At 69.7% G+C, this 56,748-nt stretch carries 44 protein-coding genes and 6 tRNA genes (2 of these 50 only partly in view); 12 read left to right on the top strand and 38 right to left on the bottom strand.

Features of this window, described 5'->3' with window-relative positions; all coding sequences use genetic code 11:
• Both ACX9TP_RS11335 and ACX9TP_RS11330 read left to right on the top strand, forming a co-directional pair.
• Nucleotides 1-337, top strand: the 3' portion of a protein-coding gene (locus tag ACX9TP_RS11335; RefSeq protein ID WP_482979719.1) for a DUF192 domain-containing protein. Its footprint begins 32 nt before the window's first position; the window shows 337 of its 369 coding nt (coding positions 33-369); the start codon falls outside the window, past its left edge; its stop codon occupies nucleotides 335-337.
• A gap of 111 nt (nucleotides 338-448) precedes the next feature.
• Complete coding sequence (locus ACX9TP_RS11330; RefSeq protein WP_482979718.1) at nucleotides 449-1,213, top strand: Stp1/IreP family PP2C-type Ser/Thr phosphatase; 765 nt, start codon at nucleotides 449-451, stop codon at nucleotides 1,211-1,213.
• A gap of 60 nt (nucleotides 1,214-1,273) precedes the next feature.
• Here ACX9TP_RS11330 and ACX9TP_RS11325 read toward each other — a convergent pair whose 3' ends face one another.
• Together ACX9TP_RS11325 and ACX9TP_RS11320 are read right to left on the bottom strand one after the other, a co-directional pair.
• A complete protein-coding gene (locus ACX9TP_RS11325) occupies nucleotides 1,274-2,305 on the bottom strand; it encodes a nucleotidyltransferase family protein (protein WP_482979717.1) in 1,032 nt (343 codons plus the stop codon).
• 31 nt (nucleotides 2,306-2,336) lie between these two features.
• Nucleotides 2,337-3,377 (bottom strand): aminoglycoside phosphotransferase family protein, encoded by a 1,041-nt coding sequence (locus ACX9TP_RS11320; RefSeq protein ID WP_482979716.1) that lies wholly within the window; start codon nucleotides 3,375-3,377, stop codon nucleotides 2,337-2,339.
• Between the two features lie 362 nt (nucleotides 3,378-3,739).
• On the opposite strand from ACX9TP_RS11320, the gene ACX9TP_RS11315 reads away from it, so the two are divergent.
• The 4 genes from ACX9TP_RS11315 to ACX9TP_RS11300 all read left to right on the top strand — a co-directional run bounded on the left by ACX9TP_RS11315 (nucleotide 3,740) and on the right by ACX9TP_RS11300 (nucleotide 6,943).
• Nucleotides 3,740-5,107, top strand: coding sequence for a pyridoxal-phosphate dependent enzyme (locus tag ACX9TP_RS11315; protein ID WP_482979715.1), 1,368 nt, complete (start codon nucleotides 3,740-3,742; stop codon nucleotides 5,105-5,107).
• 131 nt (nucleotides 5,108-5,238) lie between these two features.
• Nucleotides 5,239-5,661 carry a hypothetical protein gene (locus ACX9TP_RS11310; RefSeq protein ID WP_482979714.1) on the top strand — a complete coding sequence of 141 codons (423 nt, stop codon included), beginning with the start codon at nucleotides 5,239-5,241 and terminating at the stop codon, nucleotides 5,659-5,661.
• Nucleotides 5,662-5,663: 2 nt separating this feature from the next.
• Nucleotides 5,664-6,515 carry a hypothetical protein gene (locus tag ACX9TP_RS11305; protein ID WP_482979713.1) on the top strand — a complete coding sequence of 284 codons (852 nt, stop codon included), beginning with the start codon at nucleotides 5,664-5,666 and terminating at the stop codon, nucleotides 6,513-6,515.
• A complete protein-coding gene (locus tag ACX9TP_RS11300; protein ID WP_482979712.1) occupies nucleotides 6,515-6,943 on the top strand; it encodes a hypothetical protein in 429 nt (142 codons plus the stop codon). Before ACX9TP_RS11305 ends, ACX9TP_RS11300 begins: the two co-directional genes overlap by 1 nt.
• 24 nt (nucleotides 6,944-6,967) lie before the next feature.
• Here the strand turns inward: ACX9TP_RS11300 and ACX9TP_RS11295 are convergent, their stop codons facing one another.
• The 7 genes from ACX9TP_RS11295 to ACX9TP_RS11265 all read right to left on the bottom strand — a co-directional run bounded on the left by ACX9TP_RS11295 (nucleotide 6,968) and on the right by ACX9TP_RS11265 (nucleotide 15,726).
• A complete protein-coding gene (locus tag ACX9TP_RS11295) occupies nucleotides 6,968-7,414 on the bottom strand; it encodes a MaoC family dehydratase (protein ID WP_482979711.1) in 447 nt (148 codons plus the stop codon).
• A gap of 58 nt (nucleotides 7,415-7,472) precedes the next feature.
• A complete protein-coding gene (locus ACX9TP_RS11290) occupies nucleotides 7,473-10,085 on the bottom strand; it encodes an FG-GAP repeat domain-containing protein (protein ID WP_482979710.1) in 2,613 nt (870 codons plus the stop codon).
• A gap of 227 nt (nucleotides 10,086-10,312) precedes the next feature.
• On the bottom strand, nucleotides 10,313-12,148 hold the full coding sequence (locus tag ACX9TP_RS11285; protein WP_482979709.1) for a metallophosphoesterase: 1,836 nt from the start codon (nucleotides 12,146-12,148) through the stop codon (nucleotides 10,313-10,315).
• Between the two features lie 207 nt (nucleotides 12,149-12,355).
• Nucleotides 12,356-13,501 carry a cystathionine gamma-synthase gene (locus ACX9TP_RS11280; RefSeq protein WP_482979708.1) on the bottom strand — a complete coding sequence of 382 codons (1,146 nt, stop codon included), beginning with the start codon at nucleotides 13,499-13,501 and terminating at the stop codon, nucleotides 12,356-12,358.
• Nucleotides 13,502-13,575: 74 nt separating this feature from the next.
• On the bottom strand, nucleotides 13,576-14,337 hold the full coding sequence (locus ACX9TP_RS11275) for a crotonase/enoyl-CoA hydratase family protein (protein ID WP_482979707.1): 762 nt from the start codon (nucleotides 14,335-14,337) through the stop codon (nucleotides 13,576-13,578).
• Nucleotides 14,338-14,486: 149 nt separating this feature from the next.
• A complete protein-coding gene (locus ACX9TP_RS11270) occupies nucleotides 14,487-14,951 on the bottom strand; it encodes a DUF2147 domain-containing protein (protein WP_482979706.1) in 465 nt (154 codons plus the stop codon).
• An 85-nt stretch (nucleotides 14,952-15,036) separates the two neighbouring features.
• Nucleotides 15,037-15,726, bottom strand: a complete 690-nt coding sequence (locus ACX9TP_RS11265; RefSeq protein WP_482979705.1) for a UdgX family uracil-DNA binding protein — start codon at nucleotides 15,724-15,726, stop codon at nucleotides 15,037-15,039.
• On the opposite strand from ACX9TP_RS11265, the gene ACX9TP_RS11260 reads away from it, so the two are divergent.
• A complete protein-coding gene (locus ACX9TP_RS11260) occupies nucleotides 15,725-16,711 on the top strand; it encodes a class I SAM-dependent methyltransferase (RefSeq protein ID WP_482979704.1) in 987 nt (328 codons plus the stop codon). The two genes, ACX9TP_RS11265 and ACX9TP_RS11260, sit on opposite strands and share 2 nt — an antisense overlap.
• 34 nt (nucleotides 16,712-16,745) lie before the next feature.
• Here the strand turns inward: ACX9TP_RS11260 and ACX9TP_RS11255 are convergent, their stop codons facing one another.
• Nucleotides 16,746-17,912: a hypothetical protein gene (locus ACX9TP_RS11255; protein ID WP_482979703.1), complete on the bottom strand. Its 1,167-nt coding sequence runs from the start codon at nucleotides 17,910-17,912 to the stop codon at nucleotides 16,746-16,748.
• A gap of 240 nt (nucleotides 17,913-18,152) precedes the next feature.
• On the opposite strand from ACX9TP_RS11255, the gene ACX9TP_RS11250 reads away from it, so the two are divergent.
• Together ACX9TP_RS11250 and ACX9TP_RS11245 are read left to right on the top strand one after the other, a co-directional pair.
• The gene (locus ACX9TP_RS11250) at nucleotides 18,153-18,815 is read left to right on the top strand and encodes an RNA polymerase sigma factor (RefSeq protein WP_482979702.1); all 663 of its coding nucleotides are present in this window, start codon (nucleotides 18,153-18,155) and stop codon (nucleotides 18,813-18,815) included.
• The gene (locus ACX9TP_RS11245) at nucleotides 18,802-20,517 is read left to right on the top strand and encodes a FecR domain-containing protein (protein WP_482979701.1); all 1,716 of its coding nucleotides are present in this window, start codon (nucleotides 18,802-18,804) and stop codon (nucleotides 20,515-20,517) included. The genes ACX9TP_RS11250 and ACX9TP_RS11245 overlap by 14 nt, the downstream gene beginning before the upstream one ends.
• A 46-nt stretch (nucleotides 20,518-20,563) precedes the next feature.
• Here ACX9TP_RS11245 and ACX9TP_RS11240 read toward each other — a convergent pair whose 3' ends face one another.
• Complete coding sequence (locus ACX9TP_RS11240) at nucleotides 20,564-21,757, bottom strand: tRNA-uridine aminocarboxypropyltransferase (RefSeq protein WP_482982153.1); 1,194 nt, start codon at nucleotides 21,755-21,757, stop codon at nucleotides 20,564-20,566.
• A 184-nt stretch (nucleotides 21,758-21,941) separates the two neighbouring features.
• Here ACX9TP_RS11240 and ACX9TP_RS11235 point away from each other — a divergent pair, with 184 nt between their 5' ends.
• Both ACX9TP_RS11235 and ACX9TP_RS11230 read left to right on the top strand, forming a co-directional pair.
• Nucleotides 21,942-22,706: a 16S rRNA (uracil(1498)-N(3))-methyltransferase gene (locus tag ACX9TP_RS11235; protein ID WP_482979700.1), complete on the top strand. Its 765-nt coding sequence runs from the start codon at nucleotides 21,942-21,944 to the stop codon at nucleotides 22,704-22,706.
• Between the two features lie 34 nt (nucleotides 22,707-22,740).
• Nucleotides 22,741-24,285 (top strand): aminopeptidase P family protein, encoded by a 1,545-nt coding sequence (locus ACX9TP_RS11230; RefSeq protein ID WP_482979699.1) that lies wholly within the window; start codon nucleotides 22,741-22,743, stop codon nucleotides 24,283-24,285.
• A gap of 74 nt (nucleotides 24,286-24,359) precedes the next feature.
• Here ACX9TP_RS11230 and ACX9TP_RS11225 read toward each other — a convergent pair whose 3' ends face one another.
• The 19 genes from ACX9TP_RS11225 to ACX9TP_RS11135 all read right to left on the bottom strand — a co-directional run bounded on the left by ACX9TP_RS11225 (nucleotide 24,360) and on the right by ACX9TP_RS11135 (nucleotide 51,615).
• Nucleotides 24,360-25,808 (bottom strand): DUF2914 domain-containing protein, encoded by a 1,449-nt coding sequence (locus ACX9TP_RS11225; protein WP_482979698.1) that lies wholly within the window; start codon nucleotides 25,806-25,808, stop codon nucleotides 24,360-24,362.
• A gap of 88 nt (nucleotides 25,809-25,896) precedes the next feature.
• Nucleotides 25,897-26,217 carry a Grx4 family monothiol glutaredoxin gene (gene grxD / locus ACX9TP_RS11220; protein ID WP_482979697.1) on the bottom strand — a complete coding sequence of 107 codons (321 nt, stop codon included), beginning with the start codon at nucleotides 26,215-26,217 and terminating at the stop codon, nucleotides 25,897-25,899.
• 15 nt (nucleotides 26,218-26,232) lie between these two features.
• Nucleotides 26,233-26,490, bottom strand: coding sequence for a BolA family protein (locus ACX9TP_RS11215; protein ID WP_267855751.1), 258 nt, complete (start codon nucleotides 26,488-26,490; stop codon nucleotides 26,233-26,235).
• Nucleotides 26,490-27,035, bottom strand: a complete 546-nt coding sequence (locus tag ACX9TP_RS11210; RefSeq protein WP_482979696.1) for a YqgE/AlgH family protein — start codon at nucleotides 27,033-27,035, stop codon at nucleotides 26,490-26,492. The genes ACX9TP_RS11215 and ACX9TP_RS11210 overlap by 1 nt, the downstream gene beginning before the upstream one ends.
• Before the next feature lie 90 nt (nucleotides 27,036-27,125).
• Complete coding sequence (locus ACX9TP_RS11205; protein WP_482979695.1) at nucleotides 27,126-27,587, bottom strand: response regulator; 462 nt, start codon at nucleotides 27,585-27,587, stop codon at nucleotides 27,126-27,128.
• A gap of 101 nt (nucleotides 27,588-27,688) precedes the next feature.
• The gene (locus ACX9TP_RS11200) at nucleotides 27,689-28,501 is read right to left on the bottom strand and encodes an ABC transporter permease subunit (RefSeq protein WP_482979694.1); all 813 of its coding nucleotides are present in this window, start codon (nucleotides 28,499-28,501) and stop codon (nucleotides 27,689-27,691) included.
• Nucleotides 28,498-29,382, bottom strand: coding sequence for an ABC transporter permease subunit (locus ACX9TP_RS11195; RefSeq protein ID WP_482979693.1), 885 nt, complete (start codon nucleotides 29,380-29,382; stop codon nucleotides 28,498-28,500). The genes ACX9TP_RS11200 and ACX9TP_RS11195 overlap by 4 nt, the downstream gene beginning before the upstream one ends.
• On the bottom strand, nucleotides 29,379-30,965 hold the full coding sequence (locus tag ACX9TP_RS11190) for a peptide ABC transporter substrate-binding protein (protein WP_482982152.1): 1,587 nt from the start codon (nucleotides 30,963-30,965) through the stop codon (nucleotides 29,379-29,381). The genes ACX9TP_RS11195 and ACX9TP_RS11190 overlap by 4 nt, the downstream gene beginning before the upstream one ends.
• 274 nt (nucleotides 30,966-31,239) lie before the next feature.
• Nucleotides 31,240-34,620: an RCC1 domain-containing protein gene (locus tag ACX9TP_RS11185; RefSeq protein WP_482979692.1), complete on the bottom strand. Its 3,381-nt coding sequence runs from the start codon at nucleotides 34,618-34,620 to the stop codon at nucleotides 31,240-31,242.
• 274 nt (nucleotides 34,621-34,894) lie between these two features.
• On the bottom strand, nucleotides 34,895-38,308 hold the full coding sequence (locus ACX9TP_RS11180; RefSeq protein WP_482979691.1) for an RCC1 domain-containing protein: 3,414 nt from the start codon (nucleotides 38,306-38,308) through the stop codon (nucleotides 34,895-34,897).
• Between the two features lie 464 nt (nucleotides 38,309-38,772).
• On the bottom strand, nucleotides 38,773-42,201 hold the full coding sequence (locus ACX9TP_RS11175; protein WP_482979690.1) for an RCC1 domain-containing protein: 3,429 nt from the start codon (nucleotides 42,199-42,201) through the stop codon (nucleotides 38,773-38,775).
• 323 nt (nucleotides 42,202-42,524) lie between these two features.
• A complete protein-coding gene (gene lon / locus ACX9TP_RS11170; RefSeq protein WP_482979689.1) occupies nucleotides 42,525-44,984 on the bottom strand; it encodes an endopeptidase La in 2,460 nt (819 codons plus the stop codon).
• Nucleotides 44,985-45,182: 198 nt separating this feature from the next.
• Nucleotides 45,183-47,252 (bottom strand): prolyl oligopeptidase family serine peptidase, encoded by a 2,070-nt coding sequence (locus ACX9TP_RS11165; protein WP_482979688.1) that lies wholly within the window; start codon nucleotides 47,250-47,252, stop codon nucleotides 45,183-45,185.
• Nucleotides 47,253-47,585: 333 nt separating this feature from the next.
• Entirely contained in the window at nucleotides 47,586-48,866 is a 1,281-nt protein-coding gene (gene clpX, locus ACX9TP_RS11160) for an ATP-dependent Clp protease ATP-binding subunit ClpX (protein WP_482979687.1), read from the bottom strand.
• A gap of 218 nt (nucleotides 48,867-49,084) precedes the next feature.
• Nucleotides 49,085-49,705, bottom strand: a complete 621-nt coding sequence (gene clpP, locus ACX9TP_RS11155; protein ID WP_164006741.1) for an ATP-dependent Clp endopeptidase proteolytic subunit ClpP — start codon at nucleotides 49,703-49,705, stop codon at nucleotides 49,085-49,087.
• 41 nt (nucleotides 49,706-49,746) lie between these two features.
• Nucleotides 49,747-51,024, bottom strand: a complete 1,278-nt coding sequence (tig, locus tag ACX9TP_RS11150; protein WP_482979686.1) for a trigger factor — start codon at nucleotides 51,022-51,024, stop codon at nucleotides 49,747-49,749.
• Between the two features lie 101 nt (nucleotides 51,025-51,125).
• Nucleotides 51,126-51,207: transfer RNA gene (locus ACX9TP_RS11145), tRNA-Leu, on the bottom strand.
• A 109-nt stretch (nucleotides 51,208-51,316) separates the two neighbouring features.
• Nucleotides 51,317-51,389: transfer RNA gene (locus tag ACX9TP_RS11140), tRNA-Lys, on the bottom strand.
• A gap of 49 nt (nucleotides 51,390-51,438) precedes the next feature.
• Complete coding sequence (locus ACX9TP_RS11135) at nucleotides 51,439-51,615, bottom strand: hypothetical protein (protein ID WP_482979685.1); 177 nt, start codon at nucleotides 51,613-51,615, stop codon at nucleotides 51,439-51,441.
• A 167-nt stretch (nucleotides 51,616-51,782) separates the two neighbouring features.
• Here ACX9TP_RS11135 and bet point away from each other — a divergent pair, with 167 nt between their 5' ends.
• The gene (gene bet, locus ACX9TP_RS11130; protein WP_482979684.1) at nucleotides 51,783-52,991 is read left to right on the top strand and encodes a phage recombination protein Bet; all 1,209 of its coding nucleotides are present in this window, start codon (nucleotides 51,783-51,785) and stop codon (nucleotides 52,989-52,991) included.
• A gap of 117 nt (nucleotides 52,992-53,108) precedes the next feature.
• Here bet and ACX9TP_RS11125 read toward each other — a convergent pair.
• The 8 genes from ACX9TP_RS11125 to selD all read right to left on the bottom strand — a co-directional run.
• Nucleotides 53,109-53,182, bottom strand: a tRNA-Arg gene (locus ACX9TP_RS11125).
• Between the two features lie 24 nt (nucleotides 53,183-53,206).
• Nucleotides 53,207-53,280 (bottom strand) — tRNA-His (locus ACX9TP_RS11120).
• Between the two features lie 88 nt (nucleotides 53,281-53,368).
• A tRNA-Arg gene (locus ACX9TP_RS11115) sits at nucleotides 53,369-53,445 on the bottom strand.
• Between the two features lie 37 nt (nucleotides 53,446-53,482).
• A tRNA-Pro gene (locus ACX9TP_RS11110) sits at nucleotides 53,483-53,556 on the bottom strand.
• Nucleotides 53,557-53,637: 81 nt separating this feature from the next.
• Nucleotides 53,638-54,228 carry an RdgB/HAM1 family non-canonical purine NTP pyrophosphatase gene (gene rdgB, locus ACX9TP_RS11105; RefSeq protein ID WP_482979683.1) on the bottom strand — a complete coding sequence of 197 codons (591 nt, stop codon included), beginning with the start codon at nucleotides 54,226-54,228 and terminating at the stop codon, nucleotides 53,638-53,640.
• Nucleotides 54,225-54,938 carry a ribonuclease PH gene (gene rph / locus ACX9TP_RS11100; protein WP_267855763.1) on the bottom strand — a complete coding sequence of 238 codons (714 nt, stop codon included), beginning with the start codon at nucleotides 54,936-54,938 and terminating at the stop codon, nucleotides 54,225-54,227. The genes rdgB and rph overlap by 4 nt, the downstream gene beginning before the upstream one ends.
• An 83-nt stretch (nucleotides 54,939-55,021) precedes the next feature.
• Nucleotides 55,022-55,831: an N-acetylmuramoyl-L-alanine amidase family protein gene (locus tag ACX9TP_RS11095; RefSeq protein ID WP_482979682.1), complete on the bottom strand. Its 810-nt coding sequence runs from the start codon at nucleotides 55,829-55,831 to the stop codon at nucleotides 55,022-55,024.
• 59 nt (nucleotides 55,832-55,890) lie between these two features.
• A protein-coding gene (gene selD, locus ACX9TP_RS11090; RefSeq protein WP_482979681.1) for a selenide, water dikinase SelD crosses the window boundary here: on the bottom strand, nucleotides 55,891-56,748 show its 3' portion. It continues 201 nt past the right edge of the window; the window shows 858 of its 1,059 coding nt (coding positions 202-1,059); its start codon lies beyond the right edge, outside the window; its stop codon occupies nucleotides 55,891-55,893.

The following is a 56,748-nucleotide window of genomic DNA, read 5'->3' as shown; positions in this document are numbered from 1 at the left end:
GCGGCTGCTGGCGGACCGGGCCGAGCAGGCCACCGGGTTCCTCCACCGCTTCAAGGGGCTCATGGGGCGGCGCTCGCTCGCCGTGGGCGAGGGGATGCACATCCTCCCCTGCAACTCCATCCACACCTTCTTCATGCGCATCCCCATCGACGTGGTGTTCCTGGACCGCCAGGGCGTCATCGTCAAGCAGTTGTCCGCATTCCCTCCCTGGAGGGCGACGTCCGTCTACTTCCAGTCACGCTCCGTGCTGGAGCTCCCGGCGGGCGTCCTCGAAGCGAGCGGCACCCGGGAGGGTGACCGATTGACCTTCGAGCCGGTCTCCGGAGTCCAGCCTTGAGCCTGGATTCCCCTGCCCGAACAGCGGGCAGGCACGAGTTTTGACCGTTTTCCGAGGGCTTTGTTAACCTCCGGCGCCAGTTTCCCGCCCCCTCCAGAAGAGTTCCCGAGCATGCGTATCGAGGTAGCCGGCAGCACCCACGTCGGGATGAAGCGGAATCACAACGAGGACAACTTCCTGGTGCTCCAGGAGGAGAACCTCTTCTGCGTGGCGGATGGCATGGGGGGCCACTCCTCCGGCGAGATTGCCAGCCGCATCGCGGTGGACGAGCTCGGTGAGTTCTACCGGATGACGTCCAAGGACCAGGACTGCACCTGGCCCTTCAAGATGGACAAGCAGCGCAACTACGACGAGAACCGGCTCGCCACCGGCATCAAGCTCGCCAACGCGCGCATCTACGAGAAGGCCAGCATCGAGACGAAGTTCAAGGGCATGGGGACGACCATCGTCACCGTCCACTTCGCCAGCGACGTGGCCTATGTGGGCCACGTGGGCGACAGCCGCGTGTACTTCTTCCGCTCCGGCACGCTCAAGCAGGTGACGGAGGACCACTCGCTCCTCAACGACTACCTCAAGGCGAAGAAGCTCTCGCCGGAGGAAATCGAGAACTTCCCTCACAAGAACGTCATCGTCCGCGCGCTGGGCATGAAGGAGAACGTCCAGGTGGACGTGTCGCGCGTGGAGACGCAGGAGGGCGACGTCTTCCTGCTGTGCTCGGACGGACTGAGCGGCATGGTGACGGACGCGCAGATGCAGGACATCCTCCAGCGCACGCCCGAGCTGGAGAAGGCCTGCGGCCAGCTCATCGACCTGGCCAACGCCGCGGGTGGCAACGACAACGTCACCTGCGTGCTGGCGCGCTACCACGCCGCCTGAGCCAGTCCTGCTCGCGGTGGAGGGCCCCGAAGCACCGGGGCCCGTCCGCCGCGAAGCGCCTCACCGCCCGCCGAGCGGCGCGGCAATCCGGTGCGGGCCCCACGCGAGCACCTCGGACAGCGACTCGCCGGCGGCCACCTCGGTCTCCTCGAACACGGCGGCGCGCTGCACCTTCGCGCCCTCGCCCAGCTTCGCACCCGCTCCCACGGACACGCCCGGGCCCACCGAAGCCCCAGCCGCAATGGTGGCCCCGCGACCGATGTACACGGGCCCCTCCACCGCCGTCGTGTCCACCTGCGCCTCCGGAGACAGCCACGCGCCCCCGGGCCCGCGCATCGTGCCGGCCAGCGGCGAGTCCACGCCCAGCCACTCCAGCCGCACGCGCCCGGCGAGCACGTCCTGCACCGTGGCCAGGTAGCGCGACGGCGTGCCCAAATCGGACCAGTACCCGTCCACCCGCACGCCGCGCACCGTCTGCCCCGCCTGCATGGCGCGCACATAGACTTCGCGGTTGATGTCCTCGGGGCCCTCCGCCGTCATGAAGTCGAAGATGCGCGGGGACATCACGTGCACGCCGGTGAAGTGCCACGGGGACAGGCCCTCGCCTCCGGGCCCGTGGCCGGCGATGCTCCGCACCCGGCCCCCGCCGTCCAGCTCCACCGCCGCGTACTTCTCCCCCTCCGGCATGGGCTGCAGCACCATGGTGGCCACCGCGCCGGACGCCCGGTGCATGGCCACCACCGGCCGCAGGTCCACCGGGTAGAGGATGTCCCCGTTGAACACGAGGAAGTCATCCCCGGAGAGGAACTCGCGCAGGCCGCGGATGCCGCCGCCGGTGCCCTGGATGACGGGCTCGTGCACCACGTGCAGCGGCAGCTTCAGGCGCGCGCACTCGGCGCGGGCCACCTCCGCCATGGTGTCCGGCAGGTGGTGGGTGTTGATGCCCACCGCCGTCACGCCCGCGGCCTTCAGCACCGCGAGGTGGTAGCGCAACAGCGGCTGCCCGAGGAACGGCATCGCCGGCTTGGGCCAGCGTTCGGTGAGCGGACGCAGGCGGGTACCCAGCCCCGCGCAGAGGACCATCGCCTTCATTGTCGTCTCCCCTCCCCGGGCGTGGGGCCGCTCAGGCGGCCAGCTCGGGGACGTACTTCGCCACCAGCTCCTGCAGCTTGCGCAGCTCCGGCTTGCGCGCGAACGCGTCGCGCACGTAGCGCAGCGACGCGGGGATGGACACCAGGAAGCCCGGGTTGCCCTTCACGCGGTTGATGAACTCGAAGCGCCCCGCGTCCTTCAGCTTGCGCTGGATGGTGAGCAGGTCGAAGAAGGACTTGAACGCCGCCGCGTCGATGCGCTCGCCGCTCGCCGCCTGGAACGTCGCGATGTAGCGGTCCAGCATCTTGTCCACGAAGGCGCGGTCCAGCTCCACGTAGCTGTCGCGCAGCAAGGCCACCAGGTCGTACTGGCGCGGGCCCTGGAGGGCGTCCTGGAAGTCGATGACGACCAGCTCGCCCTCCTTCACCATGATGTTGCGGCTCTGGTAGTCGCGGTGCGTGAAGCCGCGCGGCGCGGCGGCCAGCTGCTTCGCGATGTCGCGGAAGGTGCGGTCCAGCTCGGCGCGCTCGGCGTCGGTGGGCTTCTTGCCGCTCCACGCCTCCAGGCCCCACTCGCGGAAGTGGTGCAGCTCCCAGTCGTACAGGTCCTCGTCGAACGCGCGCGTGAAGGCGAGGCAGTCCGCGTCCTGGTGCTTCTCCGCCTGCGCGCGCAGGCGCGCCAGCAGGTCCACCGCGCGGGTGTAGAGCGCCTCGTTGTGCTTGCCGCCCTCCAGCGCGGCCTCGAAGGTGATGTCGCTCAGGTCCTCCAGCACCATCATCCCCGCCGGCTCGTCGTAGCGGAGGATGCGCGGCACGCGCACGCCCAGCTTCTCCAGGTAGCGGTGCACGTTGACGAAGGGCAGCTCCTTCGGGGGCTCACCCTTGGTGGCCTCCTCGCTCTTCTTCGTCGCGTCCGGCGGCATCACCATCACCACCCAGCTCTCGGGCGCCGCGCCAACGCGGTAGTACGAGCGGTTGCTCGCGTCGCCCTTCAGCTTCTTGATGGCGGCGTGGGGAACGGGACGGCCAACGGCCTGTCCCACCTGGTCGCGCAGGGCGGCCTCGAGTTCCATATCGACGGGCTTCTCCGAAAGGGGGTTCAAGACGAGAGGCTCCCGAGTATGGGAGCCGCTCCCATCCCGGTCAAAGCCCACGAAACGCGAACGGCAGGAAGCCCCCCGGGCTGTCACGTACGCGACGCGGCACCCTACCCCACACACCACGTCGCACCGCGTTGAGGGCCGCCTGCCACCCGAGGAGCGAGGCCAGGGCCCGCCCCCGGCATGCAGCCGGCCGGGGTGTAGGAGAAACGGGTCCGGAAGGCCTCCGGCCCCGGCCCTGTTCCTCACCGAGGGGCCGAGATGTCGCGTGCTGTCGACCGGGCCCGGGCGGCGACATATAAGACGCGCCGCGAACCCTTTTTCCGGAAGCAGTGATGGACATCCACGACACCATTCTCTCCGCCATCGGTCATACGCCGCTGGTCAAGCTCCAGAAGCTCGTCGGCCCGAACGACGCCACCGTGCTCGTGAAGTGCGAGTTCATGAACCCGGGCGCGTCCATCAAGGACCGCATGGCGCTCTACATCCTCGAGAAGGCCGAGCGGGAGGGGAAGCTCAAGCCCGGCGGCACCATCGTGGAGAACACGTCCGGCAACACCGGCATGGGCGTGGCGCTCGCGGCGGCGGTGAAGGGCTACAAGTGCATCTTCACCATGCCGGACAAGATGTCCCTGGAGAAGATCAACCGCCTCAAGGCCCTGGGCGCGCAGGTGGTGGTGACGCCGACCAACGTGCCGGCCGAGGATCCGCGCAGCTACTACGAGACGGCCAAGCGGCTGCACCGTGAGACGCCCGGCGCCTTCATGCTGAACCAGTACCACAACCCGGACAACATCGAGGCCCACTACAAGCTCACCGGGCCGGAGATCTACGAGCAGACCGAGGGCAAGTTCGACTACTTCGTGTCGGGCCTGGGCACCGGCGGCACCATGAGCGGCGCCGGCAAGTTCCTGAAGGAGAAGATTCCCGGCCTGAAGAACGTGGGCGTGGACCCGGTGGGCTCCGTCTACGAGGGCTACTTCAAGACGGGCAAGCTGACCGAGCCGCACGTCTACAAGGTGGAAGGTATCGGCGAGGACATGCTGTGCGGCGCCATGGACTTCAAGGTCGTGGACGACGTGCGGCAGGTGGATGACCGCCAGTCCTTCCTCGCGGCGCGGCGCCTGGCGCGCGAGGAGGGCATCTTCGCGGGTGGCTCCTCCGGCGCGGCGGTGCACGTGGCCGTGCAGCTGGCGAAGGAAGTGGGCAAGGGCAAGACGATTGTCGTGGTGCTCCCCGACTCGGGCAGCAGCTACATCAGCAAGTTCCACTCGGACGAGTGGATGCGCGACAACGGCTTCCTGGAGGAGAAGGGCACCGGCACCGTGCGCGACATCATTGGCGACAAGCGCAAGGACGTGAAGACGGCGCGCAAGGGCGACAAGGTGGACCGGGTGGTGGAGACCATGCGCGGCCACGGCATCAGCCAGATGCCCGTCGTCACCGAGGACGGCCGCGCGGTGGGCATGGTGCACGAGTACGACCTGCTCAACGCCCTGGTCGCCGGCAAGGTGAAGTTCGGTGACGCCATCGACGCCATCGTCTCGCCGCTGCAGGGCGCGCTGTCGCCCGACACCAGCATCACCCGCCTGCGCGAGGTGTTCGCCCAGGACAACGTCGCGGTGGTGAAGGAGGGCGAGAAGGTCGTCGCCATCGTCACGAAGATCGACCTCATCGACTACCTGCACCGCACGGCGGCGTAGTCGTCACACGCGCCTGAAGCACGGAGGGCCTCCACGCACCCGGGCTGGGAGCGGGAGGCCCTCGGTGTTTGTGGCGCCTGAGCAGCACGGAAGGCCCCGGCCTTGCACTGAGAGGAAGAGAGGGAGGGCATGTGGGCGCGGACTACTTCCGGCAAGACCAGTCAGATGAGATTACGCCTCCGAACCTGGGGAACGAGGCGACCTATGCGGAGCACATCGTGCATGCGCGAGGCAAGCGCACCCGATACACGTCGCTCAGCACGGACCCGGCGTGCATCAAGGACTTCGGGCCGCAGCTCTGGCGCTTTCATGAGGCCCCCGCCGCGGCCGAGGGGCACAGGGTGCTGGCCCCTCAGGAGCTGATGACAGTGCTCCGCCAGGAGGTGACTTCGGAGGACCGCAAGGCTCGCGAGCTGGCGGCCCGCGCCCTGCCCAGGGCCATTCAGCGCAAGGAAGCGCTCGTGCTCTGGGCCTTCGACACCACTCGCATCAGCCGCAAGGAACTGTCCGAGTGGGCAAGACCTCACGTGCGGCGATACTTTACCCGGGCGTAGCCATGGACCTCTTCTCCTGTCGCAACTGCATCTACAACCCCTCCCAGGGGCTGACGCTGGGCGTGGGGAGCGGGTACTGCATGAAGTGGCGCTCGCTCATCGAGCGGCCCGAGCAGACGACCTGCAAGTACCTGCACCGCAAGGACCTGCCCCGCTTCCTGACCGAGGAGTCACTCCTGGAGCATGCGGAGGAGTTCGCCGCCTGTCCCTCCATGGCAGACCTGATGTCTCGAGAGCCGCGCGCCTCTCGGCCGCCCAGCGAGAAGCGTGGCGATTCCGTCACCCCGCTGACCTGGGAGGTCATCACCTTCCATGCGATGGATGACCGCAGGCTCGCGGCGAGCCTCCCGCTCTTCTTCGCGGCGTCTGTTGATGGCGGCCGGGCCCTGGTGCATGCCTGCCTGGTCCGTGGCGCCCTCCATCCCGGTCCCCCGTCAGCGCAGGGATGGGACTGGGCGTCCAGCCTCCTGGACGACATCGACCGGGAAATCTTCGTGGATGGCTCCGACCTGCTCGTCACCGGTACGGCAGAGGACAGCGGCCTCCAGGCCGCGCGCTGGGAAGTCTTCTTCGCCCGGCTATCTGGACTTCAAGAACTGGGCTGGCATGCAGCCCTGGACGCGCTGAAGTTCCCCATGGGCGAACTGGGAACAGCCGTTGCGGAGCAGAACTGGAGCGCGCTCCGGAGCGGGGTCGGCTCACTCAAGCGACACTGGCGCGCGCTTGTCGACCTGCGTTCGCCCCCAGCAATGCCACTGTCCCCCTACGCGCTCCCGGGCGTCGAGGGCGTCCTCAAGGACAAGGCCGTCAGTGAGGGCCAATCCAGCCCGCTCCGAGAAGAGGAGTTGCACTGATGTACGCGACGGCACACCGGGTCGAGTCCCCCTCTACGAGGCAGGGAATCAACGCCTTCCTCAGCCTTCATCAGGGCACGCCCCACGCCGAGTCGATTGATTGGGTCAATCCTCCGGTGCCGGTGATTTCAGAGCAGTACCCAGGCGTCCTGCGGCATAGCGACTGGGACATCAAGCCCGGCGGAAACACGGTCAGGAGCTATCTCGACGTGGTCGCCGAGGACGACACCTCCGTCGAGACGCTGCGCGCGGCGCTGGACGCATTCGAGCGCCAGCTCATGACCGCGCCGCGGCTCCCCTTCACCTGCCATGTCGACCGGGTCGGCGTCCGGTTCGGTGCAGCCCTCGCGCTTGAACCTGAGCGAATCGAGGAGTTCCAGGCCCTCAGGAACCGGCTCCTACGCCTTCTGGAGCGCACGCAGCCGTAGAGCGTCCCAGGAACTCCGCGAGCGCTACACGGCCGGGCGTCGCGAAAAAAGCGCGTTGGCCAGCTCGGTCATCACCACGTCGCCGTGCTGGTTGCGGACCTCGAAGCGGAACTTGATGGCGCCGCGGTCCGCCTTGCTGCGCGACGGCGTGGTGGAGACGACCTCCGTGCGGACCGTCAGCGCGTCGCCGGGGCGCACGGGCTTGAGCCAGCGCAGCTCGTCCAGTCCGGGCGAGCCCAGGCTGGCGGCCTTCCCCAGCAGCCCCTCCACGATGAGCTTGTGGCAGATGGAGGCGGTGTGCCAGCCGCTGGCGATGAGGCCGCCGAAGATGCCCTCGCGGCCGCCCTCGTCGCTCAGGTGGAAGGGCTGCGGGTCGAACTGCTTCGCGAAGGCGATGATGTCCTCGCGCGAGATGACGTACGGCCCGAACTCGCTCACCTCACCTGGCTGGAAGTCGTCGAAGTAGCGCATGCCGCCTGTCATAAAACCGCGGGCCGGCGCGCGCCAGCCCGCGGTACGGCCTGTGTCCTCAAGGCGAGGGGAACACCTTCAGCGTGCCCGACGCCAGCAGCACCGCCAGCTCCGGCTGCGCATCGCCGAGCAGGTCCACCGGCCCGGCCCACACCGGCTTCGCCTCCAGCGGGTAGCGCAGCACGGGGCGATACTTCCCTCCCCCCTCGCCCGGCACCACCAGCACCGCACCCGCCGGGTCCCTGCCGAGCAGGTCCAGGATGCCGTCGCCGTTGACGTCCACCGCCTCGAACAACGCCTGCCCCGCGGCCTTCATCTGGCACAGCAGCGGCGCTTCGAGCGTGCCGCCCCCGTCGCCGCGCACGACGGTCATCCCTTCCGGCCCCGACAGCAGCAGGTCCACCCGCCCGTCCCCGTCCACGTCACCGACGCTCTCCGCGCCGCCGCCGCCGAAGTACAGCGGAGCGAAGCCCTCCCCCGGCACCACCGTCCCCTCCTTCGTCGTGTAGTTGAGGTTGAGGGCCAGCGTGTGGTGGAGGAGGTCCAGCGTGCCGTCCCCGTTGAAGTCGGCGGCGAGGGGCGGCCCGCCACCGCCGCACTGGTCATCCGGTTCGATGTTGTGGTCGGGCAGCTCGTTTATCTTCAGCTCGCCCCCACCCTGGTTCGTCAGGAGGACGCCCCGCGTGGGGCACGACGTGGCGAGACCGGCGCCCAGGTCCATGCGCCCATCACGGTTGAAGTCCGCCGCCACCAGGTCGCCGCCGAAGTCCGCGAAGATGGGGACGGTCGTCGCGTCCGGAAAGCCCTGCCCATCACTCCACCGCAGCTGGAGTCCGCCCCGCCAGGAGATGGTGGCCAGGTCGGTCAGACCATCACCGTTGAAGTCGCCCGCCGCGAAGGTCTGCACATCCCCGCCATGGAAGACGTCACTCAGCCGCAGGTGCCCTTCCTCGTCCCCCAGCACCAGCTGGACGCCGCCCTCGGAGGAGACCATCGCGAGGTCCTGGTGGGCGTTGCCATCGAAGTCCCCCACCGCCACGGACGGCTTCCGCATACCGGTGTTCCTCAAGTCAATCTCCATCGACAGGAGCGGCTCGGGCGCGGCGCCCTCGGCCGGGCCGTCATGCAGGACCATGGGGCAGCGAGGCGTGAAGGGCTCCTCGGCGACGGGGGCACGCGGCAGGGTGTAGACGGAGACGGCGTTGTCGCCCGCTTCCGCCACCAGCAATTCGGACACGCCGTCCCGGTCCAGGTCGGCCACGGCGGCATCGCTCGGCAGGCGGCCCGTGGCGAGCACGGCGAGCGCGTCGAAGCGGCCCAGGCCGTTGCCCCGCCAGAGCGAGACCTGCCCCTCATCCCGGTGCAGGAGCACCACGTCGGGCTTCCCGTCGGCATCCACGTCTGTCACCACGAGGTGGCTCGCAGCCGTGGGAAGGCGCGTCATGAGGCCGGTGGAGAAGTTGCCAGTCCCCGTCCCCAGGTACGTCCACACTTCCTTTCCGTCCACCCCCAACAAGTCCGCGTGGCCGTCGCCATCGAGGTCCGCGCTCGTGAGGAAGTCCAGGTACCGCTCCTCGAGCTGGACCGCGGAGAAGCGGCCGTCCGCACTTCCAAAGAAGCGGGTCAGCCGCCAGCGTCCCGTGGAGAGGACGAGGTCCAGGTGGCCGTCCTCGTTGAAGTCCGCGAACGCAGCCGCGGGCTCGTCGCCGTAGCGCACCAACGGCCAGCCGTCCTCCCCGTTGACCTCGCGGCGCTGGAGCGTGCCGTCCCCGGAGGAGACGAGGAGTCCGAGGCTCGCATCGGTGTACGGGCCATCATTGGGGCCGGCGCTGGCACCCGCGGCCCAGACACGCGGGGCGCCGACGCCCTGGCCCGGCCAGAAGCCCAGGCCCGAGACGAGGCCGGTGGCCACGGAGGTGGCCATCGCATCGAAGGTCCCATCCCCGTTGCCGGGGATGAAGAGGGCCCCGGACCGCGTGCCCACCAGCACATCCAGGTTCCCGTCCGCGTCGCCGTCTCCCGCGGCAATCCGCCCGGACGAGCTGTAGAGCATGCGACGCGAAGAGGGCTTGTGCAGCGCGCCCTTCCCGTCGTTCAGGAGCAGGGCGAAGTGGCCCGTCCGCGCCTTGTACCGGCTCACGAAGCCCGCACCCCGCTCATTCACCGCCACATCGGGCGCGCCGTCGCCGTTGAAGTCGCCCACGGCGAGACCGCTCGGGGACACGCCCGCGTAGTACGACGCGCGCCAGTGCGCGCCACGCTGGACGGGTCCGCCCGAGATGGGAGGCACGCCCCCGTCCGGAGTGGACGTCCCTCCGTCATCTCCTCCCGAAGTCCCCGCATCGGTGCCGCCGTCACCATTGCCGGGGGGATTGCCGCTGCCTCCGTCCGGAGCACCGGCGTCGGGCCCGGTGGAGGTGCCGGCATCCACCTCGGCCCCTGCATCCGGGCCCCCCTCGTCGGGAGGCGGCTCCATGATGTTTCCGCCGTCCGGCGTGCCCGTCTCGGAGCCAGTCCCTGCATCGGTGGGAACGAAGGGCGACTCGTCCGGGGGAGGCTGCCGCTCCTGCCGTGAGCCCGCGCCCTCGCCACCACAGCCCACGCCCAGCACCATCCCCAGCACGCACGCATACCCGCGCGTCACGCGCCTCCACACCCCAACCGACTTCATCGCACTCCCCGCGCTCGGCCCCGTGCAGCAGGTGTACATGTGCCATGGACAGTGCAAGCCGTGCCGGCAAGTCCGCCCCCCAGGCCGATGACAATCGCATCCCGGGACGGCTGCTCTCGCGTCGCGGACTGTCATGTCGCTGACCGTGCCGGAAACACACGGGGCCTCCACGTCTTCGCGAAGGAAGACGGGAGGCCCCGGTACTTCAGTGATGCGAAAGCGCGGCGCTACTGATTCACGGGCTCATCATGGTCCGCGGTGTCCTCCAGGCGGTCCGCGGGAGGCAGCTGCGTGTCGAAGCGCAGGCCCTCGGGGGCGCGCGCCGGGTCGTCCACGGGACCGGGCGCGGTCTGCGTCTCCAGCGCCTGGGCCTTCAGCGCCGTCGTCACCGGGGTCGGCAGCGTCTTGGTGAGGGTGAGCGTGTCCTTCACCGTGCCGGCGGAGGAGATGAGCCTCGCCGTCAGCGTGCCGCCGTCCACCACCACGTCCATGAAGCCATACGTCGTGTTGTCGCGCTTCGCGGTCCACGTGGGCTGGCTGCTGGGGAAGGCCCGCAGGGTGGCGCCGCCGCTGCCCACCACGATGTACGGGATGCCGCGCGTGCCCGCCGCGGCCACCGCGTCGCCCTTCATCGGCTTGCTGCGCTCGTAGTTGTGGTCATGCCCGGTGAGCACCAGGTCCACGCCGTTCGCCTCGAAGATGGGCGCGTAGTTGCGCCGCACGGAGAGCTGCGAGCCGTGCTCGCCGCTGGACCAGGGCGGGTGGTGGAAGAACACAATCTTCCAGGGCTGCTTCGACGCCGCCAGGTCCTGCTCCGTCCACGTCTTCTGCGCGGTGGCGGTGCAGCGGTCCGACGACGCGAGGCCGATGGCGCAGTTGGAGTCGAGCGCCACGAAGTGCACGTTGCCCCAGTCGAACGAGTAGTAGCGCTCCGTGCCCGAGGGGTTGTTGGTGGGCAGGTAGAAGTTGTCCAGGTACGGCTGCCCCTGGTTCGTCACGTACTCGTGGTTGCCCAGCGAGGGGAAGATGGGCACCTCGCGCAGCAGCGGCCCCATGGGGGTGAACATGCGGTCCTGGAACTCCTGCTCCGTGCCGGAGGAGTAGGCGTTGTCGCCGAGCGCCACCAGGAACTCACCGCGCCACTCCGGCTTGTTCATCATGGCAATCACGGCCTTCTGCGAGCTGCCGCCCGTGCCGAAGTCGCCCATGGTGGTGAAGCGCACGCGCGGCGTGCCCGTCGCGGACGCGGTGCGGAAGGCGCGCACGCCGGTGACGGAGCCGCACGCCTCCACGCTGTAGCCGTACGTGCGGCCCGGCGACAGCCCCGTCAGCTTCACCGCGTGCCGCCAGCCCGCCACGGTGGCGGTGGCCGTGCGGGACAGGTCCGTGCCCTCGCCGTAGCGCACGAAGGGCGTGCAGGACACGCCGGAGCGGAAGGCGACGATGGCGCTCGTCTGCCCCACGCTCTGCAAGTACGGCAGCCGGGGCAGCGCCGGACCCGAGTCCGCCGTGGGCGCCGGCGGCGTCGTCTGCTGCGCACAGGCGCGCGACTCGGTGATGGAGGCCCAGTCGTTCACCGAGTTGCCGTTGACGGTGACGCGCACGTAGCGCGCCTGCCGCGCGCTGAAGGCATACGTCTGCGCGGCGGTGTTCAGGGCGCTCGTCCCCGCGTACGCCTGGGTGAAGGTGGCGCCGTCCGTCGAGGTGGAGATGACGAAGTAGTTCTGCCGCGTGTTGCCCTGGTGCCAGGCCACCGTGGTGCCGGCAATCGACTTGGAGGCGCCCAGGTCCATGGTGAGCCAGGCGCCCTTGCCCGGCCCACTCCAGCGGGTGGTCAGGTTGTCGTCCTGGCTGTTGGCGGCGACGCTGCCGGCGCCGTCATCACCGCTGGCCGTGACGGCCGAGGTGGTGAGGATGCTGCAGCCGGCGGCGGTCAGCTCGTCCGTCGCGCCACGGGCATCCGGCGCCGGCAGCTCGACGGGAAAGTTCTGGTCGGTGGTGGGAGTGGGAAGTGCGTCACAGCCGGAAGCAGCCGCGAGCAGCGCACCCAGGAGACACGACATGGGGATGAATCGGTTGCGCATCGTGGGAGCCCAAACGGTGTCCAGCAGCGGACATTCCATTTCGTGACGCGGCATCCCATGGCCCGTCCGGGGTGCGGGCGGCCGGGCAGGCGCTCGGGAGTGCGGACAGACGAAGGGCCTCCACGCTCCTCCAGGTGGGGGAGCGGGGAGGCCCTGGGTGGCCTGGTGCGCTGGAGACCGGGCGGCCTACTTCACCGTGTCGAGCGCCTGGGCGAGGTCGTCGCACAGGTCCTGCGCGTCCTCGATGCCCACGGACAGGCGGATGAAGCCGTCGGCGATGCCGAGCTTCTCGCGCGTCTCCTTCGGGATGGAGGCGTGGGTCATGATGGCGGGGTGCTCGATGAGCGACTCCACGCCACCGAGCGACTCGGCGCAGGCGAAGACCTTCACCGTCTTGAGGAAGGTGCGCGCGGCCTCCAGGCCACCGTGGATGTCGAAGGTCAGCATGCCGCCGAAGCCCTTCATCTGCTGGCGCGCGAGCTGGTGCTGCGGGTGCGTCTCCAGGCCCGGGTACGTCACCTTCTTCACCTTCGGGTGCGTGGCGAGGAACTGCGACACCTTCATCGCGTTGTGCGCGTGGCGGTCCATGCGCACGTGCAGCGTCTTCACGCCGCGCAGCACCAGGAAGCTGTCGAAGGCGCCGGACACGCCGCCCACCGCGTTCTGGAGGAAGTACATCCGCTCGGCGACGTCATCGCGGCTGGTGCAGACGAAGCCGCCCACCACGTCGCTGTGGCCGTTGAGGTACTTGGTGGTGGAGTGCGCCACCACGTCGAAGCCGAGGTCCAGCGGGCGCTGGAAGTACGGCGTCATGAAGGTGTTGTCCGCGACGGAGAGGATGTTCCGCTTCTTCGCCACCTCGGCGATGCGCGCCAGGTCGATGAGCTTGAGCATCGGGTTGGTGGGGGACTCCACCCACACCATCTTCGTCTTCGGCGTAATCGCCGCCTCGAAGCTCTCCGGCTTGGAGAGGTCCACGAAGGAGAAGTTGAGGCCCGAGCGCTTGAAGACCTTGTCGAAGATGCGGAAGGTGCCGCCGTACACGTCATCGGACACGACGACGTGGTCGCCCGCGTCCAGCATGTGCATCAGCATGTCCGTGCCCGCGAGGCCGGAGGCGAAGGCGGCGCCGTACTTCGCGCCCTCCAGCGCGGCGAGGCAGTCCTGGAGCGCCTTGCGCGTGGGGTTCTGCGTCCGGCTGTACTCGTAGCCCTTGTGCTCTCCGGGCCCGTCCTGGACGTAGGTGGAGGTCAGGTACACGGGCGTCATGATGGCGCCCGTCGTGGGGTCCGGCTCCTGGCCGGCATGAATGGCAAGCGTGTCGAAGCGCATGGGCGGGGAACTAACACAGCCCTCCCGGCCACGCACCAGGAGCGCCGCTGACCCGCTCACCGGGCCTGCTCGGCCTACTCGAACGTCCCGTGCCGACCCGCCCCCCGGGCGAAGCGGGTGGCGCCGGGGATGGACTCGGAGTCCAGCACCTTCACGCCGCGCTCGAACTCCTGACGCAGTGCTTCCTCCAGGCCCAGGCCCGCCTGCTCGTAGGCCGAGGCCCGGTCGGCATTCATGCACGCCTGGGGGAAGGCGGCGACCTCACGGGCCAGCGCCTCGGCGGCCTGCCGGGCCTGGCCCTTCGGCACCACGCGGTTGACCAGCCCCATGGCCAGCGCCTCCTGGGCGGACACGGGGCGGCCGGTGAGGATGAGGTCCATGGCCCGGGACAGGCCGATGAGCCGGGGGAGGCGCACAGTTCCGCCGTCGATGAGCGGTACACCCCAGCGCCGGCAGAAGACGCCGAGCACCGCGTCCTCCTCCGCCACGCGCAAGTCGCACCACAGGGCCAGCTCCAGGCCCCCCGCCACCGCATGGCCGGCGATGGCCGCGATGACGGGCTTGCCCAGCCGCATGCGCGAGGGCCCCATGGGCCCGTCGCCGTCCGGGGCGAGCCGGGGCAATTGCCCTTCCGAGATGGCCTTGAGGTCCGCGCCCGCGCAGAAGGTACCGCCCTCGCCGTGGAACACGCCCACGCGCGAGTCCGGGTCCGCATCGAAGGCACGGAAGGCGGCCACGAGCTCCTGCGCGGTGGCACCGTCCACCGCGTTGCGCACCTCGGGGCGGGAGAGGACGACGGTGGTGACGGGCCCGTTCTTCGCGATGCGCACGCTCATGGCCCGGGAGTCTCGGTCAGGCGCGAGGCGGGCACCAGCCACCCGCCCGCGCACCTCCCGGAGTGCGTCCAGCGTCCGACGCAGCCGCGGCTCGCCCCCTTCCCTCGAGCGTCAGGCGAAGGGTGAGGAGCCGCCCGTCCCGGTCCGGCCTACTCCGCGCGGACCCAGTGCTGCGTGCGGCCGAACGCGGAGATGCCAACGAAGCCGCGGACCTTCAGCTTCTTGCCCCCGTCCTCGACGGCAATCTTGCACTTGTAGGTCTTGCCGTTGGCCGGGTCCATGATGGTGCCGCCGGTCCACTCGTCGTCGTCCTTCTTGAGGTTCTGCAGGATGACCATGCCGAGAATGGGCTGGTTCTTCAGCGTCCCCTCGCACTTGTCGCAGACGGGGTTCTGGTCTTCCTTCGGCTCGCGGAAGAGCTTCTCGATCTTGCCGAAGAGCTTCCCGTTCTCCTCGTAGATGGCGATGACGGACTTCGGCTTCTTCGTCTCGTCATCGATGGTCGTCCAGCGGCCCACGGGGCTCGCGGCGTCCGCCTTCGCGTCCTCCGCCAGGGCGCTCGAGGCGAACAGCATGGTCAGCGTGGCCAGTCCCAACCAACGGCTTGCAGTCATTCGGAGATCCTCCGGTGCGGGGTTCGTTCGCGGACGAAGACTACCCCGGAGGGCTCGATATTCAGAGAAGACATCGCACGCCCGCTCACATCGGCGCGTGCGCGCCCTCCCCGGCTTGCGCGCCACGGCCCTGGATGAGCCGTGCCACCGTGCGCAAATCGTCGATGAACGCCTCGAGCTGCGCCTCGCGCGCCTCCGGGTCCGGCGCGCGCAGAATCGACGACGGATGCACCGTGGCCACCACCACGCGCGCATGGTCCGACGGCATGGGCCGGCCGCGCGACTGCGTCACCCGGAAGTCCCTGCCCAGGAGCGCCTGCGCCGCGGTGGCGCCGAGGCAGACGATGACGTCCGGGCGGAACACGCGAATCTCCGCCTCCAGCCAGGGCAGGCAGGCCCGGACCTCCGTCGTGTTCGGCTTCGCGTGGATGCGGCGCTTGCCCTGGCCGGTCCACTTGAAGTGCTTCACCGTATTGGTGACGTACACCTGCGAGCGGTCGATGCCGGCCGCCTCCAGCGCCTCGTCCAGCAGCCGGCCGGACGGGCCCACGAAGGGCTTCCCCGCCCGGTCCTCCTGGTCTCCCGGCTGCTCCCCCACCAGCATGACGCGGGGGCCGGGGCGGGGCCTGCCGGCGGGCTCGCCGAAGACGGTCTGCGTGCCCGTCTTCCACAGGGGGCACGACTGGCAGCCCGAGGCCGCCTTTCGGAGCTTGTCGTACGTCGGGGACTCGGGGATGAGGGGAGCCGCGGTCTGGACGGGAGGACGCTTGGGCATGGCTGATTCAGAAGGTAACCACGGCGCGCAAGGGGCAACCGACCCGGTGGGTATGTTCGCCAACCGGCTGCGCAAGGGCTCGAAGCGCTTCCGCAAGTGGGCCCGCGCGCAGGGGCTGACGGCCTTCCGCGTCTACGACAGGGACATTCCCGAGTACCCCTACGCCATCGACCTCTACGGCGACTGCGCGCACGTGGTGGAATACCCCCGCCGCCGCGCCCTCAAGTCCGGCACCGCCGAGTCCCAGCGGGAGGAAGTCCTCGCCGCGGTGACGGAGGTGCTCGGCGTCCCGCCCGAGCGCATCTTCGTGAAGACGCACACGCCCCAGCCCTGGGGCCGCTCGCAGTACGGCCGGGTGGGCCAGGGCGGCAGCCGCATCGTCGTGGAGGAGCAGGGCCTGAAGTTCTGGGTCAACCTCGGCGACTACCTCGACACCGGCCTCTTCATGGACCACCGCAACACCCGCGCGCGCGTGCGAGAGGAGGCCAGGGGCAAGCGCTTCCTCAACCTCTTCGCGTACACCGGGGCCTTCACCGTGTACGCCGCCGCGGGAGGCGCCGCGAGCACCACGACGGTGGACCTGTCCAACACGTACCTCGACTGGGCCGAGGCCAACCTGGACCTGAACGGGCTCGCGGATGCGCGGCACGTGCTGGTGCGCGCGGACGCGAAGGCGTGGGTGGAGGCCCAGGCGGACGAGCCGGAGCGCTACGACCTGGTGGTGTGCGACCCGCCGTCCTTCTCCACGTCGAAGAAGATGTCCGGCAGCTTCAACGTGCAGCGGGACCACCCGCGCCTCCTGGCCGCCATCCGGGCGCTGCTCGCGCCCGGCGGCGTCCTCTACTTCTCCACCAACTTCCTCGGCTTCGAGCTCAGCGACGCGGCCGCGCGGGGCCTGGACGTGGAGGAAATCACCCCCGGCTCCATCCCCGAGGACTTCCAGCGGAAGGAAATCCACCGGTGCTGGCGGATGGTGGCCCCCTGAGCTGAAGGGGCCACCCTCTCCACCGGAGGCCGGGCTACAGCCAGCAGACGCTGTCGATGCAGCGCTCGCCGGCGGGGCACTCGCAGTTGGCGACGCACGAGTTGCCGCTGCCCTGATTCACGGGCTTGCACAGGCCGTTGTTGCACACGTTGCCCGCGGGGCATTCGCAGTTGGCGCGGCACACCGGCGAGGTGCCCGCGTCCGTCGGGGGCGGCGGCGTGGGCGACTTGCAGTAGCCACTGCTGCAGACCTGGCCGGAGGGGCAGTCGCAGTTGGCCGTGCACGCGGGGCCGGTGCCCGCGTCCGGAGGCGGGGGCGGCGGCGTGGGCGACTTGCAGTAGCCGCTGGTGCAGACCTGGCCGGAGGGGCAGTCACACGTGGCCACGCAGGACTGGCCCGGGTCCGGCTGCGGCGACTTGCACTGCCCGCTGGTGCAGACCTGGCCGGAGGGGCATTCGCAGTTGGCGCGGCACTCGCCCCCGTTGGGAATGGGCATGCAGTAGCCGATGTGGCACGCGTAGTCGGTCGGGCACTCGGTGGTGGAGTCACACGACGCGCGGCACTGGCCGTCCACGCAGTCCTTCCCGTCCTGGCACTGGTAGCCGGAGGTGCACGCGTTCGGGTCCGGCGGGCGCGCGCGGCACACGCCGGAGACACACGCGTCCGTGGCGGGGCACTGCGAGTCCCGCGTGCAGCCGGGGAAGCACTGGTTGTTGATGCAGTAGTTGCCCGTCCCGCAGTCCACGTTCAGCCGGCACGTCGTGCCAGCGTCCGAGGGCGTTCCTCCGTCGGAGCCACCGTCCGGGCGCGTGCCGCCGTCCGGCCGCGTCCCGCCATCCGTTCCGCTGTCCGGCCGCGTCCCGCCATCCTGGGTGGAGCTGGGGGAGCAGAAGTGGTTGGAGCACTTCAGCCCCGAGCTGCAGTCCGCGTCACGCACGCAGGGCGTGTAGCAGACGGCGTTGACGCACACCTCGCCGCGGTCGCAGTCACGGGAGTTGGAGCAGCTCGTCGAGCCGGGCGGCAGCTCGTAACAGCAGTTGTCGCGACAGGTCTCACCGCTGCCACAGTCAGAGTCGGTGGAGCAGTAGGTGTACTCGTCGTCGTACCAATCTTCGTTCTCGTGGATGATGCAGCCCGGTAGGGCCGATCCAAGCAACAGCACAAGCGACAGCAGCACGCTGCGCGCGGGGGTATTCCTCATGAGTAGATACTCCGAGAAAGCTGGGGGACCGGTCCGGCCACCGGGTGGGTTGTCCGGGTTCAGGCGCGTATGACGCCGGGGGCGGTACGGCTGATCAAAGAATAATTTTGATCGCCCACGTTGGGAGCGGCGACCCAGTCAGTACGGAGGTAGTCTGTGCTGGCCTGGACCATTCACATCGGCAACGGCGTGCTCATGAAGGGCGCAGAACCGTTGCCTGCCCCCGAGGGAGCGCCTCCGGTGTTGTTCAGAGGAACTCGTTCACTGGCGGAAGTCAGCGCGCCCGCCGAGCGCCTCGCGAACGATGTGCCCACGCCGGTGAGCGCGGACGAGGCCCGGCTCCAGGTGCTGGTTCGCCGGTTGCAGGAGGGAGACCTCGCCGCCTTCGAGCAGCTCTACCAGCTCACGCGGTTGGACGCGGCGCGGACGCTGCGGCACCTGGTGGGCAACCGGGTGGAGGTGGAGGACCTGCTCCAGGAGACGTACCTGCGGCTGCTGACGGCGGTGAAGGGCTACCGGGGCGAGTCGCGCTTCCGGACCTTCTTCTACCGGGTGTGCTCCAACGTCGCGCTGTCGCATCTGCGCTGGAAGCGGCGGCGGCCGGAGGACTCGTTCGCGGAGCCGCCGGAGCAGGAGGCGCAGGGGGAGGACCCGGAGCGCGCCGCGGCCCGGCGCCAGGCGGCCCGGCTGGTGGAGGTGGCGCTGGAGCGGCTGAAGCCGAAGAAGCGCATCGTCTTCGTCTACTACGAGCTGTGCGGCATGAGCCCGGACGAGATTGCCGAGGCCGTGGGAAGCTCGCCCAACACCGTCCGCAGCCGCCTGCACCACGCGAGACTGGAGTTCAACGAGGCCATGCAGCGACTGCTCGTCACCCGCCCTGGAGGTCCCCATGGCCGGCCATGAGGTCCAGGCGCTGTGGGCGCTGGACGCGGGGGAGCTGGATGCGGCGGAGCGCTCGCGCGTGGAGGCGCACGTGGGCGGGTGCGCGGCGTGCGCGGCGGAGCTGGAGCGGGTGAAGCAGTCCCGCGCGGCGCTGCACGCGGCGCGCGAGGTGACGCCGGACGTGCGCTGGGAGGTGGTGGACGCGGGGCTTCGGGCCGCGGCGGAGCGACAGGCGGCGGCCGGGTCCCTGGGGCCGTGGGCGAGGCTGCGTGAAGCGGCGGCGAAGCGGGTGACGCCTGCCTCCGGGTCCTGGCGGCCCGGTGCCGTGGCCACGTCGAGGTCCCGGCTCCCGTGGGCCGTGGTGCTCGCGGGGGCCTGCGCGGCGATGCTGGGATTCTGGATGTTGCGGACGCCGGAAGTGGCGCCAGTCACGACGGTGGCGGTGCGCGACGGTGACGGTGCTCCGGGCACGGTGCGCGACGGTGACAGCGCCCCGGGTACCGCGGTGCCCGCGGGTGACGGTGCGCCAGGCGCATCCGGGACGGTGCACGAAGGAGACGGAGCCCTCGCGGAGCTGCCTCGCGAAGGCACTGGCACCCTCGACACGGCGCAGGCGGAAAGCACCTCGGGCGCGGTGGTGCGCGAGGCGGGTGGCGCGGAGCAGACGCTCCAGGCGGGCACGAAGCTGCGCTCGGGGGTGGCGGTTCGGACGCCCGCGCGCGCCACGGCGATGTTGCGGCTGCCGGACGCGAGCCGGGTGCGGCTGTCCGCCGGCTCGGAGGTGGAGCTGTCCCGAGCGGAGGCGCGCGACGTCCATCTCACGGTGCGACGGGGCAGGCTGTCGGTGCAGGCGTCGCATGCGCAGCGGGAGGGCTTCCTGGTGGAGGCGGCGGGCCTGCGCGTCTCCGTGGTGGGCACCGTCTTCACGGTGGAGCACACGGAGCACGGCGCGGCGGTGGCCGTGGCGGAAGGGCGCGTGCGTGTGGAAGTGGAGGGCCAGGCTCCGCGACTGGTGGGCGCGGGCGAGCGGGTGGAGCTGGATTCGCGGAAGCGGACCCTGAGGCACGAGCCGCTCTCGGAGCCCGACCAGCGGGCCTTCGCGGAACTGCGCGCCCCCGCAGCGCCGGCCACGGACAAGCCGGTGGTGGCCATGCGGGAGACGCGGCCGCAGGTGAAACGCCCCGAGAGCAAGGAGTCCGCACCGAAGGAGCAGGCCCCACTGCCGGAGGAAATCCCGGCGAGCCCGCAGGTGGTGGCCGAGGTGGCCCCGACCACGGGTGGGGTGCTGCCCGGAGCGGACCCCGACCAGGAGTTCGCGCCCTACCCCGCGAAGTCCGTGACGGAGCAGCTGCCCCCGAAGCTGGATGAGCCCCCTGCCCCGCCTCCCCCCACCGCCGTGGCGGAGCGGCCCGCGAAGGAGAAGAAGAAGAAGGAGCCGCTGATTCCCATGGCGCTGCTGTCGCACGACGCGGACGAGCGCTTCCTGGGGTACGCGCGGCTCCAGATGAACCCACGCAAGTGCGAGAGCTTCCTGGTGGGCCTGGCGGAGATTGCCCAGCGAAGTCCCCGCGCGGACCACCGCGACCAGGCGCGCCAGCTTCGAGCACGGTGCCTGGCCCAGAAGCACCCGCAGCACGCTCCCCGGATGGACCCGCCGACAGTCCCGCAGCGGCTTCCCACCGGGCCGATGAATCCGGCAGGCCGCACGGGGCGGCTGCCCTGAGAAGTACGCCGGCTCGGCGCGCCCTGAAGGCCCCGAGCCCGCCGCTTCAGCCGTCCGAGCCCGTGCGCGGCAGCTTCTGCGGCGGCTCCGTGGCATTCCCACGCGCCACCAGCTCGCGCACCACGGACTCGAGCGCGCGGATGCGCCGGCCCGCGCGGCCGGGGGCCCACTCGGGCACGGCAGGTCCGCGCAGCAACTCCATGGCCTGCTCCACCCCGCCCGCCTTGCCCTTCAGCGCGCGCGCCGTGGCCAGCCGCACGTTGCTCGCCGGCCGCCGGGTGACGCCTCCCTCCCACAGCAAGTCCAGCGCGAAGGTGGTCCACACGGCCAGCTCGTCATCGGGCCGGAGGAACGCCTCGAACCGCGCCAGCGCCTGCGCACGCGGCTCTCCCGCGAACAGCACCTCCTCGGGCAGCTCCACATGCAGCGGTGTGCTGCGCGCCAGCGGCTGCTCGGGGGCGATGACGGCCTCGAAGCGCTCTCCCGTGGCCGGGCGGCAGGCCACCGCGTGGACCAGCTCGGAAGGAATGTTCGTTCCGGTCGGGTGTGCGTTGGCCTCGCCGTAGAAGACGACGAGGTTCTCGAAGCGGTCGGCCAGCGTGCGCAGCTCCAGCGGCGGACGCCACGGCCCGAAGTAGATGCGGCGGCGGTTCGGCGACGTCCGCGCCGACTGCCGCTCCAGCTGCGTGTCCACCATGTACTCGAAGGCCTTGAGCATGGTGTCGAAGCGCTCCGGCGCTCCCTCCAGGATGCCCAGCATCTCCACCACGGCCTCGATGGTGGACACGCAGTGGTCGGCGGGCTCGGCGCGGATGCGGTAGTTGCTCGGCCGGCGGGGCACGAAGCTGATGCGCGGCAGGCTGGCGAGCAGCGGGTTTCGCGAGACGACCTTCTTCGCCTGGGGCCAGGTGCCGTCCACGACGATGATGGTCTCCGGCGGATTCCGGCTGGCCTCCTCCACCGTGATGGCGTTGTCGCCCGGGAAGAGCACGGCCACCGACTCCGGCTTCGCCGCGAGCTGCTCCAGCCGCGCGTGGCCGGTGAAGTCCACACCCTCGTGCAATTCGGCGTTGCGCAGCGCCAGGCGGGCCATGCGCGCCGTACCGATGGCCACGCGCCGCTCACGCGGATGCTGGAGGAAGACGACGCGGGTCCGGGTCTCCAGCGGGGGCGGCAGTTGCGCGCAGTAGCAGGTACTCTCGGGACGGCGGCAGCGAAGGCACAGGTTACGCACAGTCAGCGTTTACGGTACGCCCCGGAGAGGGGCAAGCACTGCCGACAGGCCGCGCGGAGGCCGACCGGGGAGGCAGTCGTCCCCACGGCGCCCGCGCTCTCAGGCCCTGGCGACGCTCTGGCGGCGCCCTGGCGACGCCCCGGCCAGGATGTCCCACCACGCCCCCGGCGGACGGGGTACAGAGGCCCCCGTGAATCTGCTCCTGCTCTTCGACGAGGACTTCCTCCCGGACGGCACCGCCCGGCTCACCGGACGCCGCGCCCAGCACGCCCGCGAGGTGCTGCGCGCCGAGCCCGGCGAGTCCCTGCGCGTGGGCCGCCTGGGCGGACTCACCGGCACTGGCGAGGTGCTGGAGAACAGCGCCGGCGTCCTGCACCTGCGCGTCTCCCTCACCGACCCGCCGCCCCCCCGGGCGGGCGTGGACCTGCTGCTCGCCATCCCCCGCCCCAAGGCCCTCAAGAAGGTGCTCCCCGCGGTGGCCTCGCTCGGCGTGGACCGCGTGGTGCTGGTCAACGCGGCCCGCGTGGAGAAGAGCTACTTCGACTCCAAGGTGCTGGACGAGGCCTTCGTCCGAGAGCTGCTCCTCCAGGGCCTGGAGCAGGCCCGGGACACGCACCTGCCGGAGGTCCTCATCCGCGAGCGCTTCCGCCCCTTCGTCGAGGACGAAGCGGACACCCTCTTCGGCCCGGACGCCGTCCGGCTGCTCCCCCACCCGCCCGCGAGGCAGCCCCTGCGCGCGGCCGGAGCGGACACGGCCGAGCGGGTGGTGCTGGCCATCGGCCCCGACGGCGGCTGGGTCCCCTTCGAGGCGGACCTCCTCGAGGCCCATGGCTTCCGCCCCTTCTCCCTGGGCCCCCGAATCCTCCGGGTGGAGACGGCCGTCCCCGTCCTCCTGGGGCAGGTGGCCCTTCTGCGAGAGGACACTGCCCCGCGTCAGGAGTCATCTCGGGCTTGAAGGGCTGCCGGGCGCTGTTGAAGAGTCACACGCCATGGCCACGTCCAATCCTTCCGCCCCCGCCCCCGCCGCCGACGGCACCGCGCAGCCCGCCGTGGGTGAACAGCAGTCCCTCGTCACCTCGGAGCCGCAGGCCCCCCAGGCCTCGTCCGCGAAGCCCGCCGGCCACGACACGGTGCCGCCGCCGGCCCTGCTCGACTTCATGGTGAAGCGCTGGAAGCCGAGCGCGAAGAAGCTGCCACCCAAGCTGAAGAACGCCGACGCCTTCCGCGCCCGCCGCCGCGCCCTCTCCAAGCTGTTCCCCGGTGAGACGCTCATCATCCCCACCGGCCACGAGAAGGTGCGCGCCAACGACACCTACTACCGCTTCCGGCCGGGCACCGACTTCTACTACCTCACCGGCAACACCGAGCCGGACTGCGTCCTCGTCCTCCAGCCGAAGGAGGGCGGCGGCCACACCGACGTCCTCTTCGTGGAGCCCAACCCGGGCCGCAGTGACTCCACCTTCTTCACGGACCGCGTGAAGGGCGAGCTGTGGGTGGGCCCGCGCCTGGGCGTGAAGGAGAGCCAGGCCCGCTTCGGCGTGGACGAGGCGCGCGGCCTCGACGGGCTGAAGGACTACCTCGCCGGCCTGCACGGCGCCGTCAGCCGGCCCACGCGCGTGCTGCGCAACTTCTCCCCCAAGGTGGACTCGGCGATTCCCGAGGGCGCGGAGCGCGACAAGGCCCTGGCCCAGGCCCTCTCCGAGATGCGGCTGCTCAAGGACGCGCAGGAGCTGCGCGAGCTGCAGGCCTCCATCGACTCCACCCAGCGCGGCTTCGAGGACGTCATCCGCGGCCTGAAGACGGCGAAGACGGAGCGCTACGTGGAAGGCATCTTCAACCTGCGCGCCCGCGTGGAGGGCAACGACGTGGGCTACGGCACCATCGCCGCCAGCGGCTCGCACGCGTGCGTGCTGCACTGGACGCGCAATGACGGGCCGCTCGTCCCCGGAGACTTGCTCCTGCTGGACGCGGGCGTGGAGGGCCACACGCTCTACACGGCGGACATCACCCGCACCCTGCCCCTGTCCGGGAGGTTCTCGAAGGAGCAGCGCGAAATCTACGAGCTGGTGCTGGAGGCGCAGGACCAGGCCATCGCCGCGGTGAAGCCGGGCAACGACTTCATGGAGCCCAACCGCGTGGCCATGCGCGTGCTGGCGAAGGGCCTGGAGTCGCTCGGCATCCTGGAGAGCGCCGAGGAGGCGCTCAAGGACGAGCACCAGTTCTACAAGCGCTACTCGCTGCACAACGTCAGCCACATGCTGGGCCTGGACGTGCACGACTGCGCCCAGGCGCGGCAGGAGGCGTACAAGTACGGCAAGCTCCAGCCCGGCATGGTGCTGACGGTGGAGCCCGGCCTGTACTTCCAGACGGACGACCTCACCGTGCCCAGGCGCTACCGCGGCATCGGCGTGCGGATTGAGGACGACGTCGTCGTCACCGCGCGCGGCTGCAAGGTCCTCTCCGGGAAGATTCCCCGCACCGCGAAGGACGTGGAGGCGTGGATGAAGTCCGTGTGGAAGGCCGCGAAGAAGTAGGCGGCTCGCCCCACCTCGCAGGCGGACGCGCCGCCCCAGCCGGGCCCGGTGTCCACCGGGCCCGGAGCCCCGGGCTACTGCGCCGTCCCAGCGCCCTGCGGCACCGTTTCGCCGGGCGCCGTGCCTGGCGCGCCTGGCGCGGGCGCGGGAGTCCCGGCCTTCGGCGCGGCCGTCTTGCGCGTCTTCTCCCAGTCCTCCTGGGACAGCGGCTTCAGCACCTTGAGGGTGGAGTACTCCAGCTTGTACTGACGCGGCTCGGTGCGCGCGTCCGGGGCCACCGAGAAGTTGAGGCGGTGGATTTCGTGCCCGTCCTCCGTCTCCATCACCACGCGCCAGTCGCCGGGCTTCAGGTTGGACGTCGTCGCGAAGGAGCGGTAGCCGCCTTCCGTCCCGTTGCTGCTCACGCTGGCCATCCAGCCGCTGCCGGACGTCGTCCAGCCCTTGTCGGGGTGGTCGTAGTACCAGCGCACGCGGACCTTGTAGGGCGCGAAGCCGTTGGGCGCGAAGATGCGGAAGAAGTAGTAGGGCTTGTCTCCCGGCTGCAGCTGGAAGTCCGGGCCGAACCACGTCCACGGCTTGAACCAGACGGAGTCGTCCACCGAGGACAGCTGGTACACGCCGGGGCTGACCCGCTCCACCTTGTGGTAGATGTCCGCGAACTGCACGGCCACCGGCACCGGCGGAATCACGCCCACCAGGTAGAGCACCAGCAGCACGCCCTGCACGCCGAAGCCGGGGATGGCCACGTTGCGGACGAGGAACTCCACGTCCGGGCGCCAGCGCTCAATCAGGCGCATCAACCCGAAGACGCTCGCGCAGCCCAGGGCCACCGCCAGCAGGAACACCCAGAAGCCCATCCGGCCGAAGACCACGGGCAGCAGGCACGCGAAGTACAGCGTCACGCACAGGCTGAGCAGCACCACGCGGATGACGGGGCCCACCTGCCGGAAGCGCGGCAGCTCGTTGGCCACCAGCAGCGCGAAGAGGCCCACCACGAACAGGTAGGGCGTGAAGCCCGACGTGGCCTTGAACAGAATCAGCATGAAGACGCTGAGCAGGCTTCCGAAGAAGAAGTGCACCGCGTCCTCGCGCCAGCGCCACACCTTCGCCAGCAGCTTCGGCGGCTCCGTGCCCTCGGGGAAGCGCTGCTCCAGGAGCAGCAGCGAGGTCAGGATGAGGAGGTACGCGAAGCTCTGCACCTGCGTCAGCGTGTCGTCGATGCGGCTGAGCGAGACGATGTCGTAGATGAAGCCGCCGAAGAAGAAGGCCGCCATCTCCCACTTCTCGTGGCGGGTGCGGAACTCCTGCACCTTCTCCATGAGCGTGGGCGTCTTCTGCGTGGCCACCAGGTCGTCCGGGTCCACCACCACATTCGGGGCGGTGGCCGGGAGCGCGGTGTCCTTCAGCGCGACGGCGGCGTGGGTATCGGCGACGGGGACGTTCCCGGAGGCGACCGGGGCTCCCGGCGCTTCGACGGTGTCGTCCTGCTTCTCGGGATTGTTGGGCTGTGTTGCGGTGACCACGGCGGTTCCTCGGGGCAGCGGCGTACCAGTCTAGCCGCTCCGGGGGGAGTCGGTCTCCCCCTCCCCCCCGAGGCCCCGAGCGCCTGAATCAGGCCGGGGACTTGCCGGCGACCAGGTCCGCCAGCTCACCGCGCTCGGCCAGCTCCATGAGGATGTCGGAGCCGCCGACGAACTGCCCGTTGATGAAGATCTGCGGAATGGTGGGCCAGTTCGTGAGGTCCTTGATGCCCTGGCGCACCTCGGGGTCCGCCAGCACGTCCACCGTGTGGACCTCGCCGTAGGGCTGCAGAAGCTGCAGCGCCCGCGCGGAGAAGCCGCACTGCGGGAAGAGGGCGTTGCCCTTCATGAACAGGACGATTTTGTGCGACTGGGTTTCCTTCTCCAGCCGGGCCTTGAGCTCAGGGGTCATCGACAGCGTCTCCTTCTAGCGTTGCCCGAGCTTCTGCCACTGCTCGGGCGAATAGGTCTTCAGCGCGAGGGCGTGCAGCTCGCCCGACTTCAGCCACTGCTGCAGGGGCGCATAGACGAGTTGGTGCTGCTGCACCATGGGTTTGCCAGCAAAGGCGGGGCTCACCACCCGCGCCTCGAAGTGGTCTCCCGTCCCGGTGGTATCTCTAACCTCCACCTCGGAGCCCGGCAGGGCTTCCAGGATGCGGGTCCGGACGAAGTCGGCATCGAGCATCAGTTCATCCCCCTTCCCATCACCAGCATGGCCGGGTCCACGCCCATGCCACGCAACGTGGTTTCCCACAGTTTCGCGGGCTCCAGGCCCAGCACCGCCTCGGCGGTCGCCTCGGCGAAGAGCCAGGAGCCGGCGGCAATCTCGCTCTCCAGCTGCTTGGGCCCCCAGCCCGCGTAGCCCAGGCAGAAGCGCAGGCGCGGCGAGGGGTTCTCCAACAGCGGCCCCAGCGCGTCCAGCGTGACGCTCAGGAACAGGCCGGGCAGCACCGCGTGCTTCTCGGACTGCTCCGGGTCCTCGTGCAGGACGAAGCCGCGCTGCGGCTCCACGGGGCCGCCCACGAAGACGGGCTGTTCCGTCCGCGCCGAGGCGATGCCCATGTTCTGGCCGCGCGCCAGCTCACCCAGTGTGAGGGGGGCCCCCCGGTTGATGACGAGCCCCATGGAGCCCGTCTCTCCGTGCTCGATCATCAAGATGACCGAGCGGTAGAAGTTCGGGTCCCCGAGCTGGGGCATGGCCAGCAGAAGTCCGGGAGCGAGGTTCTTCACGGAAGGAGCATCAACCGTTCGCGGGGACGGCGCAACCGGAACCCGTTGCCCGGGTTCCGGGCCGTCCACTCCCGCGACACGCGGGCGACATCAGTGCCAGCTCGTGTGCCTGGACTGGAGCGCCTCGGCGAGCTTCTCGGGGCTCAAGGGCTTGCCGATGAAGAGGTCCGCGCCCAGGCCCTTGCACTTGCGCGCCATGGCCGCGTCGCTCATGGCGCTCACGCCGATGAGCACCGCCTGGGGGAAGCGCTCGCGCAGCTTGGACATGAGGGTGGCGCCGCTGCGGCCGGGCAGGAAGACGTCGACGACGGCGGCGTCCATGCGCTTGTTGCGCACGGCGAACTCCGCCTCCTCCGCGCTGCCCACGGGGAGCGGCTCGTAGCCCCAGCCCGCGAGCATCTCCACGAGGATTTCCCGGTGCGTCGGATCATCCTCGACGACGAGCACCGCGCCGCGCGCGGGCTCGAGCTTCAGGTCGTCGCTGCGCGTGGTGCGCTCGTTCGAGTCGTGGCCGGTGGAGATGGGCAGCTCTTCGACGGTAGGCAGGGACATGAGTGCACCGGTGGGCAAAAGGTTTCCGTGTGATGGAAACCCACCCCCCAACGTTGGGAATTCCACGGGAGCAGGTGCCTATCCCACCCCTGCGACCTCCCTCAGCCGGCGCGGCGAGGGCTCGCCGAGAGCGCCTGGGAAGCAAGCGAGGCACCGAGCACCAGCAGCACCAGCAGCGCCCAGGCGGGCAGCACCACGCGTCCGCCGCCTTCATAGATGAGGGCCGCGTAGCTGGTGCCCAGGTAGCGGCCCAGGGACATGGGCTCCATGCGGGCGATGCCGAAGAAGCTCACGGTGGACTCGGTGAGGATGGCGGCGGGCAGGCGGCTGAGGAACACGGCCAGCGCGAAGGGGCGCAGCGCGGGCCACAGGTGGACGCGCAACAGGTGGACCCCTCCCCCGCCGAGCGCCCGGGCGGCCGCGACGTACTCCTGTGACTCCAGGGTGGCCAGCCGGTTGCGGAACATGCGCGCCGGGCCCGCCCAGCCGACCAACGCCAGCGAGGCGACCATGAGCCCGAAGGGGCCGAGTCCTCCGCCCGCTCCCGCGTCCGACAGGGACTGGCCCGCGAGCTGGAGCACCATGACGACCAGCACGTCCGGCAGCGCGAAGACGGCGTCCACCGCGCGCAGCAGGGCCTGCTCCACGGTACCCCCGGAGAGGCGCGCCACCGCGGCCACGGCGAGGCCGATGAGCGTGGACAGCGCGCCCGCCGCGAGCCCCACGGCGAGCGACACCCAGAGCCCACCGAAGGCCAGCTCGCACACCGTGCGGTCCGGCCGCGTCGGGTCCATGCCCAGCGGGCAGGTGCTGGCGAGCGCCTCCGGGAACAGTCGTCCCGCGACGAGGCTGAGCACGCCCAGGCCGATGAGCAGCGCCAGACCGAAGCGGGCCCGCGAGGGAACGCGGCTCATGCCGTGGCCTCCCGCGAGCGCGGGTCCACCGCGTAGCGAAGCACCTCGACCGCGAGGCTCACGAGGACGAGCAGCGAAGCGAAGGTGGTGGTGGCCACCACGACGACGGCCACCTGCTTGTTGAGCACCGCCAGCACGTAGAGCTGGCCGAAGTACGGCAGGCCGAAGACGCGCTCCGCGGCGAACGAGCCGGCGAGCAGCGACGTGGCCACCGGCCCCACGGCGTCGAGCATCGCGGGCCACACGTTGGGCAGCACATGGCGGCGGAGCACCGTGCCGTAGGCCAGGCCCTTGCCCAGCGCGGTGCGCACGTAGTCGCGAGACAGCTCCGTCTCCAGCGAGTCCCCCACCAGCGTGCCCAGGAAGATGCCGGGCCACACCGAGGTGCAGAGCGCCGCGCACAGCTCCGGCAGCATGTGCCCGCGCTCCACCACGGCGGGAGCCAGCAGCAGCGCGGGAATGAAGACAGGCGTGCCGAAGGCCACCGCCGGCACCACGTCCCCCAGTGCCGCCCACTTCCCCCGCCGCCACCGCGTGCGCAGCAGCGCGAAGCCCAGCGCCCACGCCAGCGCGAGCGGCAGTGCCATCAGCCCCACGCCCACGCTGCCGGAGAGCTTCAGCAGCAGCTCATCACCGGTGATGCCCTGCGCGCTGGTGCCCAGCCGCTCGCCGCGGAAGAGCTTCTCCCAGGGACGCAGGAAGCCCAGCGGCTCACCGATGCCGAGGTCGCGCTGGTACGACGCGGCCAGCTCCTTGGAGACCTGCCGCTTGGCATCCGTCTCCGTGGTGAGCGGCAGCGAGGCCATGAGGAAGTACGAGGCCACGGCCACGACGGGCACCAGCACCAGCTGCCGCGCCAGGCGCTGCGTCACGAGCCTCATGGCGTCACTCCGGCATGGGCGTCTTCGGCGGGCGCCAGCCGCAGCGCGCGCAGGGCGAGGAAGTTGAAGGGGTCCACGTCCAGCCCGCGCAGCCGGGTCCGGACGCGGAAGTAGCGGTCCGGGTGGTAGATGGGCGCAATCACCGCCTGCTCGCCCACCAGCACCTCCTGGGCCTGGGCATACAGCGCGCGCGCCTTCGCCTCGTCCGGCTCGCCGTCACCCGCCTCGAGCAGCCGCTCGAAGCGGGCCATGGGCTCACCGCCGGCCTGCGTCTCCCAGCCCGTCTGGTGGTTGCCCTCCTTCTCGAAGAGGGTGAAGAAGGTGTTCGGGTGCGCGTAGTCCCCGCCCAGGCGGCGCAGGTACAAATCATACACGCGAGGCCCCTCCGCCGAGCGCCGCGAAAGCTCCGCCGAGAAGTCCGAGCGTGCATCCAGCACCACCTGCACGCCCACCCGCGCCAGCTGCGCCGCCACGCGCTCCGCGATGGCCACCTCCGGGAGGAACCCGTCGCCCTGCCGGTAGACGAGCCGCAGCGGCCGGTCCAATCCAGGCACGCGGGCCAGCTCGGCCTTCGCGGCCCCGGGGGCGTAGCCGGGCAGGCGCGCGGCCTCCTCGGGCGTGGCGGCACCGGGCAGCTCCGGTGGCAGCAGCACGTTGGACGTACGGGCGGCGGGCAGCAGCCCCGCCATCAGCGCCTCCCTGTCCAGCGCGCGGGCCAGCGCGCGCCGCACCTCGGGCCGGTTCAGCGGGGGACGCTCGGTGTTGAAGGCGAGGAAGTACGTGGACAGCAGCGGCTCGCGCTGCAGGTCCTCCGGCCGGCGCATGCGCAGCGACGCGGCGCTGTCCATGAACACGAAGTCCACTCGGCCGCGCTCGTACAGCGCCGGGCCAATCTCGGACTTCATCAGCGTGATGACGGGCGCGGGCGTCTCGCCCGGCTGCATCGGCGGAGGAAAGGCGGTGGCCGGGTTGTAGACCAGCCGCACGCGCTCGCCGGCACGGTCCCAGCGCTCCACCCGGTACGGCCCCAGTGCCAGCGGGCGCCCGTCACGCGGCCGGTCGAAGTAGTCGCGAACGTCCTCGTCGGACCTGCCCTCCAGGTCCGCCGCGGGCGCCGGATAGAAGATGTAGACGTTGGCCACGCGGGCCAGGAAGTAGCTACGGGGCCGGGCCAGCGTCACCCGCAGGGTGTACGCGTCCACGGCCTCCACGCCCACGCGCTCCAGCGCGGCGCGCACCTCGGCCTCGGGGGCGCCGCGCTCCTGGGCGGCGAGCGCGTCGGCCGCGCCCGCCAGGTCCACCATCTCCCCGCGCTCGCGTCCGCGCAGCGCGCGCCGCCAGCCGATGACGAAGTCGCGCGCGGTGAGCGGCGAGCCGTCCGACCAGCGCACGTCCTGTCGCAGGTGGAAGGTGTAGACCTCGCGGCCCTGGGCGTCGGTGACACGCTCCCAGCGCTCGGCCAGGCCGGGCTGCACGGAGTAGTCCGCCCCCAGCACGGTGAGCCCGCGCTGGGTGGCGAGCATGACGGGATAGTTCGCCCAGCTCTCCGGGTCCGAGTGGCTCCAGTCCAGCGTGGTGGGCATGGACGGCACCACCACCTTCACGCCCGGGTCTGGCTGGAAGCCGCACGGCCCGCAGGCCGTGGCCGCCAGGACCAGCACGAGGAACGTCCATCGGAGTCGAGCGCGGGAGGCCACCGGGGCCCGTTGTACCCCGAAGCCCCCGGAGCCCGGAAAAAGAGAAGCCAGGACTCCGGAGACCTCGGTCGTCCGGCGTCCTGGCTTCGCTTCAACTCCGCGTCCCTCCCCGCACAGGGAGGGAGCCTTCGCCCGGGTGCGCCCTGGCTGGCAGGGCGGTTCAGGTCCCTTCCTGGACCATCACATTGACGGGCCTGGAGCGGTCAGCGGTCGTCCCGTCCCCCACCTGGCCGAGGTTGTTGCGCCCCCAGCCCCAGCCGGCCCCCTCCGGGCTCATGGCCGCCGTGTGGAAGCGGCCCGCCGCCAGGGTGAAGACGCCCGTCAGCCCCTGCACCTGCACCGGCGTGGTGCGGCCCGTGGAGGTCCCATTGCCCAGCTGCGCACCGGAGTTGTTGCCCCAGGCCCAGAGGGTGCCGTCCTGCCGCACGGCCACCGTATGGGCATACCCGGCGGCAAGAGCCCTGACTTCCGTCAGCCCCTGCACCTGCACTGGCGTGGAGCGGGCCGTCAATGTCCCATCCCCGAGCTGTCCCCAGAGGTTGTAGCCCCAGGCCTGGACGGTGCCGTCCTGCCGCACGGCCACGGAGTGGAAGGAGCCCGCGGCGATGGCGATGGCGCCCGTCAACCCCTGCACCTGCACCGGCGTGAGGCGGCGCGTGGTCGTCCCATCCCCCACCTGGCCGAGATCATTGAAGCCCCAGGCCCAGACGGTGCCGTCCTGCCGCAAGGCCACCGTGTGGAGCGAGCCCGCGGCGATGGCGGTGACGCCCGTCAGCCCCTGCACCTGCACCGGCGTGGTGCGATGCGTGGTCGTCCCATTCCCGAGCTGTCCCCAGGAATTGCGCCCCCAGGCCCAGACGGTGCCGTCCTGCTTCAGCGCCACCGTGTGGGACTCGCCGGCGGAGACGGCCGTGACGCCCGTCAGCCCCGGCACCTGCACCGGCGAGAGGCGCTGAGTGGACGTCCCGTCCCCCAACTGGCCGTAGGTATTGCCGCCCCAGCTCCAGACAGTGCCGTCCTGTCTCACGGCCAGGGTATGTGAGGAGCCCGCGGCGATGGCGACGACTTCCGTCACCCCCTGCACCTGCGTCGGCGTGAGGCGTGGGGTGGTCGTCCCGTCCCCGAGCTGCCCCCAGAGGTTGTCGCCCCAGGCCCAGACGGTGCCGTCCTGCTTCAGCGCCACCGTGTGGAAATCCCCCGCGGCGATGGCGGTAGCGCCCGTCACTTCCTCCACCTGCACCGGCATGGCGCTGTAGGGGAGCGGGCCGCGCCCCAGCTGACCGTTGGAGTTGAGACCCCAGGTCCAGACGGTACCGTCCTGCCTCAAGACCACCGTGTGCTCGATACCCGCGGCGATGGTGGTGACGCCCGACACCCCCTGCGCCTGCACCGGCGTGAGGCGTTGGGTGGTCGTCCCGTCCCCGAGCTGGCCCCAGGAATTGCGCCCCCAGGCCCAGACGGTGCCGTCCTGTCTCATGGTCGCCGCGTGGGAATCACCCACGGCGATGGCAATGGCGCCCGTCATTCCCTGCACCTGTGCCGGCGAGCGTCGAGCGAGGGTCGTCCCATCTCCGAGCTGTCCCCAGGTGTTGTAGCCCCAGGCCCAGACGGTGCCGTCCTGCCGCACGGCCACCGTGCCGAAGTTGCTCCCGGCGAGGGCGGTGACGCCTGTCAGCCCCGGCACCTGCACCGGCGTGGAGCGGTTCGTGGTCATCCCATCCCCCAGCTGACCGTAGGAGTTGTTGCCCCAGGTCCAGAGGGTGCCGTCCTGCCCCACGGCCATCGTGTGCGAGACACCCGCGGCGACGACGGTGACGCCTGTCAGCCCCGGCACCTGCACCGGCGTGGGGCGGCGCGTGGTCGTCCCATCCCCCAGTTGACCGGAGGAATTGTTCCCCCAGGCCCAGACGGTGCCGTCCTGCTTCAGCGCCACCGTGTGGTCGCCACCCGCGGCGATGGCGGTGACGCCCGTCAACCCCTGCACCTGCACCGGCGTGAGGCGTTGAGTGAGCGTTCCATCCCCCAGTTGGCCAGAGAAGTTGACGCCCCAGGCCCAGACGGTGCCGTCCTGCCGCAGGGCCACCGTGTGTCTGCTATCCGTGGCGATGGCGGTGACGCCCGTCAACCCCTGCACCTGCACCGGCGAGAGGCGTCGGGTGGTCGTTCCATCCCCCAGTTGGCCGTAGGAATTGAGGCCCCATGTCCAGACGGTGCCGTCCTGCCGCAAGACCACCGTGTGGGAGTCACTTGCGGCGAGGGCGGAGACGCCCGTCAGCTCCGGCACCTGCCCGGGCGTGGGGTGTTGGCGGGTCGCCCCGTCCCCGAGTTGGCCGGAGGCGTTGCTCCCCCAGAGCCAGACGGTGCCGTCCTGCCGCACAGCCGCCACGTGACTGACACCCGAGGCGACGGCAGTGACGCCCGTCACTCCCTGCAGCTGCACCGGCGAGAGGCGTTCGGTGGTTGTCCCGTCCCCCAGTTGGCCAACGCCGTTGGTGCCCCAGGCCCAGACCGTGCCGTCCTGTCTCAAGGCCAGTGTGTAGAATTCACCGGCGGCAACGGAGGCGAAGCCCGTCAGCACGAACAACCGCGTCGGCGAGGCGCGATGGTTGTATGCCCCGGTCCCCAGCTGACCGTTGGAGTTGTAGCCCCAGGTCCAGACGGTGCCGTCCTGCTTCACGGCCACCGAGTGGCTGCTGCCCGCGGCGAAGGAGGCGACGCCCGTCAGCACCTGCGCCGGCGTGACGCGTTTGGTGGTGGAGGCCCCGTCACCAAGCTGATACCAAAGATTGCTGCCCCAGGCCCAGAGGGTGCCGTCCTGTCTCAAGGCCATGGTGTGTTCTGCGCCCGCGGCGATGGCGGTGACGCCCGTCAGCCCCTGCACCTGCACCGGCGTGAGGCGTTGGGTGCTCGTCCCATCCCCGAGCTGTCCCCAGAGATTCTTGCCCCAGGCCCAGACGGTGCCGTCCTGCCTCACAGCCAGGCCATGGGTGTAACCCGCGGCAATGGCGGTGACGCCCGTCAACCCTGGCACCTGCGTCGGCGCGAAGCGGCGCGTGGTGGTTCCATCCCCCAACTGGCCGAAATCGTTGCTCCCCCAGGCCCAGACAGTGCCGTCCTGCCTCAGGGCCAGGGTATGCGCGTAACCTGCGGCAATGGCGACGACGCCCGTCACCCCCTGCACCTGCACCGGCGTGAAGCGGCGCATGGTGGTCCCATCCCCCAATTGACCGGACTCGTTGTCCCCCCAGGCCCAGACGGTGCCGTCCTGCCTCACTTCCACCGTGTGGTTGCCACCTGTGGCAAGCAGGCGCCCCGCGGAAGTCGCGAAGGCGTTGGCCCCCTGCAAGTCCGACGAGGTGCTCTTGAACGAGCCCGGACTGGCAGGCACCGTCGAGACGCCTTCGCCCGTCCCCGCTTCGCGGGTGGCCGGCTCCAGCATGCCCTGCTCCGCGCCCGGAGCCTCCTGCGGACCGCAGCCCGCCACCGCGGCGCAGATGGCCACGGCCACCCACGCCAGACACTTCCGTACTTCCTGTCTCATCAATCCCCTCTTGCCATCACGCTGCGCGAGCGCTGCCGTCCCGGGCCGGGCCGGGCGACAAAGGCAGCCAGCGCTTTCCGGGAGGGAGCTGCGGGAGAACTATAATATTCTATAGACATTGCAACTGGGTGTGCCCCACCCCATGGGAGTCGACACGGAACCCAAAGACAGACACCCAGAAAGCAGAGAAGCCAGGACCCCGGCGACCTGAGGTCGTCCGGCATCCTGGCTCCTCCCTGCGCGGACCTTCCCGCGAGGACTCCTCGATGATGGGTTACGGGATCACCATCCCCGGGGTCGCGCTGTAGCCGGCCGTGCCATCTCCCAGCTGGCCCCAGTAGTTGGAGCCCCAGGTCCAGACGGTGCCGTCCTGCCCCACGGCCACCGTGTGGTTGCTGCCCGCGGCGATGGCCGTGACGCCCGTCAACCCCAGCACCTGCTTGAGCGCGGGGCTCCCGCCCGTCGTCCCGGCCCCCAGCTGACCGCTGGAGTTGTCACCCCAGGCCCAGACGGTACCGTCCTGCTTCAGCGCCACCGTGTGGTAGCCGCCCGCGACGACGGTGGAGACACCCTCCAATCCCTGCACCTGCACCGGCGTGGTGCGTCCGTCCGTCGTCCCGCCACCCTGCTGGCCACTGAAGTTGGCGCCCCAGGACCAGACGGTGCCGTCCTGCTTCAGCGCCACCGTGTGGTAACCGCCCGCTGTCACAGCGATGCCCCCCACCAACCCCTGCACCTGCACCGGCCTGGTGCGTCCGACAGTCGTCCCGTCTCCGAGCTGGCCGCTGGAGTTCTCCCCCCAGGCCCAGACGGTGCCGTCCCGCTTCAGCGCCACCGTGTGGCCATCGCCCGCCTCGACGGCGATGACGTCCACCAACCCCTGCACCTGCATCGGCGTGGCGCGCCCGACGGTCGTCGTCGTCCCGTCCCCCAGCTGGCCATTGAAGTTGTCACCCCAGGTCCAGACGGTGCCGTCCTGCCGCAACGCCACAGTGTGGAAGACGCCCGCGGCGATGGCCGTGACACCCGTCAGCCCCAGCGCCTGCACTGGAATGAGAGCCCTGCCAATCGTCCCGTCTCCCAGCTGACCACTGTAGTTGTTGCCCCAGCCCCAGACGGTGCCGTCCTGCCTCAGCACCACCGTATGCCCACCGCCCGTGGCGAGGGTGGAGACCTCCGCCACCCCCTGCACCTGCACCGGCAGGGTGCGCGCGTCCATCGTCCCGTCTCCCAGCTGGCCACGGGAGTTGTTGCCCCAGGCCCAGAGGGTGCCGTCCTGCCGCAGTGCCACCGTGTGACTCTCTCCCGCGGCAACGGCGGTGCCCATCACCCCCGACGCCTGAATGGGCACGGCGCGCACAGCAGGCGTCCCGTTGCCCAGCTGGCCGTCGGAGTTGTCACCCCACGCCCAGACAGTGCCGTCCTGCTTCAGCGCCACGGTGTGGTAGCCGCCCGCGGTGACGGCGGTGACCTCCGCCAACCCCAGCACCTGCACCGGCCCGGGGCTCTCGGCAATGGTCCCGTCTCCCAGCTGGCCGCTGGAGTTGGAGCCCCAGGCCCAGCCGGTGCCATCCTGCTTCAGCGCCACCATGTGGTAGTGGCCCGCGGCGACGGTGGAGACGCCCGTCATCCCCGGTACCTGCACCGGAGAGAGGGCCCCGGGAAACGTCCTGTTCCCCAGCTGGCCATAAGCGTTGGAGCCCCAGGCCCAGACGGTGCCGTCCTGTTTCACCGCGACGGTGGAGTGTCCGCCCGCGGCGACGGTGGTGACGCCCGTCCCCCCCGACACCTGCACCGGCGTGAGGCGTCTGGAGCTCGTCCCGTCTCCCAGCTGGCCCCAGAGGTTGGAGCCCCAGGTCCAGACGGTGCCGTCCTGTTTCCGTGCCACCCCGTGGCTGAGGCCCGCGGCGACGGTGGTGACGCCCGTCAATCCCGACACCTGCACCGGCGTGAGACGCATGGCAGTCGTCCCGTCCCCGAGCTGGCCAACGGAGTTGAAGCCCCAGGCCCAGACGGTGCCGTCCTGTCGCAGGGCCACCGTGTGGCTCTCCGCGGCGACAACGGCGGTGACACCCGTCAACCCCAGGACCTGGACCGGAGAGAGACGCGTGGAAGTCGTCCCGTCCCCCAGCTGGCCCGCCGAGTTGTAGCCCCAGGCCCAGACGGTGCCGTCCTGTCGCAGGGCCACCGTGTGGCTGATGCCCGCGGCAACGGCGGTGACGCCCGTCAGCCCCGGCACCTGCACCGGCGTGAGGCGACTGAAGGTCGTCCCGTCTCCCAGCTGGCCAGTACCGTTGCGTCCCCAGGACCAGACGGTGCCGTCCTGCTTCAGCGCCACCGTATGGGCGTAGCCCGCGGCGACTCGGACCCACTGCGAGACGACACAGTTCGCGGCGCCCTGCAGCGTGAAGGACGCGGTGGTGGACAGGCCGAGTGCATTCGTCACCGTCGCCTTCACCGTGGGCGTCGTCCCCGCCGGCACGCACCCGGGCGACGTCCAGGCGACTTCACTCGTCGTCTCCTGGCTGTTGGCCGCCCCCAGCGTCCCCACGTTGGCCTCCCAGCCGAAGGACAGCGCACTCCCCTGCCCGTCCTTCGCCTTCACCCCGAAGCGCACCGTGCCGCCAGACGCCGGCATCGTGGTGCTCGACTGGGACGTCTCCACCAGCTCCGGCAGGAAGCGCGCCGTGGCCCTCGTGCCCACGCAGACGTTCATCGTCCCCGTGGTCTGCCCACCGCGTCCGTCCGCCACCGTCACCGTCAGCGCGCAGCTGGCGCAGACGCTTCCGGCCGGCGGCGGCGCCGTGGGCGTGAAGCTGGCACCAGCCGAGCCCGCGTTGGCCCACGTCCCCGCGCACGATGCCGCCCACGCGTAGTGGAGGCCGTCCCCGTCATCATCGCTGGCCGTCGCCACCACCGTCGTCGCCTCACCCACCTCCACCATGGACGGCGTCGCGGTGATGCGAGTCACCCGCGGCCAGGTATTCACCGTCACGTTGACGCCGGCGCTGCCCGTGCTCTCACTCACCGTCAGCGTCAGGCTCAGCGCCGCCGTCGCGCCCTTCGAGTCCGTCACCGTCACCGTCACCACCACCGGCCCGCTCGCCGAGGGTGCCGTCCACTCGGTGCTGGCGCTGCCCGCCGCGCTGAAGCTGCCCGCGCCCGCGGTCCACGCATACGTGAGGCTGTCGCCCGCGTTGGCGTCCTGCGCCACCGCCTGCAGCGACACCACCGCCGATGGCTTCACCGTGGACCGGCTCGCCACCACCGAGGTGATGACCGGAGCCGCGTTCTCGAACGGCACCGGCGCACTCACCTGCTGCAGCACCAGCGTCACCGTCGTCGTTTCGTCCGCGGTAATCGTGACGCCCATCACCTGTCCGGCGTAGCGGACCACCTGCGCCGAGTCGAAGGCCTGGGCGCTGAAGGTACGGCCCGCGCCAGCAAGAAGGTTGTCCACCACCCCGCCCCACTGCTCGCCCGCCTTGGCCAACGCCACCGTGCGCGAAGCCATCCCCTCCGCGCTCACCGTCAGCTCCACCCGCGCGATGTCGCTGGCGCTCAACTCCTGCGGAAGCGTCACCACCAGCTGCGCCGCACCCGGAGACGTCTCCGAATCACAACCAGCCACCACGGCACAGAGGGCCAGGGCCATCCACGTCAAACACTTCCGTACTTCTCTACTCATGAAACCCTCTTGCTATCGCGCGGTGCGGGCGCCCTCGTCCGGGGGCCCGAGCGCTGGAAGACGCCCCGAGACTCCAAGAGGGAGCCGCGGGAGACCATAGACTCACAGAATAGCTTCAAAATGACTCGATCTGGTGCGACGACGGTTGTCGGCTCGGGAATTCCAGACAGACAAGTGATACCGACTCAGAGTTCGCTCGAGTTTCCAAACAACGCCTCACCAGGGCGTACCCGACCCACGGGGCAGGAAGGGACCGCGCGTGGCGCAGGTGGCGCCGTGGCGCCGCGCTCAGAAACAGGGAAGCCAGGACCCCGGCGACCCTGGTCGTCCGGAATCCTGGCTCCCATCACCTCACGCGCGGCTCCGCACCCGGGCCCGGAGCCCGCGCCCGGATGCGTCCGCACAACGATTACCCGGGCACGCCCTCACGATGCGGTGACGGGTGGGAATGGAGCGTCCCAACGTCACTGCCGCTGCATGGAGTCGTTGACGGCCAGGGTGAAGACATTCGTCAGGCCTTGCACCTGCACGGGCGCGAATTGATAACTGGGCCTCCCGTTCGCCAACTGGCCGTTGGTGTTGAAGCCCCAGGCCCAGCCAGTGCCGTCCTGACGCAGCGCCACCGTGTGGTAGGCCCCCGCGGCGAGCGCGATGACCGCGGACGAACCCGGCATGGACACCTGCACCGGGAGGGTCCGGTTCGTGGTCGTCCCGTCCCCCAGTTGACCGCTGGTATTGAGGCCACACGCCCAGACGGTGCCGTCCTGCCGCAGCGCCACCGTGTGGTTGTTACCCGCGGCGATGGTGGTGACGCCCGTCAGGCCCTGCACCTGCACCGGCGCGCGGGCATCGGCGGTCGCCCTGTTCCCCAACTGGCCGAAAGCATTGAAACCCCAGGTCCAGACGGTGCCGTCCTGCCGCAGCGCCACCGTGTGGTAGTCGCCGGCGACGATGGCGATGACCTCCGTCAGGCCCTGCACCTGCACCGGTGAGGAACGGTTCGTGGTCGTCCCGTCTCCCAGCTGGCCGTTGGAGTTGAGGCCCCAGGCCCAGACGGTGCCGTCCTGACGCAGGGCCACGGAGTGAGCGAACCCCGCGGCAACGGCGGTGACACCCGTCACGCCCTGCACCTCTGCCTCCACATGGACTCCGGTGCCGCCAGGCGGACGCCCGAGCTGTCCATAGGTATTGAGCCCCCAGCCCCAGACGGAGCCACCCTGCCTCACGGCCACCGTATGGGCCGTGCCACCGGCAACCGCGATGTAACCCGCCGCGCTCGATTGACCGAAGGCGTAGTAGCCCCAGCTCCAGAGGGTGCCGTCCTGCCTCAGGACCACGGTGCTGTTGTCACCCGCAGCGATGGTGGAAACCGCCGTGACGCCCTGGACCTGCATCGGCGAGGAGCGGTCCGCGGTCGTCCCATCTCCCAGCTGGCCGTTGGCGTTGAGCCCCCATGCCCAGACGGTGCCGTCCTGACGCAGGGCCACCGTATGGGCCTGGCCGGCGGCAATCGAGGTCGCCTCCGACAACCCCTGCATCTGCACCGGAGTGAGGCGATAGCTGCTCGTCCCGTCTCCGAGCTGACCTTCCCAGTTACGACCCCAAGCCCAGACGGTGCCGTCCTGCCTCGCGGCCACCGTGTGGTGCGCGCCTGCGGCGATGGAGGTTCCCCCCGTGAAGCCCTGCACCTGGCTGGGCGTGGAGCGGCGAGCCGTCGTCCCATCTCCCAGCTGACCGTAGGTGTTGAGGCCCCAGGCCCAGACCGAGCCGTCCTGCTTCACGGCCACCGTATGGGATGAAGTCGAGCCCACCGCGAGCGCAGTCACACCCGTGAAGCCTGACACCTGTCCCGGCGTGAGCCGGAAGCTGGGGGTCGCCGCGCCCAGCTGGCCGGAGTCGTTGCCTCCCCAGGTCCAGACGGTGCCGTCCAGTTTCACGGCCACCGTATGCGCAGAGCCCGCGGCGATGGCGGAGACACCCGTCAGCCCCTGCGTCTGTATCGGTGTCGAGCGGTTCGTGGTCGTCCCATCGCCCAGACGGCCGACGCTGTTGAAGCCCCAGGCCCAGACGGTGCCGTCCTGCCGCAGCGCCACCGTATGGTAGGCGCCAGCGGCGATGGCGGTGACGCCCGTCAGTCCCGGCACCTGCACCGGCGAGAGGCGATTGCTCGTCGTCCCGTCTCCCACCTGGCTGAAGCTGTTGGAGCCCCAGGCCCAGACGGAGCCGTCCTGACGCACGGCCACCGAGTGCGACAAGCCAGCGGCAATGGAGGTGACGCCCGTCAATCCTGGCACCTGCACCGGAACGGAGCGGCGAGTGGCCGTCCCATCGCCGAGCTGGCCCGAGTCGTTGCGGCCCCAAGTCCAGACAGTGCCGTCACGCCTCAAGGCCACCGTATGGGTGTCACCCGCGGCGACGGCGACGACGTTGGTCAGGCCCTGCACCTGCACGGGGGCGAGGCGCTGGATGGCCGTCCCATCTCCCAGTTGGCTGCTGGAGTTGAGCCCCCAGGCCCAGACCGTGCCGTCCTGCCGCACTGCCGCCGTGTGATAGGTGCCCGCGGCGAGGCGGGAGCCCACGAAGGTGACGCACGTGGTGGCGTCTTGCAGGGTGAAGGAGGCACTGGCGGACAGGCCCAGCGCATTGGTCACCGTCATGTTGACCGTGGGCGTCGTACCCGCCGGCACGCACGCGGGTGCCGTCAACACCACCTCGCTCGTCGTGGCGGTGTTGGTGGCCGTCCCCAGCGTGCCGACGTTGGTCTCCCAGGAGAAGGTCAGCGCGCTGCCCTGGGCGTCCCGCGCCTTCACGCGGAAGCTCACGGTGCCCCCGGACGACGGCATGCTCGTGCTGGACTGGAAGGTCTCCACAATCTCCGGCGTGAACCGCGCCTGGGTCTTCGGCCCCACGCAGATACCCAGCGTTCCCGTCGTCTGCCCGCCTCGCCCGTCCGTCACCGTCACCGTCAGCGCGCAACTGGCGCACAGGCTGCCGGCCGGTGGCTGCGCCGTGGGTGTGAAGCTGGCACTGGCCGAGGTGGCGTTGGCCCACGTCCCCGCGCATCCCGCCGTCCACGCGTAGGAGAGGTTGTCCTCGTCATTGTCACTGGCGGTGGCTACCACCGTGGTGGCCTCACCTACCGGCACCGTGGAGGGCGTCGCCGTGACGCGAGTCACCTGCGGCCAGGTATTCACCGTCACGTTGACGGCCGCGCTGCCCGTGCCGTCGCTCACCGTCAGTGTCAGGCTGAGGGCCGTCGTCGCCCCCTTCGAGTCCGTCACCGTCAGCGTCAACACCACCGGTCCCGGAATCGAGGGCGCCGTCCACTCGGTGTTGAGGCTCCCCGCCGCGCTGAAGCTGCCAGCGCCAGCCGTCCACGCATACGTGAGACTGTCGCCCGCATTGGCGTCTGCAGCCGCCGCCTGCAACGACACCACGTCCGACGGCTTCACCGTGCCTCGGCTCGCCACCACCGAGGTGATGACCGGAGCCTCGTTCTCGAAGGGCACTGGCGCATTCACCTGCTGCAGCAGCAGCGTCACCGCCGCAGTCTGGTCCGCGTTGATGGTGACGTCTGCCACCTGCCCCGCATAGATGAGCGTATTGGCGGAGTCGAAAGCCTGCGCGCTGAAGGTGCGGCCTCCTCCGGCGGGCAGGTTGTCCACCACGCCGCCCCACAGTTCGCCTGTCTTTGTCAGCGCCACGGTGCGCGTGTCCATTCCCGGCGCGCTCACCGTCAAATCCACTCGGACAATGTCACTGGCGCTCAGTGCCTGGGGCAGCGTCACCACCAGCTGCGCCGTACCCGGAGTCTGCTGGGAATCACAGCCAGCCACCGCCGCGCAGATGGCCAGGGCCACCCACGCCAACCACTTCCGTCCTTCTCGCGCCATTGGCGTCCTCTTCCACCTCGAGGTGCGACTGCTGCCATCCCGAGACCTGGGCACACGGCGGCCAGCGACTCCGGGGCAAAAAGCCGCGAGAAGCTACAGAACCAGACGAATTATTGAACCTGAGTCACTCCTGCACCACGCGAGTCAACTCAGAACCCCAAAGACAGACGTCCGGCGAGAGCCCCATCCGGCTCGAATCGCCTCTCAGTCAGCATAGAGCAACACCAGAAAAACAGAGAAGCCAGGACCCCGGCGACCCAAGTCGTCCGGCATCCTGGCTTCTCTTCAACCCAGAGCCCCGCGAAGGGGCCTTCAATCCAAACCTACGCCGGAGCCACGGCCGACGTGGACGTCGACAGCTCCGCCGAGGGCGTCGACTTCGCGCCATCGGTGCTCAGCGGCTTGCGGCCGAACTCCTCCGGCTTCTCCAGCACCAGCGCCTCGCGGAGCACCTCGTCCACGAACTCCACCGGGACGATGCGCAGCTGCTTGCGAATCTTCAGCGGGATGTCCTTCAGGTCCTTCTTGTTCGCCTTCGGAATCAGGACCGTCTTGATGCCCGCCCGGTGCGCGGCCAGCGTCTTCTCCTTCAGGCCGCCAATGGGCAGCACCCGCCCGCGCAGGGTGATTTCACCCGTCATCGCCACGTCGCGCCGAATCAGCGTGCGCGTGAGCGCGCTCACCAGCGCCGTGCAGATGGTGACGCCCGCGGAGGGGCCGTCCTTCGGAATCGCGCCCTCCGGCAGGTGGACGTGGATGTCGAAGTTCTCGAACGCCTTCTTGTCGATGCCGAACCGCTCGGCGCGGCTGCGCACGTAGGACATGGCCGCCTGCGCGGACTCCTGCATCACCTCACCCAGCTTGCCGGTGATGATGAGCTTGCCCTTGCCCGGCATGATGGTGGCCTCGGTGGTGAGGATTTCACCGCCCAGCTCCGTCCACGCCAGGCCCGTGACGATGCCCACCTGGTCCTCGGCCTCCGCCATGCCGTAGCGGAAGCGCGGGGTGCCCAGGAACTTCATCGCCAGCTTCCGGTCCACCGCCATGTCGCGCTTGCCGTTCTTCAGCACGTCGCGGGCAATCTTCCGGAACACGCCGCCAATCTCACGCTCGAGCGAGCGCACGCCGGACTCACGCGTGTAGCGGTGGATGATGGTGCGCAGCGCGGGGTCGCTGATGTCCACCTTCACGTCCGTCAGCCCGTTGGCCTCCTGCTCCTTCGGGATGAGGTAGCGCCGGGCAATCGACAGCTTCTCCGGCTCCGTGTAGCCCGCGATGCGAATCACTTCCATGCGGTCCTGCAGCGGACCGGGGATGTTGTGCATCGTGTTCGCGGTGCAGATGAACATCACCTTCGACAAGTCGTAGTCGAGGTCCAGGTAGTGGTCGTTGAAGTTGTGGTTCTGCTCGGGGTCCAGCACCTCCAGCAGCGCCGCGCTCGGGTCGCCACGGAAGTCGGTGGACATCTTGTCGATTTCGTCGAGCAGGAAGACGGGGTTGTTGCTGCCCGCCTTCTTCAGCGACTGGATGAGCTTGCCCGGCATCGCGCCGATGTACGTGCGCCGGTGGCCGCGAATCTCCGCCTCGTCACGCACGCCGCCCAGGGACAGGCGCACGAACTTGCGGCCGGTGGCCCGCGCAATGGAGCGCGCCAGCGACGTCTTGCCCACGCCCGGAGGACCCACGAAGCACAGCACGGGGCCCTTGAGCTTCTTCACCAGCTGCTGCACCGCCAGGTACTCGAGGATGCGCTCCTTCGGCTTCTTCAGGCCGTAGTGGTCCTCGTTGAGCACCCGCTCCGCCTCGGTGACGTCCAGGCGGTCCTGCGTCTCATCGTACCAGGGGAGGCTGATGATCCAGTCGATGTAGTTGCGGACGACGGTGGCCTCGGCGCTCATCGGGCTCATCATCCGGAGCTTCTTCAGCTCCTTCTTGACCTTGAGCGTGGCCTCCTTGCTCATCCGCTTGTTCTTCAGCTTCTCTTCAATCTCCTGGATTTCGTTCTTGAACTCGTCGCGCTCACCCAGCTCCTTCTGAATGGCCTGCATCTGCTCATTCAGGTAGTACTCCTTCTGGGTCTTCTCCATCTGCTTCTTGACGCGCGTGCGGATCTTCTTCTCCACCTGGAGAATCTCGATCTCACCCTGCATCAGCTCGTAGAGCTTCTCCAGGCGCTTGGCCGGGGACTCCGTCTCGAGCAGGGCCTGCTTGTCATTCAGCTTCAGCGAGAGGTGCGCGACGATGGTGTCCGCGAGCCGCGCCGGGTCGTCGATGCTCGCCACCTGCATCAGCATCTCAGGTGGAATCCGCTTGTTGAGCTTGACGAAGGCCTCGAACACGGAGTGGACGGAGCGAACGAGCGCCTCCAGCTCCACGCTCTTCTCGGTCTGCTCCTCGACTTCGTCGACCTCCACCATGAAGAAGGCGTCGTTGGGGTGGAACTTCTTCACCCGGGCGCGGCGCACGCCTTCGACCAGCACCTTCACCGTGCCGTCAGGCAGGGGGAGGAGCTGGATGACGTGGCCCAGCGTACCGAAGTGGAAGATGTCGTCCGGGGTGGGGTCGTTGGTCTTGGCCTTCTTCTGCGCGGCCAGCAGGATGACGGCCTTGTCGTCCGGCCCCTTGTGCGCCATCGCGTCCTTCAACGCAGCGATGGACTTCTCCCGGCCGACGAACAGCGGCACCACCATGTGCGGGAACACGATGATGTCCCGAAGGGGCAAGAGCGGGACGGTGAGTCCGCGCTTCTGGGCTTCCTTCTTGTCGTCACGTCCGAAGAACATGTATCCGCCACCTGCTGGCCTGCCGGGGAGACAGGCCATTGAAGAGTTGCCCGCCTGCCCGCTCGGAGAGCGCGCACACGGGGTGAAGCACGTCTATAACACGCCGATTTCTGGCGCCGTTCCCCGCCTCAAGATTGGGGAACGGTGTCCTGCCATCAAGGGAACACCCGTAGCCGCCTCGGGTGTCCGCCCGGTATGTCAGCGGCCCTGCGCAGCCACCCCACCCTGGCGCATCTGCACCTCCAGCACGTGGAAGAGGAAAGCGTAGAGGTCGGCGCTGGACTCAATCTGCTTGGCCACCTGGTCCGCGCCCCCGTGGCCTGCATTCGCTTCAATGCGCAGCAGGGCAGCCGAGCGGTTGCCCGCCGCGTTCTGCACCGCCGCCACGAACTTGCGGGCGTGCATGGGGTCCACGCGGTCGTCATGGTCCGACGCCATCATCAGCATGGCGGGGTAGCGCACGTCCGGACGCACGTGGTGGTAGGGCGAGTAGGCGTACAGCGTCTTGAAGTCCTCGGCCTTCTCCGCCGTGCCGTACTCCGGAATCCACGTCCGGCCGCTGCCGAAGAGGTGGTAGCGCACCATGTCCAGGAGCGGCACCGCGCACACCACCGCGCCGTAGAGCTCCGGGCGCTGCGTCATGGCCGCGCCCACCAGCAGGCCGCCGTTGCTGCCGCCGTAGATGGCCAGGCGCCGGGCCTGGGTGAACTTCTCGCGGGCGAGGAACTCGGCCGCCGCGTGGAGGTCGTCGAAGACGTTCTGCTTGTGCTGCAGGCGGCCGGCGTCGTGCCAGGACTTCCCGTACTCGCCGCCGCCGCGCAGGTTGGCCACCGCGTACACGCCGCCCGCGTCCAGCCAGGGCAGGATGCTCGCCCGGAAGGTGGGCTCCATGCTCACGTTGAAGCCGCCGTACCCGTACAGGAGCGTGGGCGCGGTGCCGTCCTGCTTCAGGCCCTTGCGGTACACGAGGAACATCGGCACGCGGGTGCCGTCCTTGGACGGATAGAAGACCTGCTGCACCGTGTAGGCGTCCGGGTCCATGGGCAGCTCCACGCGGGCCCACTCCTCGGACTTCCCGGTGCTGACGGACGTCTTGTAGACGAGCCGCGGCGTCGTGAAGGACGTGAAGATGAAGTACGCCTCGTCCAGGTCCTCCAGACCCACCAGGTTGGACGCCGCCCCCACGCCCGGCAGCTGCACCGTGCGCACCGGCTTGCCCTGCAGGGTGGCCACGCGCACCTCGGTGGTGGCGTCCTTGAGGTACTCCAGCGCCAGGTGCCCGCCGACGACCTTGGCGCCCTGCAGGGAGGCCACCGGGTCCTCGGGGACGACTTCCTTCCACGCGGCGCGCTCGGGCTTCGCCGGGTCCACCTCGAAGACGCGCTGGCGCGGGGCGCCCTCGTCCGTGGTGACGTAGAAGCGGTCCTTCCACGCCTGCAGCTCGTACTTGGCGCCCTGCCCCTTCACGAGCAGACGGAAGTCCTTCTCGCCCGGCCGCTTCCAGTAGATGTCGTTCTCGCTCCAGCCGCGGATGACGTAGACGAAGAGGTACTTGCCGTCCCGGCTCAAGTCTGACTGGAGGAAGGTGGTCGGGTCCCCGGTGCGCGGGTGCACCAGCGCGTCCTTCGCCGGGTCCGTGCCCAGCGCGTGGTAGCGGATGGTGGTGTAGCCGGGCCGCGCGTCCACGGGGATGCTCGGGTCCGTGGGCAGCCACTCGTAGTAGAAGCCCTTGTTGTCCGGCGTCCACTTGGGCGAGGCGTACTTGCCGCCCTCAATCACGTCGACCTTGGACCACTCGCCCGTGTCCACGTCCACCACGTGGAGCACCGCCTCGTCCGCGGCGTTGGGCTTCTGGGAGAACACCACCTTCTTGCCGTCCCACGAGGGCGCCCACGTGCCCATGGAGATGGTGCCGTCCTTGCTCCAGGTGTTCGGGTCCAGCAGCACCTTCTCCGCGCCCTTCTCCCCGTCGCGCCAGTAGAGGACGGACTTCTCCTTGTCCTTGTGGGTGCGGATGTAGAAGAAGCGGCCGTTGCGGCGGGACGGCGGGGAGATGGAGTCCGTGTAGAACAGCTCGCGGAAGCGGCTCGCGAGCGCGTCACGGCCCGGCATCTTCGCCAGCTCTCCGCGCGCCAGCGCGTCCTGCGCCTTCATCCACGCCTGCACCTCGGGGGCCTTCTCGTCCTCCAGCCACCGGTAGGGGTCCGCCACCTGCGTGCCATGCAGCGTGTCCACCACGGGCTCGGCCCGGGTCGCCGGGTAGTTCATTCGCGAGGATTCCTCCTGGGCCGATGCCTTCGAGGCCGGCCGTGTCAGTTCACCCGGCGCCGCGGACGCGGACGCCGGAAGCTCCTCGCGCGCCGCTTCCTTCTGGCTGGCGCACGCGACGAGGGACAGCAACGCAGGGACGAGCAGCTTTCTCATGGGGCCCCAGCACATACAGAAAGGCCCCCGCACGTCCCACAAAAAGTGTGGTGGCACAGGAAACGCCCGGCCCCTCTCCTAACGCACGGGGCGCGCCGGAGCCGCTCCAGCGGCTCCGTAACGCGCCCCGTCATGCTTCAGCGGCCCGCGAGAGGGCGGGCCGGAAGGAGCTTAGCGCTAGGCGGATTCCTTCTTGGGTTCGGTGGACTCCTTGTCCTGCGAGTGCAGGACGACGGGCTCGCTCTTCTTGAGGATGACCTCCTCGGAGATGAGCACCTCGCGGGCCGTCTTGCGGGACGGGATTTCGTACATCACGTCCAGCATGGCCGACTCGAGGATGGAGCGCAGGCCGCGGGCCCCGGCCTTGCGGCGGATGGCCTCGCCGGCGATGGCCTTCAGCGCGCCGTCGGTGAACTTGAGGGCGACGCCGTCCAGCTCGAAGAGCTTGCGGTACTGCTTGGTGAGCGCGTTCTTCGGCTGGTTGAGGATGTTGATGAGCGCGGGCTCGTCCAGCTCCTCCAGCGCGGTGATGATGGGCAGGCGGCCGATGAACTCCGGAATCATGCCGAACTTGAGCAAATCCTCCGGCTCCACGTGCTTGAGCAGCTCCGTGAGGTTGCGCTGCTTCTTGGACTGGATGTCCGCGCCGAAGCCCAGGCTGCGCCCGCCCAGCCGCCGCTCAATCACCTGGTCCAGGCCGCCGAAGGCGCCGCCGCAGATGAAGAGGATGTTGGTGGTGTCCACCTGCAGGAACTCCTGCTGCGGGTGCTTGCGGCCACCCTTGGGCGGAACGTTGGCCACCGTGCCTTCGATGATTTTCAGCAGGGCCTGCTGGACGCCCTCGCCGCTGACGTCGCGGGTGATGGAGGGGTTCTCCGACTTGCGGGCAATCTTGTCGATTTCGTCGATGTAGACGATGCCGCGCTGCGCCCGCTCGATGTCGTGGTCGGCCGCCTGGAGCAGGTTGACGATGATGTTCTCCACGTCCTCGCCCACGTAGCCGGCCTCGGTGAGGCACGTGGCGTCGGCAATCGTGAAGGGGACGTTGAGGATGCGCGCCAGCGTCTGCGCCAGCAGCGTCTTGCCGCTACCGGTGGGCCCCAGCAGGAGGATGTTGCTCTTCTGGAGCTCCACGTCCTCCATGGCGACCTTGGACTCGATGCGCTTGTAGTGGTTGTGCACCGCCACCGACAGCGTCTTCTTCGCGCGCTCCTGGCCGATGACGTACTCGTCCAGCACGGCCTTGATTTCCGAAGGCCGGGGGATGCGCAGCTTGGTGTCCTTGGTCTCCTCGCGGTCGATTTCCTCCGCGATGATGTCGTTGCAGAGCCCGATGCACTCGTCGCAGATGTAGACCGTCGGCCCCGCGATGAGCTTCTTCACTTCCTTCTGCGACTTGCCGCAGAAGGAGCAGCAGAGGGTCTGGTTGTCTCGCTTCTCCACGTTCTTGCCCGCCATGTCATCCCTCGCTGCGCCTGTAAGGCCCCACGCCTGAAGACCGCCCCAACCCCTGCCTCCAGCCCAATCTAGTCAGCCCCTGTCCGGAACGTCCACGCACCTTCCGGGTACTTAACAGGCCGGTGCGACAGACGCAGAAACGAGAAAGCCGGAGTCGCGGGGACGCATTCCCGCGAGCTCCGGCCGCCCACCCGAGGCCCGGGGCCTGGGACAATCGCCTACTTCTTCTCTTCCTTGCCCAGCCCGACGACCTTCCGGGGGCTCTGGATCTCATCGATGATGCCGTAGGCCTTCGCCTCCGTCGCGCCCATGAAGTAGTCGCGATCCGTGTCCTTTTCGACTCGCTCGATGGACTGGCCGGTGTGCTTGACGATGAGCTCGTTGAGCTTGGCCTTCATGCGGAGGATTTCCCGGGCCTGGATTTCGATGTCCGTGGCCTGGCCACGCACGCCGCCGAGCGGCTGGTGAATCATGATGCGGCTGGAGGGCAGCGAGTAGCGCTTGCCCTTGGCACCGGCGAGCAGGAGGACGGCCCCCATGGAGGCCGCCTGCCCGACGCAGATGGTGGACACCGGACACTTCAGGTACTGCATGGTGTCGTAGATGGCCAGGCCGGCCGTCACCGAGCCACCAGGCGAGTTGACGTAGAGGTTGATGTCCTTGTCCGGGTCCTCGGACTCGAGGAAGAGCAGCTGGGCGACGATGACGTTGGCCACGTCATCGTCGATTTCGGTGCCCAGCATGACGATGCGGTCCTTCAGGAGCCGGCTGTAGATGTCGTACGAGCGCTCACCGCGGTGGGTCTGCTCGATGACGTAGGGAACGGGCATGAAGGGCATGTCGACCTCTATGAAGAACCGGAAGCTCTAGGAGAAGAACCTCACGAATACTTCGCCCGACCCCTCAGGAATTCAATCGTCTTTTCCTCCCTCAGTCGGAGAGACAACCCGAGCCGCTCGTCCGGGCCCTTGAAGTACTTCTTCACGGCGGCGACGGGCTGGCCGGCCTCGGCGGCGAGCTGCTCGATGCGGGCGTCCACGTCCGCGTCGTTGGCCTGGATGCCCTCCTTCTGGGCGATGGCCTCGAACAGCAGCGTGCCCTTCACCTCCTGGACGGCCTTCTCGCGCATCTCCTCGCGCAGGCGGGTGAAGTCCAGGTTCAGGCGGCTGGGGTCCACGCCCGAGCGCTGCAGCTGCTGCAGGGCGCCGCGCAGCATGGAGTCCATGGCGCGCTCCACCATGGCGCGGGGGACCTCGAAGGCGTTGCGCTCGATGAGGGCCTTCATGAGCGCCTCGCGCTCCTCGCCCTCCACCTGCTGCTTGCGCGCCTTCTGCATGTCCTCGCGCATCTTGGTGCGCAGCTCGTCGAGCGACTGGGCGATGCCGGTATTCTTCGCGAAGTCGTCGTTGAGCTCGGGGGTGATTTCCTTCTGGAGGGACTTCACGGTGATGTGGAAGCGCGCCGTCTTCCCGCGCACCTCCTCCACCCGGTAGTCCGCCGGGAAGGCGTAGTCGATGTCCTTGGACTCGCCCACCTTCACGCCCTCCAGGGCGGCAATCTTCGACTCCACCAGCTCGCCCGGCTGCACCTGGACGGTGATGCCGTCGGCCTTGCTGCCGGGGAACGGCTGGCCGTCCACGGTGGCCTCGAAGTCGATGGTGACGTGGTCATCGGCGGCCGCGGTGTCGCGGTCCGTGACGGGCTCCATGCGGCCCATGGACGAGCGCATGCGCTGCAGCTGCTCGTCCAGCTGCGCGTCGGTGACGTCCGTGTCGGCCTTCGCCAGGGGCAGCTCGACGTAGTCCTTGGCCTCCACCTTGGGCTTCACCTCCACCCGCGCCTCGAAGGTGAAGGGGGCGTCCGGCTTGAGGCCGGAGTTGGTGACCTGGGGGTTGGCGACGACTTCCACGTTGTGCTCGCGGATGGCCTCCACGTACGCCGCCTGGACGACGCGCTGGATGACCTCGTCCTCGACCTGGTCGCGGAAGCGCTGCTCGAGGATGCGACGGGGCACCTTGCCCTGCCGGAAGCCAGGCAGCCGCACCTGCTGGCCGAGCTTGGTGTACGCGCGGTTCAGCTCCTCCGCCACGCGGGCGTTCTCGACCTCGATGGAGAGCTTCTTCTCGATGGGAGAGAGCTCCTCGACCTGGACCTTCATGCGGGCCTCGCTCGTCGCCGCGGCGGACATCCGTCCCGGGCGGCGCCGGAAAAGTGGGACGTGCGCCTTTAGGGGATAGGCACGAACGGGTCAACGCGAAATGGGCGAGGAGGGACTCGAACCCTCACACCTTGCGGTACCAGATCCTAAGTCTGGCGCGTCTACCAGTTCCGCCACCCGCCCAGGGTGCGTCGCGCGCCCTGCCGTCATACCGCGAAACGTCGGGTGGACGGCAATGGCCGGAAAATGAAACGGGGCCCCTTCATTCCTGAAGGGGCCCCTGAGTGCTGAGTGAGAGCGGAGGGAATCGAACCCACAACCTATGGATTAAGAGTCCATTGCTCTGCCAATTGAGCTACGCTCCCGGCACTGCCCCGGTCCGTCGCCTGCGCGGCGTCCAGGTGGCGGCGGTAACTACAGAAGCCCGACCGTGCTGTCAAAAAGTATTTTCGGGCCGCCTTCATTCCCCCACTGCTCAGATCTGACGCCCGGCGCGGCCAGCACCTGACGCCGGTCCGCCCGCCCGGCGGCCAGCCCCCGGAACGGCTCCGGATGCGGATGAAGCAAGCGCCCCCCGCCGATGTTCAACATGGCCGTAGCACGCCTTTCGTCCCGGGCGCACGACGCGTCGTGCGCGAGCCGCACTCCGGGACACGAGGCGCACGAAGGTTTCGTGGGCACTCATGCAGCACGAGGGGTCGCCGCCGCGGCAACCAGGCGGGCGGACGGAGGTCGTCCGCCCTTTTCGCGAAGGACGTATGCAGGAGACGACAGTGACGGAAGCCAACACCCACCACAAGGCGGACAGCGCGACGGGCCAGGGCCCCCAGCAGGGACAGTGGAGCCGGGAGCGCGCGGAGCTCGTGCGGCGCACCATCTGCCCCAAGGGCATCAGCGAGGACGAGTTCGCCCTCTTCATCGAGCAGTGCAAGCGCAGCGGCCTGGACCCGCTGCTCAAGGAAGCCTTCTGCGTGGCGCGCCGGCAGAACGTGGGCAACCGCGAGCGGCCCAACTGGGTGACGAAGTACGAGTTCCAGCCCTCCGAGGCCGGCATGCTCGCCCGCGCGGAGCGCTTCCCGGACTTCAGGGGCATCCAGGCGTCCGCCGTGTTCGCCGAGGATGAAATCATCGTGGACCAGGGCAAGGGCGAGGTGGTGCACCGCTTCAACCCGGCCAAGCGCAAGGGTGCGCTGGTGGGCGCCTGGTCGCGCGTGGTGCGCGACGGGAAGCTGCCCGTCGTCGTGTGGCTGGACTTCAGCGGCTACGTCCAGCAGACGCCGCTGTGGGCCAAGATTCCCACGACGATGATCGAGAAGTGCGCGCGCGTGGCGGCCCTGCGCAAGGCGTACCCGGAGGCCTTCGGCGGCCTGTACGTGCGCGAGGAGATGCCGGCCGAGGACTACGAGCAGCCGCACACGCCCGAGGAGCCCGGCCACACCGGCGGCCCCTACGAGGTGCTGGGCGCGAAGCCCGGCCCCGTGAAGGCCTCCTTCCCCACCCTGGCCCCCGCGCCGGTGAAGGAGGAGAAGGCGCAGGCGGTGCCCGCGGCGCTGGAGGTGGACGTGCCGGTGCCCCCCGCCCCTGCCCGGCAGGCCGCGGTGGAGACCGTGCCCGCTGCCGAGCCCGTCACCGCGAAGAAGAACGGCAAGGCGGCCCATGCCGTCGCGGCGACGCCTGTCGACGAGCCGCTGGAGAAGGAAGTCGTGGTCGAGGCGGCGCCCCGCCCCAAGCCGAGCGCCGTGGTGGTGGCCTTCGGTCCGTACAAGGGGAAGACGGCCTCCGAGCTCTCCGACGAGGAGCTGAGTGAGACCATCGACATGGCCAACGAGAAGCTGATGGAGCAGCCGAAGGCGCGCTGGGCCAAGGCGATGCGGGAGAACCTGGCCGCGCTGGAGGCGGAGACGGAGCTGCGCTGCCGCGTCCCCGCGTCCTCGAAGAACGGCAGCGGCGCGGCCCACGAGGCCTGAAGCCCCGCCGTCACACGCTGGAAGTGAAATGAGAAACGCCCCCGTCGCGAGTGCGCGGCGGGGGCGTTTTCGCGTCTTGCGTCCCGGCGGCGGTGGCTCGACTCGGGAGAGGAGGAGCGCGCTCGGAGGGACTTGAACCCCCAACCCCCGGGTTCGAAGCCCGGTGCTCTATCCAGTTGAGCTACGAGCGCAGCGAAACGGGGCGGGTGAAGGAGGGCGGCCAACCGGGATCGAACCGGTAACCTCAGGAGTCACAGTCCTGCGCTCTAACCAGTTGAGCTATGGCCGCCGTGACAGCGCTACGGCGTTTGAAACGGCGGCTTCCCTATCGTGGAAGCCGGGGCCGTGACAAGGCCCAAATGTGACGGCAGGCAGGTTGGCGCCCCAGGCAGGACTCGAACCTGCGACCCCCGGCTTAGAAGGCCGGTGCTCTATCCAGCTGAGCTACTGGAGCTGGCCGGGCCGCCTGCTTCCAACTGCTTTACTTCAAGTCGGGGCGAGAGGATTTGAACCTCCGACCCCCTGCGCCCAAGGCAGGTGCGCTACCAGGCTGCGCTACGCCCCGAGAAGTAGAGTCCGGCATTGTTGAACCATCGCGAACGGACGCGCAAGGCCGACGTGCCTGACACCCTTTCATTCAGCCCGGCTACAGGCCGAGCAGGTGGGGCTTCATCATCCGGAAGGCCGCCCCCCGGTGGGACACCGCGGCCTTCTCCTCCGCCGCCAGCTCCGCCATGGTCCGGCCTTTGTCCGAAACGATGAACACCGGGTCATAGCCGAAGCCGTGGGTTCCGCTCGGCGCATGGCCGATGCGGCCCTCGCACCGGCCCACCTCCACCTTCGACTCGCCTCCGGGCTTCACCAGCGCCAGCGCGCACCGGAAGGACGCGGTGCGCTTCTCGTCGGGCACGCCGGACAGCTCGGTGAGGAGCTTCTCGTAGCGGGCGCGGTCGTCCCCCGGGGCATAACGCGCGGAGTACACCCCGGGCCGGCCGTCCAGTGCGTCCACGAACAGGCCGGAGTCATCCGCCAGCGCGGGCAGCCCGGTGGCCTGCGCGTACTCGCGGGCCTTCTTCAGGGCGTTGCCCTCCAGGGTGGGCTCGTCCTCCACGACGTCCGGCAGGGGTGGCAGGTCCGCCAGGGACACCACCTCCACCGCGTCCCCCACCAGCCCGCGCAATTCGCGCAGCTTGCCGGCGTTGGTGGTGGCGAAGAGCAGCCGGGGCTTCTTCGTCATCCCAGCACCTTCGCCTGCGCGGCGACGAGCTGCTGGATGGCGGCGAGCCCGCCGTCCACCATGGCGTCCAGCGTCTTGCGGTCGAAGAGCTGGTGCTCGGCGGTGCCCTGCAGCTCCACCATGCGGCCGTCCGCGGTGGCCACGAGGTTCAGGTCCACGTCCGCGGTGGAGTCCTCGTCGTAGTCCAGGTCCACCCGCACCTCGCCCTTCACCACGCCCACGGACACGGCGGCCAGCGGCGTCAGCTTGGGCGTCTTGGTGAGGGTGCCCGCCTTCTGCAGCGAGCGCATCGCGAGCACCAGCGCCACGTAGGCCCCGGTGATGGAGGCGGTGCGCGTGCCGCCGTCCGCCTGGAGCACGTCACAGTCCAGGGTGAAGGTGCGGGGGCCGATGGACGCCAGGTCCACCGCCGCGCGCAGGGAGCGGCCGATGAGGCGCTGGATTTCCATGGTGCGGCCGGTCTGCTTGCCCTTGGCGGACTCGCGCTGGTTCCGCGAGTGCGTGGCGCGGGGGAGCATGCCGTACTCGGCCGTCACCCAGCCGGTGCCCTTGCCCATCAGGTGCGGCGGCACCCGCTCCTCGGTGGAGCAGGTGACGAGCACCTTGGTGTGGCCGAACTCCACCTGCACGGAGCCCTCCGCGTAGCGGGAGACACCGGGGGTCAGGGTGACGGGGCGAAGGTCCAGCGCACCACGTTGGAAGGAACGCACGGCAGGCTCCTGGGAAATGGAGTGGGCCACCCCTCTCTACCAGAGCCGCGCCGCGCGGGTGGAATCTGTGCGCCCGGCTGCCCTCACGGCAACACGGGGCCGGCCACCTGGGGCTCGCGGGCGGCGTCGCGGCGGCGCGTTTCCTTGAGGAAGGCCAGCACGCCGTCGGCAATCGCCTCGGCCAGCTTCTCCTGGTACTCCGCGCGGCCCAGCTTCGCGCCCTCCTGCGGATGGGAGATGTAGCCCACCTCCACGAGGACGGCGGGGCACTCCACGCCGGAGAGGACGAAGAAGGGCGCCTGCTGCACGCCCCGGTCCGCCGCGCGCGTGCCGCGGATGAGGCGCGGGTGGATGGAGTACGCCAGCCGGGACGAGTCCGCGTGCGCCTCGGTGCGCACCAGGTCCTGGAGGATGAAGGCCAGCGTGGAGTCCCCGCGCGCCGCGCGCGTCTCGGGGGCCTCGGCGTTCTCCCGGTCGGCCACCGCGCGCGCGGCGTCGCCGGAGGCGTTGGCGGAGAGGAAGTAGGTCTCGATGCCCTCGGTGCGCTCGCGCATCCGCTTGGTGGGCATGGAGTTGGCGTGGATGGAGAGGAAGAGGTCCGCGCCGTGGTCGTTGGTCAGCGCCACGCGCTCCGTCAGGGACACCTGCGCGTCGCGCTCGCGCGTGAGGTACACGTCGCCGCCGGCCGCCTCCAGGCGCGCACGGAGGCGCTGGGCAATCTGGAGGGCGACCTCCTTCTCGCGCAGCTCGGCGGGCCCCTTGGCCCCTTCCTGCGCGCCGCCGTGTCCCGGGTCGATGACGATGCGCGCGGGCCGCTCCCCCGCCCTCGCGGCGAGGGGCACGAGGCAGAGCAGCGACAGGACGGCGAGGAGGGGGCGGTGCGACGACGGCATACCGGGGACGGATGCTAGCGGAGGGAGCCCCCGGGGGCGAAATCCGGGCCCGGGGGCGTTCAGCCGATGACGTCGATGCCGGGCCGGCCCGCCCGCACTTCACCGATGAGGGCCGCGTCCACGCCCGCCGCCTCCAGCGCCTTGAGCGCCTTCAGGGCGTGACGGGCAGGCACGCTGGCCAGCAGCCCGCCGTTGGTCTGCGCATCCGCGAGCACCCACTGGATGTGCTCGGGCAGCCCGTCCGGGAAGCGCACCTTCTTCAGCACGTGGGCGAGGTTGGCCTTGGTGCCACCGGGCACCACGCCCTGCTCGGCCAGCCCGGCGACCTCGGAGATGAGGGGGATGCGCTCCAAATCAATCGCCGCGCGCGTCTTCGCCCCGGTCATCATCTCCAGCAGGTGTCCCAGCAGGCCGTAGCCCGTCACGTCCGTGAGGGCGTTCACCTTGAACTTCCCCGAGGCGAAGACTTCACCCGCGGCGCGGTTGAGGGCGGACATCACCGCCACCACGCGCTTGGAGAGCTGCTTCGAGGCCACGCCCCGCTTGATGGCGGTGGTGGCGATGCCCGAGCCCAGGGGCTTGGTGAGGAAGAGCACGTCCCCCGGCTTCGCGCCCGCGTTGGTGAGCACCTTCTTCGGGTGCACCACGCCGGTGACGGCCATGCCGTACTTCGGCTCCGGGTCCCTCACGCTGTGGCCGCCGAGGATGGGGATGCCCGCCTCGTCCGCCTTGGACTGGCCGCCGGCCAGAATCTTCGAGAGCACCTTCAGCGGCTGGTCTTCCGGGAAGCCCACCAGGTTGAGGGCGAACAGGGGCCGCGCGCCCATGGCGTAGATGTCCGACAGGGCATTCGCCGCGGCGATGGCCCCGAACTGGAACGGGTCGTCCACCACGGGCGGGAAGAAGTCCACCGTCTC

The organism is Pyxidicoccus sp. M15 (assembly GCF_056858435.1).
Note: the sequence above shows the minus strand (reverse complement) of the source record. Positions and strands in the feature narration are given on the sequence as shown.

Coding starts and splice junctions, on each gene's coding strand:
- ACX9TP_RS11195 (WP_482979693.1), bottom strand. CDS start 29,382: ATGAGGCTCGTGACGCAGCGCCTGGCGCGGCAGCTGGTGCTGGTGCCC.
- ACX9TP_RS11315 (WP_482979715.1), top strand. CDS start 3,740: ATGGACATCCACGACACCATTCTCTCCGCCATCGGTCATACGCCGCTG.
- clpX (WP_482979687.1), bottom strand. CDS start 48,866: ATGGCGGGCAAGAACGTGGAGAAGCGAGACAACCAGACCCTCTGCTGC.
- grxD (WP_482979697.1), bottom strand. CDS start 26,217: ATGACCCCTGAGCTCAAGGCCCGGCTGGAGAAGGAAACCCAGTCGCAC.
- ACX9TP_RS11275 (WP_482979707.1), bottom strand. CDS start 14,337: ATGAGCGTGCGCATCGCGAAGAACGGGCCCGTCACCACCGTCGTCCTC.
- ACX9TP_RS11295 (WP_482979711.1), bottom strand. CDS start 7,414: ATGCGCTACTTCGACGACTTCCAGCCAGGTGAGGTGAGCGAGTTCGGG.
- ACX9TP_RS11165 (WP_482979688.1), bottom strand. CDS start 47,252: ATGAACTACCCGGCGACCCGGGCCGAGCCCGTGGTGGACACGCTGCAT.
- ACX9TP_RS11255 (WP_482979703.1), bottom strand. CDS start 17,912: ATGAGGAATACCCCCGCGCGCAGCGTGCTGCTGTCGCTTGTGCTGTTG.
- ACX9TP_RS11290 (WP_482979710.1), bottom strand. CDS start 10,085: ATGAAGTCGGTTGGGGTGTGGAGGCGCGTGACGCGCGGGTATGCGTGC.
- ACX9TP_RS11215 (WP_267855751.1), bottom strand. CDS start 26,490: ATGCTCGATGCCGACTTCGTCCGGACCCGCATCCTGGAAGCCCTGCCG.
- ACX9TP_RS11325 (WP_482979717.1), bottom strand. CDS start 2,305: ATGAAGGCGATGGTCCTCTGCGCGGGGCTGGGTACCCGCCTGCGTCCG.
- ACX9TP_RS11095 (WP_482979682.1), bottom strand. CDS start 55,831: ATGCCGTCGTCGCACCGCCCCCTCCTCGCCGTCCTGTCGCTGCTCTGC.
- ACX9TP_RS11260 (WP_482979704.1), top strand. CDS start 15,725: ATGGCTGATTCAGAAGGTAACCACGGCGCGCAAGGGGCAACCGACCCG.
- ACX9TP_RS11330 (WP_482979718.1), top strand. CDS start 449: ATGCGTATCGAGGTAGCCGGCAGCACCCACGTCGGGATGAAGCGGAAT.
- ACX9TP_RS11185 (WP_482979692.1), bottom strand. CDS start 34,620: ATGAGACAGGAAGTACGGAAGTGTCTGGCGTGGGTGGCCGTGGCCATC.
- ACX9TP_RS11265 (WP_482979705.1), bottom strand. CDS start 15,726: ATGCCCAAGCGTCCTCCCGTCCAGACCGCGGCTCCCCTCATCCCCGAG.
- ACX9TP_RS11270 (WP_482979706.1), bottom strand. CDS start 14,951: ATGACTGCAAGCCGTTGGTTGGGACTGGCCACGCTGACCATGCTGTTC.
- rdgB (WP_482979683.1), bottom strand. CDS start 54,228: ATGACGAAGAAGCCCCGGCTGCTCTTCGCCACCACCAACGCCGGCAAG.
- ACX9TP_RS11285 (WP_482979709.1), bottom strand. CDS start 12,148: ATGTCGTGTCTCCTGGGTGCGCTGCTCGCGGCTGCTTCCGGCTGTGAC.
- ACX9TP_RS11280 (WP_482979708.1), bottom strand. CDS start 13,501: ATGCGCTTCGACACGCTTGCCATTCATGCCGGCCAGGAGCCGGACCCC.
- ACX9TP_RS11245 (WP_482979701.1), top strand. CDS start 18,802: ATGGCCGGCCATGAGGTCCAGGCGCTGTGGGCGCTGGACGCGGGGGAG.
- ACX9TP_RS11180 (WP_482979691.1), bottom strand. CDS start 38,308: ATGAGTAGAGAAGTACGGAAGTGTTTGACGTGGATGGCCCTGGCCCTC.
- ACX9TP_RS11190 (WP_482982152.1), bottom strand. CDS start 30,965: ATGCCCACCACGCTGGACTGGAGCCACTCGGACCCGGAGAGCTGGGCG.
- ACX9TP_RS11175 (WP_482979690.1), bottom strand. CDS start 42,201: ATGGCGCGAGAAGGACGGAAGTGGTTGGCGTGGGTGGCCCTGGCCATC.
- ACX9TP_RS11230 (WP_482979699.1), top strand. CDS start 22,741: ATGGCCACGTCCAATCCTTCCGCCCCCGCCCCCGCCGCCGACGGCACC.
- tig (WP_482979686.1), bottom strand. CDS start 51,024: ATGAAGGTCCAGGTCGAGGAGCTCTCTCCCATCGAGAAGAAGCTCTCC.
- ACX9TP_RS11135 (WP_482979685.1), bottom strand. CDS start 51,615: ATGTTGAACATCGGCGGGGGGCGCTTGCTTCATCCGCATCCGGAGCCG.
- ACX9TP_RS11320 (WP_482979716.1), bottom strand. CDS start 3,377: ATGGAACTCGAGGCCGCCCTGCGCGACCAGGTGGGACAGGCCGTTGGC.
- ACX9TP_RS11205 (WP_482979695.1), bottom strand. CDS start 27,587: ATGTCCCTGCCTACCGTCGAAGAGCTGCCCATCTCCACCGGCCACGAC.
- lon (WP_482979689.1), bottom strand. CDS start 44,984: ATGTTCTTCGGACGTGACGACAAGAAGGAAGCCCAGAAGCGCGGACTC.
- ACX9TP_RS11305 (WP_482979713.1), top strand. CDS start 5,664: ATGGACCTCTTCTCCTGTCGCAACTGCATCTACAACCCCTCCCAGGGG.
- clpP (WP_164006741.1), bottom strand. CDS start 49,705: ATGCCCTTCATGCCCGTTCCCTACGTCATCGAGCAGACCCACCGCGGT.
- ACX9TP_RS11200 (WP_482979694.1), bottom strand. CDS start 28,501: ATGAGCCGCGTTCCCTCGCGGGCCCGCTTCGGTCTGGCGCTGCTCATC.
- bet (WP_482979684.1), top strand. CDS start 51,783: ATGCAGGAGACGACAGTGACGGAAGCCAACACCCACCACAAGGCGGAC.
- ACX9TP_RS11300 (WP_482979712.1), top strand. CDS start 6,515: ATGTACGCGACGGCACACCGGGTCGAGTCCCCCTCTACGAGGCAGGGA.